This window comes from Hydrogenoanaerobacterium saccharovorans, from assembly GCF_003814745.1.
GTDB classification, from domain to species: domain Bacteria; phylum Bacillota; class Clostridia; order Oscillospirales; family Ruminococcaceae; genus Hydrogenoanaerobacterium; species Hydrogenoanaerobacterium saccharovorans.
Genome location: NZ_RKRD01000006.1, coordinates 1 through 42272 on the forward strand (window position 1 = coordinate 1; position 42272 = coordinate 42272).

Annotated in this window: 53 protein-coding genes; 50 read left to right on the plus strand and 3 right to left on the minus strand. The window is 44.4% G+C overall.

Going from position 1 to position 42272, the window contains the following annotated elements; all coding sequences use genetic code 11:
• Positions 1–392 precede the first annotated feature (392 nt).
• Together EDD70_RS14500 and EDD70_RS14505 are read left to right on the plus strand one after the other, a co-directional pair.
• Positions 393–758, plus strand: a complete 366-nt coding sequence (locus tag EDD70_RS14500; RefSeq protein WP_092750451.1) for a hypothetical protein — start codon at positions 393–395, stop codon at positions 756–758.
• A complete protein-coding gene (locus EDD70_RS14505) occupies positions 759–1868 on the plus strand; it encodes an RCC1 domain-containing protein (RefSeq protein ID WP_479723801.1) in 1110 nt (369 codons plus the stop codon).
• A 78-nt stretch (positions 1869–1946) separates the two neighbouring features.
• Here the strand turns inward: EDD70_RS14505 and EDD70_RS14510 are convergent, their stop codons facing one another.
• The 3 genes from EDD70_RS14510 to EDD70_RS14520 all read right to left on the minus strand — a co-directional run bounded on the left by EDD70_RS14510 (position 1947) and on the right by EDD70_RS14520 (position 4879).
• Complete coding sequence (locus EDD70_RS14510; protein ID WP_242943046.1) at positions 1947–3455, minus strand: recombinase family protein; 1509 nt, start codon at positions 3453–3455, stop codon at positions 1947–1949.
• Between the two features lie 133 nt (positions 3456–3588).
• Positions 3589–4116 carry an SWIM zinc finger family protein gene (locus tag EDD70_RS14515; protein WP_092750455.1) on the minus strand — a complete coding sequence of 176 codons (528 nt, stop codon included), beginning with the start codon at positions 4114–4116 and terminating at the stop codon, positions 3589–3591.
• A 142-nt stretch (positions 4117–4258) separates the two neighbouring features.
• Entirely contained in the window at positions 4259–4879 is a 621-nt protein-coding gene (locus EDD70_RS14520) for a LexA family protein (RefSeq protein ID WP_092750457.1), read from the minus strand.
• Positions 4880–5053: 174 nt separating this feature from the next.
• Here EDD70_RS14520 and EDD70_RS14525 point away from each other — a divergent pair, with 174 nt between their 5' ends.
• The 48 genes from EDD70_RS14525 (at position 5054) to EDD70_RS14750 (ending at position 42115) form a co-directional block, all read left to right on the plus strand.
• Entirely contained in the window at positions 5054–5257 is a 204-nt protein-coding gene (locus EDD70_RS14525; protein ID WP_205408567.1) for a helix-turn-helix domain-containing protein, read from the plus strand.
• A gap of 51 nt (positions 5258–5308) precedes the next feature.
• Positions 5309–5812 (plus strand): helix-turn-helix domain-containing protein, encoded by a 504-nt coding sequence (locus EDD70_RS14530; RefSeq protein ID WP_092750461.1) that lies wholly within the window; start codon positions 5309–5311, stop codon positions 5810–5812.
• Between the two features lie 11 nt (positions 5813–5823).
• Positions 5824–6087 carry a hypothetical protein gene (locus tag EDD70_RS14535; RefSeq protein WP_092750463.1) on the plus strand — a complete coding sequence of 88 codons (264 nt, stop codon included), beginning with the start codon at positions 5824–5826 and terminating at the stop codon, positions 6085–6087.
• Positions 6044–6256 carry a hypothetical protein gene (locus EDD70_RS14540; protein ID WP_123811069.1) on the plus strand — a complete coding sequence of 71 codons (213 nt, stop codon included), beginning with the start codon at positions 6044–6046 and terminating at the stop codon, positions 6254–6256. The genes EDD70_RS14535 and EDD70_RS14540 overlap by 44 nt, the downstream gene beginning before the upstream one ends.
• On the plus strand, positions 6249–6698 hold the full coding sequence (locus EDD70_RS14545) for a single-stranded DNA-binding protein (RefSeq protein ID WP_092750467.1): 450 nt from the start codon (positions 6249–6251) through the stop codon (positions 6696–6698). Before EDD70_RS14540 ends, EDD70_RS14545 begins: the two co-directional genes overlap by 8 nt.
• 13 nt (positions 6699–6711) lie before the next feature.
• On the plus strand, positions 6712–6894 hold the full coding sequence (locus EDD70_RS14550) for a hypothetical protein (RefSeq protein ID WP_092750469.1): 183 nt from the start codon (positions 6712–6714) through the stop codon (positions 6892–6894).
• A gap of 20 nt (positions 6895–6914) precedes the next feature.
• Positions 6915–8075, plus strand: coding sequence for a DUF3102 domain-containing protein (locus EDD70_RS14555; protein ID WP_092750471.1), 1161 nt, complete (start codon positions 6915–6917; stop codon positions 8073–8075).
• A 1-nt stretch (position 8076) separates the two neighbouring features.
• Positions 8077–8283 carry a hypothetical protein gene (locus tag EDD70_RS14560; RefSeq protein ID WP_092750473.1) on the plus strand — a complete coding sequence of 69 codons (207 nt, stop codon included), beginning with the start codon at positions 8077–8079 and terminating at the stop codon, positions 8281–8283.
• A gap of 263 nt (positions 8284–8546) precedes the next feature.
• The gene (locus EDD70_RS14565) at positions 8547–8921 is read left to right on the plus strand and encodes a hypothetical protein (protein ID WP_092750477.1); all 375 of its coding nucleotides are present in this window, start codon (positions 8547–8549) and stop codon (positions 8919–8921) included.
• Between the two features lie 14 nt (positions 8922–8935).
• Positions 8936–11320 carry a phage/plasmid primase, P4 family gene (locus EDD70_RS14570; protein WP_092750479.1) on the plus strand — a complete coding sequence of 795 codons (2385 nt, stop codon included), beginning with the start codon at positions 8936–8938 and terminating at the stop codon, positions 11318–11320.
• Positions 11321–11479: 159 nt separating this feature from the next.
• On the plus strand, positions 11480–11899 hold the full coding sequence (locus tag EDD70_RS14575) for an RNA polymerase sigma factor (protein WP_092750481.1): 420 nt from the start codon (positions 11480–11482) through the stop codon (positions 11897–11899).
• 531 nt (positions 11900–12430) lie between these two features.
• Positions 12431–12961, plus strand: a complete 531-nt coding sequence (locus EDD70_RS15080; protein ID WP_205408568.1) for a hypothetical protein — start codon at positions 12431–12433, stop codon at positions 12959–12961.
• The gene (locus EDD70_RS14585) at positions 12948–14798 is read left to right on the plus strand and encodes a terminase gpA endonuclease subunit (RefSeq protein WP_162840747.1); all 1851 of its coding nucleotides are present in this window, start codon (positions 12948–12950) and stop codon (positions 14796–14798) included. The genes EDD70_RS15080 and EDD70_RS14585 overlap by 14 nt, the downstream gene beginning before the upstream one ends.
• On the plus strand, positions 14795–14998 hold the full coding sequence (locus EDD70_RS14590; protein ID WP_092750485.1) for a hypothetical protein: 204 nt from the start codon (positions 14795–14797) through the stop codon (positions 14996–14998). Before EDD70_RS14585 ends, EDD70_RS14590 begins: the two co-directional genes overlap by 4 nt.
• A gap of 4 nt (positions 14999–15002) precedes the next feature.
• Positions 15003–16502 (plus strand): phage portal protein, encoded by a 1500-nt coding sequence (locus EDD70_RS14595; protein WP_092750487.1) that lies wholly within the window; start codon positions 15003–15005, stop codon positions 16500–16502.
• Positions 16503–16515: 13 nt separating this feature from the next.
• Positions 16516–18462: a prohead protease/major capsid protein fusion protein gene (locus EDD70_RS14600; RefSeq protein ID WP_092750489.1), complete on the plus strand. Its 1947-nt coding sequence runs from the start codon at positions 16516–16518 to the stop codon at positions 18460–18462.
• Positions 18463–18489: 27 nt separating this feature from the next.
• Positions 18490–18837, plus strand: coding sequence for a DUF2190 family protein (locus EDD70_RS14605; RefSeq protein ID WP_092750491.1), 348 nt, complete (start codon positions 18490–18492; stop codon positions 18835–18837).
• A 4-nt stretch (positions 18838–18841) separates the two neighbouring features.
• Entirely contained in the window at positions 18842–19123 is a 282-nt protein-coding gene (locus tag EDD70_RS14610) for a hypothetical protein (protein WP_092750493.1), read from the plus strand.
• Between the two features lies 1 nt (position 19124).
• Positions 19125–19442, plus strand: coding sequence for a hypothetical protein (locus EDD70_RS14615; RefSeq protein ID WP_092750495.1), 318 nt, complete (start codon positions 19125–19127; stop codon positions 19440–19442).
• Positions 19439–20173 carry a hypothetical protein gene (locus EDD70_RS14620; protein ID WP_123811070.1) on the plus strand — a complete coding sequence of 245 codons (735 nt, stop codon included), beginning with the start codon at positions 19439–19441 and terminating at the stop codon, positions 20171–20173. The genes EDD70_RS14615 and EDD70_RS14620 overlap by 4 nt, the downstream gene beginning before the upstream one ends.
• 16 nt (positions 20174–20189) lie before the next feature.
• Positions 20190–20714 (plus strand): hypothetical protein, encoded by a 525-nt coding sequence (locus EDD70_RS14625; RefSeq protein WP_092750499.1) that lies wholly within the window; start codon positions 20190–20192, stop codon positions 20712–20714.
• A gap of 15 nt (positions 20715–20729) precedes the next feature.
• Complete coding sequence (locus EDD70_RS14630) at positions 20730–22154, plus strand: phage tail sheath family protein (protein WP_092750501.1); 1425 nt, start codon at positions 20730–20732, stop codon at positions 22152–22154.
• Positions 22154–22672, plus strand: coding sequence for a phage major tail tube protein (locus EDD70_RS14635; protein ID WP_092750503.1), 519 nt, complete (start codon positions 22154–22156; stop codon positions 22670–22672). The genes EDD70_RS14630 and EDD70_RS14635 overlap by 1 nt, the downstream gene beginning before the upstream one ends.
• A 24-nt stretch (positions 22673–22696) precedes the next feature.
• The gene (locus tag EDD70_RS14640; RefSeq protein WP_092750505.1) at positions 22697–23113 is read left to right on the plus strand and encodes a phage tail assembly protein; all 417 of its coding nucleotides are present in this window, start codon (positions 22697–22699) and stop codon (positions 23111–23113) included.
• 14 nt (positions 23114–23127) lie between these two features.
• Positions 23128–23259 (plus strand): hypothetical protein, encoded by a 132-nt coding sequence (locus EDD70_RS15250; protein ID WP_278320575.1) that lies wholly within the window; start codon positions 23128–23130, stop codon positions 23257–23259.
• A complete protein-coding gene (locus EDD70_RS14645; protein ID WP_092750507.1) occupies positions 23256–24905 on the plus strand; it encodes a phage tail tape measure protein in 1650 nt (549 codons plus the stop codon). Before EDD70_RS15250 ends, EDD70_RS14645 begins: the two co-directional genes overlap by 4 nt.
• On the plus strand, positions 24896–25108 hold the full coding sequence (locus EDD70_RS14650) for a tail protein X (protein WP_092750509.1): 213 nt from the start codon (positions 24896–24898) through the stop codon (positions 25106–25108). Before EDD70_RS14645 ends, EDD70_RS14650 begins: the two co-directional genes overlap by 10 nt.
• Positions 25109–25112: 4 nt before the next feature.
• Entirely contained in the window at positions 25113–26027 is a 915-nt protein-coding gene (locus tag EDD70_RS14655) for a phage late control D family protein (RefSeq protein ID WP_092750511.1), read from the plus strand.
• Positions 26028–26029: 2 nt separating this feature from the next.
• Complete coding sequence (locus EDD70_RS14660; protein WP_092750513.1) at positions 26030–26254, plus strand: hypothetical protein; 225 nt, start codon at positions 26030–26032, stop codon at positions 26252–26254.
• A gap of 16 nt (positions 26255–26270) precedes the next feature.
• The gene (locus tag EDD70_RS14665) at positions 26271–26804 is read left to right on the plus strand and encodes a phage tail protein (RefSeq protein WP_092750515.1); all 534 of its coding nucleotides are present in this window, start codon (positions 26271–26273) and stop codon (positions 26802–26804) included.
• Positions 26805–27113 carry a GPW/gp25 family protein gene (locus EDD70_RS14670; RefSeq protein WP_123811071.1) on the plus strand — a complete coding sequence of 103 codons (309 nt, stop codon included), beginning with the start codon at positions 26805–26807 and terminating at the stop codon, positions 27111–27113.
• Positions 27110–28201, plus strand: a complete 1092-nt coding sequence (locus tag EDD70_RS14675) for a baseplate J/gp47 family protein (RefSeq protein ID WP_092750519.1) — start codon at positions 27110–27112, stop codon at positions 28199–28201. Before EDD70_RS14670 ends, EDD70_RS14675 begins: the two co-directional genes overlap by 4 nt.
• Positions 28201–28857, plus strand: a complete 657-nt coding sequence (locus EDD70_RS14680; RefSeq protein WP_092750521.1) for a phage tail protein I — start codon at positions 28201–28203, stop codon at positions 28855–28857. The genes EDD70_RS14675 and EDD70_RS14680 overlap by 1 nt, the downstream gene beginning before the upstream one ends.
• Positions 28858–28874: 17 nt before the next feature.
• Positions 28875–29720: a phage tail protein gene (locus EDD70_RS14685; protein WP_092750523.1), complete on the plus strand. Its 846-nt coding sequence runs from the start codon at positions 28875–28877 to the stop codon at positions 29718–29720.
• Positions 29721–29728: 8 nt separating this feature from the next.
• Entirely contained in the window at positions 29729–30505 is a 777-nt protein-coding gene (locus tag EDD70_RS14690) for a hypothetical protein (RefSeq protein ID WP_092750525.1), read from the plus strand.
• A gap of 13 nt (positions 30506–30518) precedes the next feature.
• A complete protein-coding gene (locus EDD70_RS14695) occupies positions 30519–30920 on the plus strand; it encodes a hypothetical protein (RefSeq protein WP_092750527.1) in 402 nt (133 codons plus the stop codon).
• A complete protein-coding gene (locus EDD70_RS15255) occupies positions 30917–31042 on the plus strand; it encodes a hypothetical protein (protein ID WP_278320576.1) in 126 nt (41 codons plus the stop codon). Before EDD70_RS14695 ends, EDD70_RS15255 begins: the two co-directional genes overlap by 4 nt.
• 1 nt (position 31043) lies before the next feature.
• Positions 31044–31292 (plus strand): hypothetical protein, encoded by a 249-nt coding sequence (locus EDD70_RS14700; protein WP_092750529.1) that lies wholly within the window; start codon positions 31044–31046, stop codon positions 31290–31292.
• Positions 31285–31623 (plus strand): hypothetical protein, encoded by a 339-nt coding sequence (locus EDD70_RS14705; RefSeq protein WP_092750531.1) that lies wholly within the window; start codon positions 31285–31287, stop codon positions 31621–31623. The genes EDD70_RS14700 and EDD70_RS14705 overlap by 8 nt, the downstream gene beginning before the upstream one ends.
• Positions 31610–32461 (plus strand): GH25 family lysozyme, encoded by an 852-nt coding sequence (locus EDD70_RS14710; RefSeq protein ID WP_092750533.1) that lies wholly within the window; start codon positions 31610–31612, stop codon positions 32459–32461. The genes EDD70_RS14705 and EDD70_RS14710 overlap by 14 nt, the downstream gene beginning before the upstream one ends.
• Before the next feature lie 187 nt (positions 32462–32648).
• A complete protein-coding gene (locus tag EDD70_RS14715; RefSeq protein WP_092750535.1) occupies positions 32649–33146 on the plus strand; it encodes a GNAT family N-acetyltransferase in 498 nt (165 codons plus the stop codon).
• Positions 33147–33368: 222 nt separating this feature from the next.
• A complete protein-coding gene (locus tag EDD70_RS14720; RefSeq protein ID WP_092750537.1) occupies positions 33369–36407 on the plus strand; it encodes a type I restriction endonuclease subunit R in 3039 nt (1012 codons plus the stop codon).
• The gene (locus EDD70_RS14725) at positions 36407–38044 is read left to right on the plus strand and encodes an HsdM family class I SAM-dependent methyltransferase (RefSeq protein ID WP_092750539.1); all 1638 of its coding nucleotides are present in this window, start codon (positions 36407–36409) and stop codon (positions 38042–38044) included. Before EDD70_RS14720 ends, EDD70_RS14725 begins: the two co-directional genes overlap by 1 nt.
• Positions 38037–39467 (plus strand): restriction endonuclease subunit S, encoded by a 1431-nt coding sequence (locus tag EDD70_RS14730; RefSeq protein ID WP_092750541.1) that lies wholly within the window; start codon positions 38037–38039, stop codon positions 39465–39467. Before EDD70_RS14725 ends, EDD70_RS14730 begins: the two co-directional genes overlap by 8 nt.
• Entirely contained in the window at positions 39457–40041 is a 585-nt protein-coding gene (locus EDD70_RS14735; protein WP_162840748.1) for an ImmA/IrrE family metallo-endopeptidase, read from the plus strand. Before EDD70_RS14730 ends, EDD70_RS14735 begins: the two co-directional genes overlap by 11 nt.
• Before the next feature lie 63 nt (positions 40042–40104).
• Positions 40105–41043, plus strand: a complete 939-nt coding sequence (locus EDD70_RS14740) for a DUF2971 domain-containing protein (RefSeq protein ID WP_092750545.1) — start codon at positions 40105–40107, stop codon at positions 41041–41043.
• 125 nt (positions 41044–41168) lie between these two features.
• On the plus strand, positions 41169–41678 hold the full coding sequence (locus tag EDD70_RS14745; RefSeq protein ID WP_092750547.1) for a hypothetical protein: 510 nt from the start codon (positions 41169–41171) through the stop codon (positions 41676–41678).
• A 68-nt stretch (positions 41679–41746) separates the two neighbouring features.
• A complete protein-coding gene (locus EDD70_RS14750) occupies positions 41747–42115 on the plus strand; it encodes a DUF1801 domain-containing protein (RefSeq protein WP_092750549.1) in 369 nt (122 codons plus the stop codon).
• Positions 42116–42272 lie beyond the last annotated feature (157 nt).

Sequence of the window (42272 nt, forward strand, 5' to 3'; positions counted from 1 at the left end):
GTAACTACCAGCAATATCAATTGCAGCGGCGGTAATAATTTGTTCAAAGAGGCCGTGTGCATCGATACCAAGCGGATTTACGACAGTTGCAGTGCAGAGCAGTGGTCACGTTAGAGGGTATAACAATTAAAGGTCAAAAAAGCTGATAGATAAAGCAAAATTGCGTGGTTCAGTTTTTGCATTTCCGGCAACGATGTATGTGGTAAAACATCTAATCTAAAATTTAAAAGGCGAAACGCTATAGAGATTGTATCTCATTAAGTCAGTGTTTTCAACATGAACAATGCAACAATTGGCAGATCCACAATAACAGACAACTGAATATACGAATATAATATAGAAAATCAATATTTACTAGTTTTCGTTTTTGATTTATTGAAAGGATGTTTTCAGTGATAGAAATTTTAACTATTATTTTCAGTGTTATATTTGCTATATTCTGCTTAGGATTTGTTTTGTTGTTTCCTTGTATATCTATATGCAGAAAAATAGGTTTTACAGCCGTTGTTATTGGCTTAATATTATCAATTTTATCTATTTTCTTATTGCCGGATATAATTGGTATATGGCTTTTAGCTATCGGTATTTTCTTATTGATTTTAGGAATATTACTCAGTTGCAAATGCAGATTTTTAACTGCTAAAAATGTAATGGGGTTAATATTGGTTGCTGTATCAATTATATTGGCAGTGTTATCAATAATACAAATTAATACTCCGAATACTGTTCGGGCGTGGGGTTGGAATCAGTTTGGATAACTGGGAGACGGCACCAGCGAAAGCAGTTCAGTTCCTATTAAAGTAAAAAATCTAAAGAATGATACTATCGCTATTTCAAGCGGTGGATTTTTTAACGTTGCTTTAGATGATAAGGGTACTTTATGGTCATGGGGAGAAAACACTTACGGTCAGTTAGGCAACGGTACAAACGATACCAGTTATATTCCTACTCAGGTAAGTAACTTAACGGATGTCGTTGCAATAGCAGCCGGAGAATTCCATTGTCTTGCATTAGATAATAAAGGCAATGTTTATGCTTGGGGTCGTAACGATTCTGGCCAATTGGGTAACAATACAACTATAAATAGTAACGTTCCAATCAAGGTTAGTAGCTTATCAAATATTGTGGCCATTGGTGCAGGCTATTTTCATAGTTTGGCTTTGGAGAAAAACGGTACACTCTGGGCTTGGGGAAATAACCAAAAAGGACAATTAGGTGATGGCACAACGACCAATAGCTCAGTACCGATTCAAGTGAATACAACAGCAGATATTATAGCTGTAACAGGCGGAGGATTGTTCAGTTTGGCTTTAGAAGCTGACGAAACTGCTTTAGCTTGGGGAGAAAATTTATATGGACAATTGGGCAATGGCTCAAACGTTGATAGTTTAACCCCTGTTTCTGTTAGTAACCTAACAGAAATTGCAGCTATTGCATGTGGCGGACAATTCAGTTTAGCTTTAACGGAGAATGGAGCGATATGGGCTTGGGGCTATAATCAGTACGGCCAGTTGGGTAACGGCACAAATACGAACACAAATTTACCGGTTATGGTAAGCAGCCCTCCTAAATATTTTGCAATTTCAGGCGGCAATGATTTTAGTTTGGGCTTGAGGAAAAATGGTACTGTATGGGCTTGGGGCTTCAATGGTAATGGGCAATTGGGTGATGGTACAACTGCAGATAAAAATGTTCCCGTACAGGTAGTTGGTTTATCGAACATTGCTGCAATTTCAGCAGGCAATTCCCATGGTTTGGCACTCGAAGCCAATAACACGATTGCTTATATATTTTTCTTAATAGTTTCCGGTGTACTGTTCTTATTTGGTATTTTCCTTATGGCAGCACCCGGACATGTAAAAGATTAGACTGATGTTAAAAGCGTAATATAACAAACGCCTGAGGGTGAATTTTCGCTCTTAGGCGTTTTAATAGAGCAAAGATATTTATAGGTCTTTAAAGCTGATAGATAAAGCAAAATCGTGGGGTTTGCTTTTTTGTTCTTTCTTATATACTATCTCACGAATGATAGATTTTAGCATCATATTTCTTTTTTGAGCGTCTGCCGTTTCGTATGCCTGCAGTACGCTTTTAATTTTTTTGTACATTTTTAGCTTGTTTGTACCCTGTGCTTTTTTAATTGCATCATGCTGTGCAGTAGCCTGTTCTTGCAAAGTAGCAAGCTTTTCTTCCAGCGCTTTTGAGCGCTCGGTGAATGTTGGGATATCGTACACGCCCTGCTCAAGTAAGTCGTGCAGACGTGAGCGCTGCTGCTTTGCTGTGGATATTTCTTTTTCGGTAGCATCCAGGGCAGCCTCTAAAAGCGTAATATCTTTTTTGGGCCGTTGTTCGGTTTTCAGTTCAACCGCGATGTTGTTCATCTCGTCGTATAAAAAGTGCAGGATAGATTCTTCAACATAAGCAAGCTTTGCCGAGGGGATGCACCCCTTATTCATACAAAGTATGGTTTCCCATTCTCCTCGTTCGCCACGGTGCATATATTGCCGCTGCATGGTTCGGCCGCAGTTACCACACTTCACCAACCCGGCAAGTGGGTTTTCAACAGTACCCTTGTAATAGGGGGGATGGTACCGATTTTTGAGAATTTCTTGCGCGCTTTCAAAAAGCTCTTTATCAATAATAGGCTCATGCAGCCCATCCACTACCGTCCATTGTTCGGGCTTGTTATATATAGTGATGTGCTTGGTGTTATTTTTCGTGCCCTTTTTGATATGCTTTTTCTTATCCCAAACAATTTTGCCGATGTACACTTGATTTTTGAGGATTGCCACAATCGATGTGCGCCCGAACTTATCGGAACGGCGGGGCCTTGCGCCCAAAGAGTTCAGTGTTTCGGCAATGGTTAGGCTGCCGATGCCTTGGTTGACGTACATATCAAAAATCATTCGCACAAAAACAGCCTCATCCTCGTTTATCGCAAGGGTGGGAATTTTATCTTTATAAATCTTATCATATCCATAAGGCGCGTTTGCAATGTACCCGCCGTCCTTAATCGTGCGCTTAATGCCCGTGTGCAGACGCCGCTTGATGATTTTTAACTCTTGCCGTGCCATAAAGCTTTCAAATTCAGAGTATGTTTCATCAATATCGTTGTTGAGGTCGTAGAATTTACGCGGGGTGATAATCTTTGTGTCATTCTGTTTTAGCGTCTCAAGTATCACGCCTTGGTCGCTCATCGAGCTGCGGCCGAGACGGTCGATGTCCATGCACAGCACGGCATCGTATTTGTTTGCCTCTACGTCGGCAAGCAGCTGCAGCATCTGCGGGCGGGAATAGAGGGTGTCGCCGCTGACAACCTCTTCATAAATTTTGATAATGCTTATTTTATTGGTTTTTGCGAACTCGGTGAGTGACTTCTTGTGCCGTTCGAGGGTTTCCTCCTCATTCGACAATTCTTCCATTCTCGATTTTCGCAAATACATGACTGCTTTCATGGCGGCACCTCCTAGGGTAAAAACGAATGTGCATTCGTTTTTAAATATTTTAGTAATGCCGCCCCGATTAGGGCGGCATTATGTTTATCAAGTAGTCTATTTATATGTTGTTATAATACAGATAAATTTCTGTTTAATAAAAATCTTCATAATAGTCACCGGAATCTGCTATTCGTTGTGCCGCAATTTTTAAATCATCAGAAGGCTCAAATGCACCTAACTCTATTGCAAGTTTATACATATGCTTACATGGTACTCGTCGTTTTAAAAAGTCCATGCAGGTGCATCCGTTTAATGTGGTTATGTATGTTCCACCAGTACTACCAGCATATTTTGCATAACGAAACTTTTTGTCAATTTTAATTAGAGTTAATTTATCTAATAGGGCTCGTAGCATACGTCTTTTTTGATCTTCAGAATTATTAGTAATTTCCCATCTTTTCCAAAGGGATTCTATTGGCAACAAGCAATAAGAGATTTCGGGAATAATCAAAGCAACACCTACAATTAATAGTACCAAAGTGCTTTTAATATAATCAAATATAGGCAACGACAACTCAGACGTGATACTGGGGAAAAGTAGGCTTATAAATAAAATTAAGGATAAGAGTATAAGAACGATTCCCCACTTGCTTCGTTTTGACATAAATAATATTTTCATTTTTCTACCTCCCAGTATTATTCATTATTTGACATAATGTGTCAATTTGATATAATAAACGTGAGAGGTAATATCTACCAAGATTCTTCTCGTCCCCCAAGTCGTTCACTATTGCAGTAGTGGACGACTTTTTTTATTTATTTTAAAATTTTGCTCTTAACTCCACGACCCTGCCCGCAACATCAATGGGCAGCGAGTGTACTTCTTCGTTCGTATAAAACATTGGTTCAAAAGAGGGGTTAAGCGGTACCAACGAAATGCCGTTTGAATGCTTTACAAGTTTTTTCATGGTTGCGTCGTCACCGTTGACGCGCACAATGGCAATGTCGCCACTTTCCACATCACATTGTTTGCGTACAATTACAACATCGCCTTCTGTAAACTTTGGCAGCATGCTGTCTCCGCGTACTTCAAGTGCAAAGTATTCTCCGTTTCGTGCCATCTCTTGTGGTATTTCTTCATAATCAATAATATCTTCGACTGCCTCGACAGGTATGCCAGCCTGTACTCTTCCGAGTACGGGTATTTTTATGCCCTTTTTTATTTGAATAACTGGTTCAGGGTCATTATCAATACCTAAAATGTAGTCAACGGAGACTGAAAATATTTCAGACATTTTTTTAAGAGATGAAATGTCAGGTTCGAACTTTTCATTTTCCCATCCTGAAAGGGCACCTTGAGTTACGCCAATTCGTTTGCATAAATCAATTTGCTTCATATTTTGAGATAGGCGTAATTGTCTAATTCTATTTATTGTTATCACCTCTTAATATAAGTTTAACTAATAATATAATTATATCACTAATATGATGCATACCTCAAGGGAATAAATATTAGTAAAATTGATATTTAGGCTTGACAAACAGACGGTTTCTCATTACTATATTAATTAAGCTAATATTAAGTTAGCTAATATATTAGCGAAGGAGATATAAACTTGGCGAATATAGAAAAATTACGGCGCAAAGCAAAATTGAGCCAAATGCAATTAGCAACTGCAATGGGAGTGACTCAAGGCACCGTTTCACAATGGGAAACAGGGGAGATTAAGCCAAGGGCAAACAAACTTATTGAATTAGCAAAAATATTGAATTGTTCAATTGATGAGCTGTTTGCAACAGAAGATGTAAAAGTCGGATAGGGGAATGACGTCCCACTATCATAATTATCTCACAAGCGGGAGGTTTTGAGAATGAGCGAAAACAGCAAGAACTACTACAAAATGTGCAGAGATAATGCGGGTATTATACAGGAATATGCAGCAGGCGCGTTGGGCGTATCTATCCGCACCTTGTCGGATTACGAAAACGACAAAGCGCCCGTGCCCGACGATATTGTTTACCGCATGTGCGAGATTTATGATACAAAGTTTTTGGCACTGTGGCATCTGAAAAAAAGCAAACTGGGGCGTTTTCTGCCCGAAATCTACGAACCCGATTCGCTCGGCGATATGATGTTCTCTTTGGCACTTGCTAAAGATGCAACGGATGAATCGTATACCGCTATTCGTGAGGTTTATCGCGACAGAATGCTTACCGAGGCAGAAATCCCGCAGCTGAAAGCGGCGCTTGCCAAGGCAAAAGAGGCAAATACCAACCTAACCGCTATCATTATGTACGCCGAAACAAATATAAAAGAATTAAATGAGAATGAGGACTGGCAAATTTCAGATTGTCCGCTGCATAAGCATATGTGAGGTGATGAAAAGTGCCGCTGATGTATACCGGCAAATTCAGAGGTATGGTAGAGCACGATGAAATTCATGAGCTGGATTTCGGAAGTCAGGGCGTTACAAAGGTTGGCATTATACGGCCAAAGGTGCGCAATGAAGAAGAGGCTCGTAAGAATAGAGCAAACCTCATCCGTATTGCCCAGCAGGTGATATTGGATGAAATGCTCAAGGAACAGGAAAGCGCAGGAGATAAGGATGAACGAAATTCTGATATACATGGCACAGGCAACAAGGCTTGAACTGTTTGGATGTTATGTTATTTTGGTTCTGGCATTTTGCATTTTCGGATGCATTGCGGCGGGCTTGATGGGAATCATCGAGCACGCTGTGCCGGAAAGCTTTTATGTGTGGATTTTTACAAAAATGGACGTCCCTTATGAAAAGGAAAGGATGAACAAACATGTATAATCGGTCGGTTTTAATCGGCAGGCTGGCAGCAGATGCCGAGCTGAGACATACACAAAATGATGTCGCCGTGGCATCATTCACGGTTGCAGCCAATCGCCCGTATAAGGTAGATGGCAAAGACGTTGCTGATTTTATCGAATGCGTGGCATGGCGCAACACCGCCGAGTTTGTATGCAAACATTTTAACAAAGGCAAACCCATCGGCGTCGAGGGCGCACTGCAAAAACGCTCTTATGAAGGTAAGGACGGTATAAAGCGTTGGACAACTGAAATAGTGGTTGACTGCGTATTTTTTGTCGGAGACAGCAAGCAAGCAACCAACCGTGCACCGTTGCCCGATGCACCGCCACCTGCCGCAAGTGACAAAAGCGGTGGTGCTTACGCAAACGGTAATGCTGTTGATTTTGAAGAGGTAGATTGTTACGAAGATCTGCCATTTTAGGGAGGGCTTTTGAATGGTTTTAGAACAGGTAAAGCAGGGTATCAATGCAGTGATTGATAATTTATTTGTCCCGCCGGGGGCGGAAGTCAGTGAAATTACAATCAGTGTTAAGTTGTCAAGTTCAATGGCAACCATAAAAGCCCGCCGAGAAAAAAACGGGGTTTGGGATTTCTCCAAGAAAGACGATGAGATTTAAACCCCTATAGGAGGATGTGAATGAAACAGGCTGAAAAACTAATACATACGAATAAAATAGTGCCCAATAACACAGCTGCCGACGTACCTTTACGTCAATGTAAAGTAAAAGCATATGTTGGTATGCCCGTGCGATTTCCTGTTATGTCGGAAAATCCCTATGTAGTTGATTATGTTTACTATAGTTGTGGAGGCAATTATTTAGATAGAGTTATACTTAAAAATACGGTAACCAATGAAATCATAAGTGTCTCAGACAGTAATTTAGACGAAGTTAAGGTTAATGAAGAGGAACTGGAAGAAGTAATCAATAAACCTGCCCGTTCAATCGAGAGTATAACAGCAGAAATAAACTACTATAAAGAACAGACGGCCAAGAACTTTATTGAAATTGGTAAGAGATTAAACGAGGCTAAGGCTCAGTTACAACATGGCGAGTGGCTTATGTGGCTAAAAAACGGTGTTGACTTTAGTGAACGAACTGCTCGGAATTTTATGCGAATAGCAGATAGATTTTCAAATCGGCAACCGGTTGCCGATTTGAGTTGTAGCAAAATGATAGCATTGCTTTCAGTTCCGGATAATGAAATTGACGATTTTATAATGTCTACGCATATTGTTGATGGCGAAGAAAAAACAGTTGCAGAAATGTCAAAGCGCGAAGTTGAAAAAGCGGTCAAGGAGCGCAACGAGGCAATTAAGAGGGAAGAACAAGAAAAGGCTGATAAACAACGCTATAAAAAGCTGTATGAAGATAAGGAAAAAGCCGCCGAAAAAGCTTTGGACGAAAACGCAGCACTGCGTACAAAAATGAAAGCGATTGAAAACCGCCCCATTGATATAGCGGTGCAAGAGCCATCCAACGAAAAGCTAAAGCAAATTGAAAGAGAGGCTTATGAAAAAGCACGTGCAGAGTTACAGCAATCGGCTGGGGCGTCTGACGGTATTTTACCGCAGGAGGTTACCGACAAAGCAAAAACAACGTTCTTAAAGGCGATAGAATACGCGGTAGAGCAATATACAACCTTTGCTTTGCGTATGGATTTAGATACCGTTGTGCGTGATGCAGAGGCATGTATTACGTGTCTTGCATCAGCAGCAGACAACCTGCGTACCTTGCAGGCAAGGGCGCAAAATCAACTGTACGCCGCGAACTACGACACGTTTGAGGAGCTCGACTGATATGAAAAAGATGTACACCATACGCATGATGGAGTTTGGCGAGGTATCGGCGGTGTATAACACAAGCGATATAAACGAGGCACGGCGCATTTACCTCACCTCTGATGGCATCTGCTCTGCCGCTGACCTGTACGTAAACGGGAAACGCATTAAATTTGCAGATGCAGCAACAGAGCTGGGCATTGTGCGTAAGCCTATCAGTATTTGAGTAACCCATGGATTAAGGATGTGATATAAATTGTATCTAAAAAAAATTGATTGCAAAGAGTTTATCTACGAATGTGACGGTCATGAAGAGCATGTATGCTGGCATGATAATCCACCGAATAGTTGTGAAGAATGCATTTGCAAAGGCGGGGATATAAATCCTAAAACTGGCAAAAGATTTAAACCCAGCACGGTAAAGGCTTATCAATCTAAGTTTATGGAAACTGAAATAATTAAATAATAATTTTTTATTTGGAGGTAACTATGGACGTGAAAAATTTAGAAGGCAATTATACCGCAATCGTTGCCGCAGTTACCTGCAGCAATGGCAAAGGCAAAGCAGAGGGCTACACCGTTTTGGAGCTGCTGCTGGTGGTCATATCGGGTGAACAGCAGGGCGCACAAATCAGAAAGCCGTACTTTTTAAAAGAGACTGTCCCCGAATCACTCACAAAAGATTTTTACAAGCTGGGCGTTCGAGTAAGCACAAAAGACGATGCTATCAAGGCAAAAGACGACATTGCAGGCAAGATATTGCAAGTGTCGCTCTCCAACGTTGACAGCACCGTCTACTGTGCTTTTGAGCAGTACATCGGTACGGACGACCCTGCAAAATATTACTCAAAAACAATCCACTAAGGCGGTGTTAACCTATGTATGAACGAGTACCCAACGAACTGAAAGCGCTGAAACAATGGGTTTGTTACAGCTTGGTTGACGATGGCACGGACAAGCAGGGCAGCCCCAAAAAGAAGAAGGTGCCCATATCCCCCCGCGGGGGCATCTTCGCCAAGAGCAACGATGATTCCACCTGGGATACCTTCGAGCGCGCCGTTGAGGGCAAAGAACGGCTGCGCGCCGACGGTATCGGGTTGATGTTTGCAAACGGCATCTGCGGTGTGGACATTGACCACTGCATCGACGGCGGCGAGCTGTCGCCCATGGCGCAAGAAATCGTTGAAACGCTGCAATCGTATGCTGAAATATCCCCATCCGGTACGGGGATACATATATTGTGTAAAGGCAGAATGCCAAAAGAGCCCGGACGTCGTAACAAGGAAGGCCTTGAAATGTACGATTCCGGGCGTTATTTTACCGTCACAGGCAATGCTTATTGTGATGCAGAGGGCAACCCTTACCCCCTGCGGGACTGCACGGCTGCAATAGCAGCAATCCACAAGAAATATATTTACAATCCCCCTGCGCAACCGATTGAGACAAAGGATACAAAGCCTGTTTCACGCGGAGGAAAAGTGCGCGACCTTTCAGATGACGAGATACTGAAAATCGCCTTTAACGCCGTAGGAGGGGACAAGCTGCGCAAGCTGTACGACGGCGATTACAGCGAGGCAGGCGGTGACGGCAGCCATTCGGCGGGTGACATTGCCTTATGCAACAAACTAGCATTTTGGTTTAATAAAGACAAAGAACGGATGGATGCAGCCTTTCGCAATTCGGGCATGATGCGCGATAAATGGGACAGACGGCAGAGCGGCACCACCTATGGTTCCATCACGTTGGATCGAGCAATTCGGGATTGCAAGGAGGGCTTTGAGCCGATTGACCGCCCCGCAAAGCGCCGTAAGAGCATGGCGCCGCCTCCCGCAACCCCACCGCAAACCCAAGCGAGAAAACAAGCCTTTCCATTCGATTCGGATGAAATTTTACCCGATACCACATTATATACGCTGGATGATACGGGCAATGCGTATCGCTTTCGTGACACCTACTACAGCGATATCAAATTCAACCACATCGACAAGTGCTGGTACCATTGGGACGGCAGACGCTGGTCGGAGGACATCACGGGCGAAATCAAACGCATGGCAGACACGCTGCTGATGAATATGCAGGATGAGGCAAAGGCGAATGAGGACATGCAGCTGCTCAAACATGTGCGCCGCACCCGCAGCAGTAAGGCAAAAGAGGCAATGATTAAGGAGACGCAACATATGAAAGGCATCCCAATTCTGCCAAACGAGATGGACAGATACCTCAATGCCATCAACGTGCTCAACGGCGTGGTGGATTTGAAAACAGGGCAGCTGCGGGCGCATCACCGCAAATATAAAATGTCGATGCTTGCAAACGTTACCTACGATAAAAACGCGCAGTGCAATACATGGATAAAGTTTCTGTACGATGTCACCAACGGCGATGAGCAGCTGATGCTTTATCTGAAACGCATGGCGGGCTACTGCCTCACGGGCTCTACCAAAGAGCAGTGCGTGTTCTTTGTTTACGGTTTGGGCGGCAACGGTAAAAGTGTTTTTCTACATACATTGGCAGCCATGATGGGGGAGTATTCTAAGAATTCACAACCCGAAACATTGATGATACGTGACAAGGGCAACAATGCACGTACTGATATTGCTCGCCTCAAAGGGGCGCGTATGGTTACCACCTTTGAACCCAACGATGGTAACCGTATCGATGAGGGTATGGTTAAACAGCTTTCGGGTGAGGATATGATTACTGCAAGAATGCTCTATAAGGCAGAGTTTGAATTTAAACCCGAGTTTAAAATAGTTATGGCAACCAATTACAAACCTATCATTACAGGTAAAGACGAGGGTATATGGCGGCGCATAAGAATGATTCCGTTTACTGTTAAAATAACCGATGAAAAAAAGGATAAAGACCTTGAAGAAAAGCTGAAAGCCGAAATGCCGGGTATCTTCAACTGGGCATTGGAGGGCGCTGCAGGTTGGTACAAACATGGTATGCCGCACTGTGCGGTGGTAGATGAGGCGAGTCGCAACTACCGCACCGAAATGGACAAGATACAGCAGTTCATCGACGATTGCCTTGAACGGCGCACGGGCAGCACGTTGCAGTCGTCTGCCGTGTACGAAGTGTACAAGCTGTGGTGCGCCGAACTGGGCGAGCGCTATCCCATCAGCAATACAAAATTTTCGATGGAACTCAAAAAACGTTTTGAGTGGAAGAAAACAAGCATGTACAACGAGTATGTGGACATTGGCTACACCGACAAGGGCACGCGCCTGCTCACCACCTCGCCCCACCACTCCGCCTAATGGAGCGTTATGCAAGGGTGGAGCACGTTTCCGTAAAGTCTCCTAGAAATTTTACATGAACACTTTACTGAATACCTCTCCATCTTTCCACTACTCTCCACAATCCACTATTCTAGTGTTGATAACTTTTCTTATTTACTTTGATATGGGGGTAAAAAAATGAACTATGAAGATAAAAAGATAAGATTAAGAAGATATTTGATTGCGCTGAACCGATTGAAAACAAAATGCAACGAGGCTGCATCTTGGGAAGAACTCTCCCACAGCAGAGGCGGTATCATTGTGCGGAGGAATCGGCAGGCATCTTCTGCGGGTTTGGATGTAATAACCGAGACGGCCGAAACCATACAGCAAGAGATTGAGGACTTGGCGACGGAAGTAAACGAACTGCGCAGACAGCTCACCGATGCGCTGATGCAGATGCCGACTGAATTGTACCGAGATGTTTTAGAGATGACATACATAACTGGATTGAGCGCTAAACAAATTGCAGCCAATAAAAACTATTCAAAGGGATATATAAATATCATTATAAGAAAAGCAATAAACGAGTTAGATATCTGTAGTAACTACTTCTGAGAACAAAAGACATGTCGAATATCTTCAAATATGCCGAATATCGCGAAATATGCCTATTGAACACATACCGTTATTGACGTACAATAATGGTAGAGAGGTGTACCCGAACAAGGGTACATCTCTTTTTTTGTACCCTACTTTCAAATGCGGTGTTGCATAAATCTTACGCTATGGCACTTTCAAATGCAACCCACAGATTCAAACAGAACACAAAAGTTTTCAACAAAGCGCGTGTTTGAGCTGAATTTTGCAGTGTTTTCCACAAAAAGCGGGGGTTATCCACCACAACAAACCGCATACTGATGCGGTTTAAGGTACTTTACGGGGTGTACCCCCTATGCGGGTACTGCGAGGCGCATGGATTGCCTACATCAAAATCAAAAAAACTCATTTGAAAGTTTGACACTCCAGAAACCTATTAAAAATGCGGTTTCTTTGTACAATGTGCCGACACGGCTTACATGCGCGGGGGCGGGGTGAAAAAGAGCACAAACAAGCACTTTTGCTGTGCAATATGACGGAGGTGAGAGAATGGCAAAAGAAAAGCTTTATTTTGAAGGGGACACCATCATCGCTTGCACGGAGTTTACGGCGAAATACTTCGGCGTGAGTGCTGCCACATTATCCAACTGGGCAAAGGCGGGTTGCCCCAAAGGTGAATACGGATACTGGGACATCAAAGCTGTGGAGGCTTATCGGCAAGCACAGATTGGCGTGAAAGCAGCAGAGGAGGCGGAGAAAGACCCGAGCAAATTATCTTTGCCCCAGCAGAAAACTTACTATGAAAGCCAGTTAAAGCAGGCGCAATTGGAGGCAGCCGAGCTGCGCAACGAGATTGCCCGCGGGGAATATCTGCCGCGTAAATTGGTGGTGGATGACTTGACAAATTTTTGCATCATATTAAAACGGTCACTCAACGGGCTTGGGCGAAAGCTTTCGGGCGAGGTTTCGCACTATGTAGACCCTGCCGAGGCGCGTCGGCTTGAAAACTTGATAGGGGATACAGTAAACGATGCGCTGGAACAAATGAGTGTGGATGGTGTTTACAGTGCCAAAAAGTAACTGGACAGTACCCGATTGGATAGTGGAGGCGTTATCGGCCTTGAGGCCGCCGGGTAAGATGACGGTGAGTGAATGGGCTGACAAATATCGCATTCTTGATAGCAGAACCTCTGCTTTGCCAGGGCGTTGGCGAACCGATTACACACCCTATCTGCGCAGCATAATGAATGCCTTTACCGACCACGAAGTGGAAGAAATCATTGTTGTGAAGCCAACACAGGTGGGCGGTACCGAGGTGATTTTAAATATGATGGGCTATGCCATCAGTCAAGACCCCAGTTCGGCAATGGTTGTGTATCCAACCGATACGCTGGGCGAATCCATTTCGCAAAACCGTATACAGCCCATGATTGATACCTGCCCCGAACTCAGAAACAGATATGACCCGAACTCCAAACGGCTTGAACTGCAGTTTGCGGGTATGTACCTTGCCATAGCGGGTGCAAATTCCCCATCAAGCCTGGCATCTCGCCCTATCCGCTTTTTGTTTTTAGATGAGGTAGACAAGTACCCATCCAACGCGGGGAAAGAGGCAAGTCCGCGCGCACTGGCAAAGGAGCGAACCAAAGCATACAGCAACAGCCGTAAAATCGTAGAGGTATCAACGCCCACCTTTGAGGATGCACCCATTTGGCAGGACTGGCTATCGGCAGATACCCAGTATCGATACTATGTTACCTGCCCCGACTGCGGGGACAAATGGACATTTAAGTTTAAACAGCTGAAATGGGAGGGCGAAACCCCCGAGGAGGCGCGCAACACCGCTTTTTATGTATGTGAGAATTGCGGCTGTTTGATAAAAGACAACCAAAAAACAGAAATGATAAAGCAGGGTGAATGGCTGCCCATCAAAGAAAACGGAAAGCGCAGAGTAGCCTACCAGTTTAACACTTTTTTGTCGCCGACTATCCGATTGGGTGATATCGCCTATGAATTTATGAACAGCAAGCACATACCCGAACTGCTGCAAAACTTCATCAACTCATGGCTTGGTGAACCTTACAAACAGATTGAGGGTGCGGTGGAGGCTGAATATCTTCTGAAAGAACGGCAGAGCGCATATCAAGAATACGAGGTGCCACCGGGTACGTTGATGTTGACAGGCGGGGTGGATGTGCAGAAAAAATGCTTTTACTGGACAATCCGTGCCTGGATGCCGAATATGACCTCTTACAATCTCGCGCACGGCAAAGCGTACAGTTGGCAGGAAATCTCCAACATCATGAACAGCTGGTTTGCCGATCGCAACGGAAAAAGGTACATGGTAAACTTGGCGGCAATCGATTCGGGCGACCAAACCGATGATGTCTACAACTACTGTGCCATCAACCGTGAATGGGCGGTGCCCGTCAAGGGTGCATCAAACCCATTGGACGGCAAATATCGGCTCACACGCATTGATAAAATCGGTAGTATTGCAAGTGGTATGCTGCTGTGTTTTGTGGATACAGGGTACTACAAAGATATGATTTTAGGCAGACTGCACGCGGATGCAGACCATGGCGGGTGGTACCTGCATGATAACTGTGACCCCGGGTACGCGGAGATGATCTGCTCTGAGCAAAAGGTGACAGAACGCTTTCGCGGGAGGCTGGTTTCACGTTGGAAAACAAAACAAATCGGTGCAGATAACCATTATCTCGACTGTGAAGTTTACGCAGCCTGCGCCGCAGATTTATGCGGGCTGCGCACCTTCAGTGCAGAACAGGCACAGCAGTCGGAGAATCCGCAAGCCGTTGCAGAGGCACCGCAACAAACAATGCAACCCACGGCAGAGCTGCCAATGACAGGACAAAAACAAGGTTATTTCAAAAAGAAAAGCAGGTGGAGAAGATGATTGATTATTTAGGGCAAAAAGCAAGCTTGGACAGTGCCATTGCTGCCATTGAATCGGGGGCGCAGGAATACCGCATCGGCAGCCGAACGGTGCGCCGTGCTGATTTATCAACACTGTATGCGGAGCGCATCCGCTTGGAGCAAAAAATAGAGGCACAGGGGTACAGCGGCATTACCGTCGCCCGCCTGATGAGGAGGTGAGCAGTTGAAACATACAGGCAAGCCCAATACATGGGAGCGGATGTTGGCGGTTGTATCCCCCAAAAAGGCACTGGAACGTTACTGCTACCGCACAGCCTTGGAACGCAGTGTTTATGCCGCTGCCAACCAAGGACGCGTAAGTGAGGGTTGGACAACGCTGAACGGTACGGCAGAGACGATGAACCGAGCGGAACGCGACATCGTGCGGGCACGTGCACGAGATTTAGAGCGCAACTCGGATATGCTGCCCGCTGAGATATTGGCATTGGAACGCAACGTGGTGGGGACGGGTATTGTTTTGCAGGCAAAAATTGCAGGGGATGACAGCGGTGAAGATGAAGAACTCAACAGCCGCATTGAAGAACTGTGGAAATTGTGGTGCCGCCCCGAAAACTGCGATATAACAGGGCGCATGAGCTTTTCTGAAATGCAGCAGATGGTGGTGCGGCGCAGATTTGTAGACGGCGGCGTCTTGATAATCAAGGTGTATGAAAATGACCAATTGAGACTGCAAATGCTGGAGGTGGATGACCTCGACACCACATTGCAGATGGCGGGCAGCAACCGCGTTGTGGGAGGCATCGAAATCAACGCCTATGGGCGACCGCTTGCATACCACATCAAGGAGGCGGATGTGTATGGCTTTACTGCAAAATCGGTGCGGGTGGCAGCGGATAGGGTAATCTATTTGCCGATACTCACAAGGCCAAAGCAAGTTCGTGAGTTTTCGCCTGCTGCACCCAGCCTGCCGCGCATTGATGATGTCAACGAGTTTATATCATCGGCGGTAGAAAAAGAGCGCGTTCTCTCATACCTATCGGTGTTCATCGAAAGCACGGGGTTGGGCGGCGGTTTCGGCGGGCTGGGCAGAGGGGTGCAAACAAACTCCGGCGGCGGTGGGTATAGCTCAAACGAGCGCGTGTTGGAACAAGGCGCAATTGTAAATCTTGCACCGGGCGAAAAGGTATCTACCATCAATCCATCGGGGGTAAGCTCTACCGCGCACGATATGGTGCGGTTAACCCAGCGTTTGGCGGGCAGTTCGGCAGGCTTGTCCTACGAGGCAACCAGCCGCGATATGTCGCAGGTGAATTATTCATCTGCAAGGCAGGGGATGCTCGAAGACCAGCGCACCTACAAGCAATGGCAGCAGTACCTCATTACGCACCTTTGCGATAATGTATACCTCGAGTGGCTGGATTGGATGGTGATGAGCGGGCGGTTATCACTCAAGAACTATTTTCGCGATAAGCCAAAATATCAGCGCCACACTTGGATTGCGAGCGGGTGGGAATGGATAGACCCTGTAAAAGAATCCAATGCCAACGCAAAAGCACTGGAAACCAACCAAAAAACGCTGCAGGAGATTTGCTCTGAAAAAGGCAAGGATTGGCGTGACGTGATACGGCAGCGCGCCATAGAAAAGCAGTTGATTCAAGAGATGCAAACAGAGGAGGGGGAAGAGCAACCGTCGGCGAAGAAGAATACGATTTTGAATAATTGAGGAGTTGAACAATATGAGCACGTACAAAGACAGATTGAAACCGCTGAATCGATGCATCGGGCTGCAATGCCGCGCGGTGGAGGGGCAAACCTACAGCAGAGAAATCTCGTTTTCAAGCGAAGAACCGTACCGCAGGTGGTTCGGCAACGAGATTTTGCAGCACACCACCGAAAGCGTGGATTTATCAAGATTTGGGGATGTTGCCACGGTACTTTTTTCGCACGGACGCGACCCCGTTGTGGGGCGTATGCCCATTGCGAAACCCGAAAAGGTTTGGCTGGATGAGGCGGAGCACAAATGCAGGGCAATCATCACGTTTGATGAAGATGACGAAACATCCATGAAATTGCTGAACAAACTGGATAAAGGCATGCTCTCGGGTGTTTCGGTGGGGTACAACGTAGATGCTTGGATGTCGTTGGATGCAGGAGCAACCAGCCCCGATGGGCGTTTTGTTGGGCCCGCTGAAATCGCAGTGAAATGGACTCCGTATGAAATCAGCCTGGAACCAACCCCCGCAGATGCAACTGTGGGATTTGGCAAAAGTATAGAAAATGATAACACAAACACAGAGGAGGAAAAAGGAATGAGTATACCAAACAGTACACAAGAACCAGCAGCAACAGCGAAAACACCAGTAGCAACAACCTCGACGCCATCGGGTGAGGCAGCAAGAACCATGGAACAGGTGCTGCAAGAAGAAAGAACGCGCTGCGCACAGATTACCGACCTTTGCCGCAGTGTAGGGCTTGACCCCACCGAGTATATGGAAAACGGCAGCACCCTTGACGAAGTGCGCGCCGTGGTGTGCGATACCTTTATAAAAGGCAGAAACCCCGTTGCCGCAGGCATGGGCGGAGATGTCACCGTGACTGCCGATGAGATGGACAAAGTTCGCGCTGCTGCTACCGACGGATTGCTGATGCGCGGCGGTATTGCGGTAAACAAACCCGCAGCGGGTGCGGAATCTTTCCGCGGAATGAGCCTGCGTGATATTGCGGTAGAAACATTGATACGCAGCGGCGTCGCCGATGCAAACCGCATGAGCCGCGATGATATTTTTAAACGAGTTATGACGCCCGACAGCGCTTTTGGCGCCATTGCCGCAAATGTTGCCCGTAACTCTGCAAGCACCGCTTATGAGGATGCGCCTGTTACATATCCGATTTGGACTTGCAAAGGCACCTTTACCGATTTTCGCCCTACCGACATTTGGCAGATTTCCGCAGCGGAAGAACCAGAACTGGTGCCGCAAAACGGTGAGCTGAAACACGGGCAGATGGGCGACCAAAAGATGGCAACACGTCAAGGTGTGACCTACGGCAAAATCTTTACAATGACAAGGCAAACGTTCATCAATGATGATATTTCGCTGATTACAAGAATGCCCGCAGCATACACCATTGCGGCGCGCCGCCTCATTAACCGCCTTGTTTACAAGATACTGAAAGATAACCCAATTATGCCAGACGGCGCAGAGCTGTTCTCATCAAAACACGGCAACCTCGGCACCGCAGCGGCACCTGGTAAAGGCTCTTACTCCGAGGCACGCAGGCTGATGCGTAAACAGACGGACATAAGCGGCAAACAGGTGCTCAATATTTCACCTGCATTTGTATTATCTTCGTCACTGGATGAAACCGAAAACGAGATTTTGCTCGCATCGCTTGCAGACCCCAGCTCGAACAACGCAGGTGTGGTGAACCCGTTCCGCAATAAAATGCAGCTTGTGGTGGATGCCGAACTGGATGTGGACAGCGGAGCACAGCCGTACTATTTCGCGGGTGCGCCCGGCAGCAACGACACCATCGAAGTTGCCACCCTCAACGGTGTGGATGCGCCGATGATTGAAACTCGAATGGCATTCAACACCCTTGGCATGGAGTTCCGCATCTTCGAGGATTTGGCAGTCACCCTGCTTGATTACAAGGCATTGGTAAAGAACCCGGGTAACGCATAAATAAACAAAACGAAGGAGGAAAAACAGATGGCAACTTTTATACAAGAGGCAAAATCCATTAACTACAAAAATACCAGCCCCACCGATGCAATCAAGTACGGTGAGGTGGTAGCACTGAAAGATATGATTGGCGTTGCAGCCATCGACATTGCCCCCGGTGCGGTTGGGGTATTAACCGTTTCGGGCGCGTTTGAAATGGACGCAGAAACAACCGCGGCATTTGCCGTGGGGCAAAAGGTGTACTGGGACAGCACAGCAAAAACAATCACCGCAAGTGCCACAGGTGCAGAATCCGCGGCAAACATTGTTGCAGGGTATGCGATTGAGGAAAAAGCGGTGAGTGCTGCAAAGGCTCTCGTAAAGATTGGGGGATAAGCCAATGATTAAGCTTTTTAAGCCGTTGTTGTACGGCGGAATCATTGTTGAAGCGGGGAAAACAATCTGCCTCGATGCTGCATTTGAAAAACGGATTGCAGAGAACGGGAATGGTGAAATTGTGAGTGTACCGCCGTTTGCTGATGAGATGGAAAACGGTTTTGAGGGTGAAATGTACGGCGAAAGGGAAGAACCCCCCACCGATGACAGCGGTATTCAGGCAGAACCGCCCGTAGATGAGGGGATGCAAACGACCTTTGGGCGCGGTTTGCCAACGGGTAGATGATATGGCACTGAGCGAGCAAATACAAAATGACCTCGGTATTTTCTTTAACGATGCTGATTTTGGCACGTGGCACACTGTTGCGGGGCGCAGGCTGCTGGTAATTGTGGACACTGAGCAGGCAAAACAGGACGGATTAAAGGATTTAAACGGCAATTACAACGGCGATATCACCGTTTTTGCAAAACAAGCCGATTTACAGGGGCTGCGTTTAGAGCCGGAACAAGCCATCATTTTTGACAATGCTCAATATGTCATCGCCAATGTTAACCCAATCGATGGCATTGTTGAGCTGAATTTACAACAAGTGAGGTCGCGATGATGGGAGATAAAAGACCAAACCAAATCTTGTATGCTGATACTAAAAAACTACAGGAAATGTCAAAGCTGCTGGAAAAGTTCCCGCAGGTGGGTGAACTTGCAGTAACTGATGTAATGCGTGATGCGCGTGATTATGTAGTGCGTACCATACCCCGTATAGTGCCAAACGAGTTTGCAATAGACAGAAAGGCGATGCGCAGCGCTTTAGGGCGCAGACGGGTGCGCAGTATATCAAATGGGGCAGATCGTACCATTAGCATAGAAGTAGTGGGTAACAGGTTAAAGGCTACAAGGTTCACTCACACGCCCACTGCCCCGCCAAGTATCGGTAACAGCTACAAAACAGCAGTGACCATTTACAACAACCGAGGTAGTAAAGTCTTAAAAAAAATACCTGGTGCTGACGGTAAGAAAAAATCGGTATTTATTGCAAAAACAGGTGCAAAAAACAGCGATAAGGTGCCATTTATCTTTTTTGTGCGTACCGGTGAGTACTACGGTAAAAAACCAAAAAGACGCAAGGTTAATTTCGGCGGCGGTAAAGTGAGTTTTATGACGTCAAAGGGTTATGAAAAAATACGCCCGATTAGCACAATCGGCATCCCTCAGATGGTTACCAGCAATGCGGTGGCAAAACCATTAATGGATGGACTTGCGGCAATGGTGGACAAAACCATTACCAAAAACTTAGATCGCTCATTGCAGGAAATGTGCAATAAGCTGAACAGGTAGGTGATTGCTTACGAATATGACAGTAACTGCTTTGAATGAGTTAAAAGCTTATTTTGAACGAAACGTACTTGACGGGGTGCTGTTGCAAAAGCCGAATGACAACAACATCCTCGATTATACCCTTGTGCAGCCTGCGGTACATATGGGTTGGATTCCTCCGAACGGGGTACTTTCCCCCGAAAATGTTGTAACAATTCCCTGCCTTGTGGTGGGATTGGATGAAAAAGAATCATCGAGCGATGATACCACACTGAACTTGCGCATTACGGTGGCGATTTATGACGCGGGGCTGCATAAACAAAGCGGTGAAGCAATGGAGTATGCATCGAACTTTGAAGGGTACATTACTTTGCTGAACCTCATGGATAAGCTTGAAGCGCAGGTACTCAAAGACCGTGTATTTGCGGGAAAGTACGAGCTGGCATCGCCCATTAAGTCGAAGCTGTACGACGAACAGCCGTATCCGTACTGGTACGGTCAGCTTAAATTTACGGTTACGCGCGAGGCGTACCCCGTTACCCGATATGAAGATTATTTATAGAAAGGTCGTGACAATTTGAGCGAATACAAACACGGTGCATTTGCATCGATTGAAAAAACGCAGGACTATATTGCCCCTGCAGGCGTAGGCACGTTGCCTGTTTACATAGGGCGCGCGCCTGTGCACCAGTTGGAAGATGCCTCGGCGAGCATCGGTGTACCGCTGCTAATTAACAGCTATAACGATGCGCTTGCAAAACTGGGCTACAGCGAAAAATGGCACAGCTATGAGCTGAGCGAGGCGGTGTATGCACACTTCAAAACCTCGTTGGGCGCAATCGGCCCGATCGTGGTCATTAATGTGCTCAACCCTGCTGAACACAAGGCAACCACGCAAAAAGTGCAGGAAATCACCTTTGCAAAAGGGCGCTGTGAGCTGCAATCCGCCGATGTAATCTTAAATACTGTGGAGATTGAAGGCAAGGTACGCGGGACGGATTTTACAGCGGAATACACCCCCGATGGTTCACGTATCATCCTCAAAGATTTGAAAGGGACACTTGCAGCAGAACAGCTGAAATACTGGGAGACCAACCCCACCGATGTGATGGAGGATGACATCACGCAAGCGCTCAACACAGCTTTGCCGTTGGTGTACCAGATGTTTAACAAGATACCGACTCTGCTTTGCGCACCGAATTGGAGCCATCTGCAAACTGTTGCAGGGGCAATGCTCAGCGCAGCACATAAAATAAACGGGCACTGGTATGCGTATTGCAATTTGGATATGCCCTCGGATGCATCGGTGAATACCATTGAAACAGCAGTCGCCAAGAAAGAAGAATGTGCCGTGGGGGCAGGGGCGTCTCTTTACTGGCCGATGGCGCGCAAGGGCGACAGGGTGTTCCATCTTTCTACGCTTGCAACTATGCTGATGCAATACACCGATTACAGCAACGACAACCTGCCGTATGAAAGCCCCAGCAATAAACCAATCGACATTGCGGGCTTGTGTTTACAGGACGGCACCGCCATCCAATACGACCAACTGCAAGCGAATGTTTTGAATGCCGCGGGGATTGGCACAGCGATTTGCTGGGGCGGTAAATGGGTGCTGTGGGGCAGCCAAACAAGCCTGTACAAACATGGCACAGATATCGACCCGAAAGACCGTTTTGACTGTTCGGTGCGAATGCTTTATTACATTGCCAACCGCTTTCAATCAAAATACGGCAATGAAGTGGATAAACCCATGAAACGCAGCAGGGTGGAAACCATCTGCAACGACTTTCAGGCGGAACTGGACGGGCTGTGCGACGTGGGCGCGGTATTGTTGGGCAACATTCGCTTTGAAGAAACCAGCAACCCTGTAAGCGATATGGTGAGCGGCAACTTTGTGTTTGATTTAGAAACCACCACAACCCCGCCTGCGAAGAGCATCACAGTTAAAATTCAATATACGGCAAAAGGTGTTTCGGTACTGTTTGGGGGTGATGAGTAGTGGCGAAAAAGATTATCAGCGGTTCTACCGGGGCAATGACGGTATTTGCAAACGGGCGTGAGCTCAACGATGTAACGAGCGTAACGTTGCCGGATGTGGAAATGCCGACAACCGAAATTAAGGGTGCAGGAATTATGGGCACACTCAATATTCCGCAGACGGGGCAGGTAAACGCAATGACTGTGGAGATTACACTGCGCCGCACGGGTAAAGATAAAGCGTATTTAATGGCGCAGGGCAAGGTGGATATCGAAGTGCGCATGGCTACCGACGTGCGTGCATCCGACGGCTCGATGTACGTTGAGGGTACCAAGATTTTTGCCACAGGTTACGCCACCAAGATTGGCAACGGCAAAGCGGAGCCGGGCTCAACACGCGACGAAAGCGTGAGCTATTCGGTCACCCGCTACCGTGAAATCATCGACGGCGAAGAAACTATGTTGATTGACCAGGAATCGAAAGTATTCAAGGTCGGCGGTAAAGACCGTATGCGAGAAGTAAGGTCAATTCTATACTAACAACATAAAACGGAGGTATATGCAATGTTTGGAAACAGAACAAAAAACGAAGAATTCGATTTGGACGAGCCAATCGAAGTTGCAGAAGTTCGGGAAGAACCGCAGGAGCAGGAAAACATACTGGCACTGAAAAAGCCGTTAAAGGTAAACGGCGAAGAGCTGAAAGAGCTGCCTTTTGATTTTGAAGAACTGACGGCAAAAGATTTGCACAAAATCAGCAAGGACTTAAAAAACAGGGGCATTCCCGTGACGGTGCTTGCGTTGGATTATGAGTACCAGCTTTCCACATTTGCCGAGGCAGTCAAAAAGGTAAACAGAGATGTCACTATGAACGACATTCTGCGCCTATCCGCCCACGACGCAATGAAAGCGACGGGACTTGCGCGAAGTTTTTTACTCGCTGCGGATCCCGCCTCGGCGGAGCTGGGATCTGGCGAGTAGTAACAGAAATTACGATGATGACATCCACCTCCGCCACCGATGCACTATCTTTACCAATTTCCGATCTAATCGATTTTTATGAAACAATTGCTTTGGTGGTGGAGGATGTCAAAAAGCTACGTGAGGATGGGGGTGAGGAACGTTGAAAAAGAAAGAGCTGCGGGCATTGATTACTCTTGCAGGTAAGGTAGACCCATCTGTACAGGCGGCAATGCTCAAAGCTAGCAGCCTAAGCACGAAATGCAGTAACTCAATCAATAAAAATATGAGTAGTCTCGGCACAAGTATTAAAAACGGCGCAATTGGGCTGGCAAAAGGCGTGGGCAAGTCGTTGTTTGCGCTTTCGGCAGCAGCGGCGGTAGCGTTTACTGCAATGGGTGTACAAGGGTTAGGGTATGCTTCGGACTTGCAAGAGGTACAAAACGTTGTAGTAAAGACGTTCGGAACGAGTACCAATATTATTGATGACTTTGCCGCGACTTCGCTCAAAGCGTTTGGCGTGTCGGAACTGAATGCCAAAGAGTATTCGGGCACAATGGGTTCGATGCTGAAAAGTATGGGGCTTGCGGGCGATGAAGTGCTGATGATGTCGCAAAACTTAACCGCACTTTCGGGTGATATGGCATCGTTCCGCAATATGTCTACCGATGAGGCGTTTGAAAAGATTCGAGCAGGAATATCAGGGGAGACCGAACCGCTCAAACAGCTCGGCATCAATATGTCGGTTGCAAACCTACAGGCGTACGCACTGGCGAACGGCATTAAAACAAGCTATGGCGAAATGTCGCAGGCAGAACAAGCAATGATTCGGTACAACTATCTGCTGGATACAACAAAAGATATGCAAGGAGATTTTGCAAAAAATGCGGACACCTACGCCAACCAACTGCGTTTATTGCCCGAAAACTTAAAATCCGTATCGGGCGAAATTATGCAGGCGATGATACCCTCTTTAGAAAAAGGTATGAAAGAATTGAACGGATTTCTTACAGGGTTAGACACAAAAGCAATCGGCGTATTTGCAGGGGAACTTGGCAATATGGCGGTAGCCTTTCTGCCAATGGTCATGGATTTGCTGCCATCCTTCGGTAGTCTGCTTATGCTGATTGTTCCGCCTCTCATGGAAATAGGGCAGATGCTCATACCAATCATTGTAGAGCTTGTGGGTACGCTGATGACGGCATTGGAGCCGATTATTCCAATTTTTATGGATATTGTGAAAACAATACTGCCGCCGATAGCATTGCTGTTGCAGGCAATTATGCCGCTTATTTCCGGATTGGCAAGCCTGCTGGGCGGGGTGCTATCCGTCGCAATATCTCATTTGGTGGAATGGCTCACACCTGCGCTGGAGTTACTTAAGGGGATTGGCGATATTATAGGCAAGGTTGGAGGCGCGATTGGCGGATTCCTTAATGACAAAGTTGCGCCACTGTTTGGTGGCGGTGCGAGTAAATCGGCACAAGCTCAAACACAGAGCCTGCCTGCTTATGCACGGGGCGGCTTTGCAGATTCCCCCTCCATCTTTGGTGAGGCGGGGCTCGAGGCGGCAATCCCCATCAAGCGCGGAAGTGCCCGTAGTATTGGGTTGCTGCACCGCACGGCACAGCTGCTCGGCATGGGTGAACAGTACAACAATACGAACGATGAACGATATAACTTTACTTACGCACCCGTTATCCAAATGAGCGAGCCTGAAAAAATTGAGCCGATACTGAAAAGGCAAGCCCGCCAAATGCGAGATATGCTGGATGATTATTTTTCGCGTAAGGAGAGGATTTCATGGGGTTAAATGCATTGCAATATACCACACAGCAGGGCGATACCTTCGATATGCTTGCACTGGATGCCTACAACGATGAGGGGATGGCGGCGGTGATAATCAATGCAAACCCACTTTACGCGGGTGTTTTGGTGTTTGATGCGGGGGTGACCTTGACGATACCAATCGTGGAGGCAACCTCTGTACAGACGCTGCCGCCATGGAAGAGGTGAGTTTGTGGCACAAATGCTTTACAACAGTGTGGACATTACCGATGACATTGAAATTGCCCTGCTCAACGTAACCGAAGATTGCGGGGATACCCCCGATGCAATTGATATGCTTGTGAGCAATGCTGACAGCCAATGGTGCGCGTGGCAGCCCAAAAAAGGCGACACGTTGGAGGTGCGGCACGAAGGCTACAGCAGCGGGATTGTGACCATTGATGAATTGCAGCAGGATAGCGGACGAATTACGCTGAGTGCAATCAGCGCGCCTGCAAGCCGAAAAACGCGCCACAGTAAAAGTTGGGAGAACGTAACGCTGATTACCCTTGCAAGCGAAATTGCGGCAAAGTATGGGCTTACAGCGCAGTTTTACGGTGTTGAAACTTACAGCTACCGCAGGGTTGACCAGCTATCGCAGGGCGATTTTGTTTTTCTTGCCGAACGCTGTGCACTCGAGGGCTGCAAGATGAAAATAAGCGGGAACAAGCTTGTGGTGTACTCCGAACGTTTGATGGAAAAGGCTGCGCCCGTGAAAACAATCACCCCCGACCTGTTTTTTGACGAACCGAACTTCAAGAGCAATTCTGATGTGTACCGCAGTTGTGTTGTCAGCAGCGGCGGGATAGTGGGTATTTACGAAGACGCCAACGTAACAAGTGGTTCGCAGCTTACCGTAAGCCATTACGAGGTAAGCAGCCAAGGTGAGGCAGAACGGTTTGCCAAAAACCTGCTCAGAGATAGAAACAAACGGGAACAAGAGGGCAAGTTTACAACCGTGCTGGATACCGCCATAACCGCAGGGAACACCATTGCGGTTGCAGGCATGGGGCTTTCGGATGGGATATATTTTATTGAGAACGCACGACATTGCTTTGCCGAAGAGCTGAGCGATTTTCGTGTACGCAAGATATTTGAGAGGTACTGATTATGATAACAGAATGCAAAGTATCTACGGTGGAGGGCGAACTGTTTCGGTTGGATGTCGGCGGCAGTGTATCGATGCCGATTGGACGACTGCAAACCGCTTGCCACTGGGAGATTGATTTTGAAAGCAAGCAGGTAATAAAAAAGCCGCCCCAAGTAGGCGACCGTGTGCTTGCGTATTTTGACGGTGAGGGCTTTTCGCGCGGTGCCATCATTGGTTTGCTGTAGGAAGTGAGGTGACAGCATGGTTGCGAAGTTCGGCAGCAAAAACTTTACGGTGAGCCGCCAAAAAATCTATACATTTGACGGCTTTACTTTGAGCAGCAAGCTTGAAACCGACAAGCAAAACGCCACGGGCAAAAAACCAACAACCGCCATCAAGGGTGCGGGGCTTAACACAATAAAAATTACGCTGCTGTTGCACCGCGAGCTTGGTGTTCATCCGCGCAAAGAAATTGAGGACTGGGAGAAAATCAAAGATGCTGCGGTACCGAATGCCTTTATCCTCGGTGCGAACCCGATGGGGCTCAACAAGTACCTGGTTACCGACTGCAGCGCATCCAAAACGGTGATTGACGGCAATGGTGAAATCAACTCGGCAGAATTATCACTCACGTTTGAGGAATATCTGCCCGCGGGCAAACAGGTGAAATCCGCTGCAGCGGGTGCAAACGGCAACACCCGCGCGGCGGGGTTAACAGTGCAGAATGCATACAGTGTTGTGACACCCACACCGCAAGAAAAGTCGCAGTTAAAGCGTAAAAATGCAGGAATGTAGGTGATGTGGATGCTAATGACCGTAAAAAACGCTAATCGCGGAATCGACTGGGGGGCTGCGAGGAATGCCCGCATTGCGCAGAACGTGCTGAATCTTATCAATACCTATCGTTACGAAGTAGCATACAACCGTACATTGGGGATTGACCCTGCACTGATTGACCGCCCGAGCCCTGCAGCAATTGCACAACTAAAGGTTGATATTGCCGATTTGGTTGCACGGTATGAGCCGCGCGCAACGCTTAAAACCATACACTGTGCCGTAAACAGCAGCGGGAATATAGAAACCGAGGTGGTGATAGAGGTTTGATAGAATTTGTAAAGAACGACCCGCAGGAGATTTTTAAGGGTATGATAACGGCTGCCGAAAAAGCGGCAGGTGAAACATTGCTGCCGGGAGATGAGAGGTACATGTTTTTACAGCAAATGGTGCCTGTCATTGTCGGCGTACGCGCGGCAATCAATGACACGGGCAACCAAAACTTGCTGCGTTATGCCCGCGGTGAGGTGTTGGACGCTTATGGTGATGACCGTGACGTGCAGCGTCTGCCCGCCTCCAAGGCATCGGTTACACTGCGGTTCAGCATTGCCGTGGCATTGGGCTTTGATGTGACCATCCCCGCAGGCACACGTGTGACACCCGACGGTGTGCTGAATTTTACAGTCAACGAGCAGGCTGTAATTGCTGCGGGCGCAACCACTGTGGATGTTACCGCCACCGCCGAATACGCGGGTAAAAGGTACAACGGATTTTTGCCCGGTCAGATTGCCAACATTGTAGACCCCATCGTGCATGTAAGTACAGTCACCAACACCAATATCAGCAGCGGGGGCACAGATGTTGAGGACGACGACAGCTACCGCGAGCGCATACGCCTCAGCCTTGAGATGATACCCACGACGGGTTGTGCAGATGGATATATCGGCTGGGCAAAAACGGTATCGAGCAATATTGCGGATGTGGCTGTCTCCGCGGATACACAGGGCAATGTTTACCTGCATGTGCTCACAAAAGACGCCGCGCCGCCGTCCGATACGTTGCTCAAGCAGGTTGCGAATGTTGTGAGTGCGAAAAAGCGCAGACCGCTCACCGACCATGTGACGGTGCAGGGTGCGGTACCAAAAAGCTATAATATCACGCTTACATACTATATCAGCAAGGCAAACAGCGCCGAAGAAGTAAAAATTCAGAATCGCATCGAACGTGTTGCGGCAGCCTATAAGCAAGAAATGCAGTCGCATCTCGGAGGGTACATCAACCCCGATACACTGCGCGGCAATCTTTATACAGCGGGTGCTTACCGCATTGATATAACAGCCCCCGTGTTTACCGAGCTTGCAGAGAATGAGGTTGCTGTGTGCGAAAGTCTTACGCTCACTTATGGGGGGCTGCTGTGATGATGACGTTGGAAAACGTGTCGCTGTTGTCGCTGCAAACCTCGTATATGCGGCAAGACCCCACCACCGTTGCCCTTTGTGCCGCCTTGGATGAGCAGTTTCGGCAGCTGGGGGAGGACGTCAAGCGGGTGCTGATTTACGCGCGTATTGGGGCATTGGACGATGCGTTGCTGGATGAGCTTGCATGGAGCATGCACGTTGACGGATACGACGCAAAGGCGGGCATAGACGAAAAGCGCAGAATGATTAAAAGCAGCTTGCGCATCCACCGTTACAAAGGTACGGTTTACGCCGTCGAGCAGGTTGTTGCCGACGTGTTCGGCGAAGATGCCGAGGTGTTGGAATGGTTTGACTATGAGGGCAAGCCGTATCATTTTAAGGTGAACGTTTACTGTAAAGAGCACGGCGCCAGTGCGGCAGATATCCTGCGGGCAGAACGGCTGATACTGGCAAGCAAAAACTTACGCTCGGTGTTGGAGCGCATCGTGTTGATTCTTTTCAGCAAAGGTACATTGCAGGTAAACAGCGCGGCAATTATCAGCGAAGTAACAATGATTTTACCCCTGCCGCAGTTCGGGGGCGGTGCGGTGTTCTGCGGCGGTGTAATCTCAAGCGAGCTTGTACAGATTGAGCCGCTGCAAACCGCAGACAAATAGATTGGAGGTAGTAACAGATGGAGAAATTCGGCACAATTTTGACGAGTGCGGGGTTGGAGGCAATCACCGCCTGTATGGTTGCAGGCACCAAGCTGAACATCACGCACCTGGCGGTGGGGGATAGTAACGGTGCTTATTACGACCCCACCGAGGCACAAACAGCTTTGCGCCGTGAAAAATGGCGCGGTACAGCCGTTGTAAGTGCGGTAACGGGTAACGCACGCCGTATTGTTATAACAGCCGTCATACCGTCCACTGTCGGCGGGTTTGATATCCGCGAGGCGGGGGTGTTTGATGATCGCGGCAGGTTGATTGCAGTGACCAAGTACGCACTCACCGAAAAGCCCGACCCGAGTAGCGGTGCGGCAAAAGATTCACACATACAGCTTGTTGTGGACGTTGTGAACGCAGGTTCAGTATCCATTACGGTTGACCCCTCGGCAGCATTTGTGTTGCAGCGAGAGTTCAAACAGCACACCGATGCAAAAGATGTCCATGTTACGCAGGATGAAAAGCAGCGGTGGGATAGAAAAGCCGATGGCAACCACAACCACAATACGCAGTATGCGGGTATCAATCATAGCCACACTGCCCAAGATGTAGGCGCTGCCCCGGCAAACCACAACCACGACGGACGGTACGCCACTGCTGCCCAAGGCACTAACGCGGATAATGCACTTGCAAGGGCAAATGCGTCGTTACCTGTTGCAGGCGGAGATATGACAGGCGCATTGAGAGTAACCCCCACCACATGGAACGACTGGTCGCAAGTGCGCAACATCAGCGTTCGCCCAAAAGGTGCAGCTTACCCGGGCAGCGGTGAGGGGGCAGCAAACGGCAGCTTCGTATTTTTCTATAAGTAGGTGATAGTATGGCAGATTCAGGCGGGGTACTCGTCGGCGGTGTGTGGCATGAGGGTGACAAGATAGGGTATAAAACCCATGACGGTATTTGGCACGAGATTGATAATGGATTCTATAAAGGCTTTGACGGCGTTTGGCGTGAATGCTATTCGAGTGGCATACCGTTAAATACTTTACCCATTGGCTCATATATTAACGTAGTAGAACCTGTGGCTGGTATAAGAAGATACATTGTATTAAAGCATAATTACGAAAACACAGGTAGAACCTTAATACTTAGAGAACGTTTATGTCAAAGGAAGGAAAAGTATTCGATTATTGGAGGAGGTTACCAAAATAGTGAACTTGCAAAACGATTAGCCGTGGGCGGAAGTACATATAATGAGCTATTTGCTAGAAGTAATATAGAACCATACTTGCAGACAATTAATGTCCCCATAGTGCATTCGTCAACTATACTTCCACCGTACTCTGCTGTAGCGTTTGTATTATCTGAAACTGAATATGGTGGTCCTCAAAAAACAGGCGAGGGCTCTCCAATAGCTAATTTTATTTCCAGTGATTCTCGCAGAGTACTAGATAATGAAGGCAAATATCGTGAATGGCATCATACACGTACTGAGTTTTCGTCTTTTGGTGGTAGTGTTACGGCAATAACTGACAATGGTAACTTTCAAAATGTTGGCAAGGAAGATAGCAGCTATTGCAGACCAGCCACTACTTTACCTTCAACACTAAATTTGAACCCGCTAATAAATTCAAATGAAGCATATGATATCTTATAAGGGAGTGAAACAAATGCTTATTGTAAATGGTAAAAATATTGATACAGCTCAAATTGTTGGCGGTACAAGGTTAATTGGTGGAGCACATCGCGAGTGTATTGAAATTGCGGTGCTTAATAAAACCTACGAAGAAATCAAAGCGCTGTTTGTTGACGGGGTACATATGATTCTTCGTGAACCACAAGCGCAGTACAACCCACAAACAGGCGCACCCTTACTTGATGATGCAGGACAACCGGTAACAAAGCTTGTAGACTACGACAAAGCGGAATATTGCGTTGCGGGTGACATCATCGACAAACGCGACGGCACCTTTGCGGTGTATATGGGCACCAAAACCGATGCGGAAAAAGAACGCGAACAAAAAGAGCAGGTTATGCTTGAATTGCTTGCCGAAAGGGGTGCGATTGTATGAGCACTGTGGAAATGCTTGTCTATCTCATCCGGCGGGGCAAAATAACCATCGAGCGCGTAGCGGAGCAGTACAAGCCTGAGGTCAGTGAGATTTTGCAGTCAACTGCAAATACGGAGGGGTAGCATGTCAACTGAGGTTATCATTGCTCTTTTTTCGTTGGCGGGTACGCTGCTCGGTACATTCGGCGGTATTATTGCCGCCAACAAGCTCACGAATTATCGTATCGGGCAGCTTGAACAAAAGGTGGACAAACACAACAGCGTGATTGACCGCACTTACAAACTCGAGAAAGACGTAGGCTTGATATTAGAAAAGATTACTGTGGCAAACAACAGAATCGACGATTTGGAGGAGGTAAAACATAATGGATAAAGCAATCGTAATTTTGCAAACAATCGCAATGGTGGTGCTCGGCGCTGCTGCCGTGTACTACAACACCAACGCCAAGCTCAAAGCAAAAACCACTGCGCTTATCGCGCAGGCAGAAGATACATACAAAGATGTAACCAAAGCAGGCGGGGGTAAGCGCAGTTGGGTAGTGGACAGGCTCTATGCGCTGATACCAAACCCTTTGCGCGTGATTATCACCCGTGATATGGTGGAGACTATTGTGCAAAACACCTTTGACGAGGTAACCAAATACGCCAAGCTGCAGCTTGATAAAGCGTTCGCAGGGGAGGGCAGCACACATGGCACAGATTAATGTGATTGATATCAGTGAGCATCAGTCTCGCCGCGGCAGGATTGATTATTATAAGGTCAAAGCAAGCGGTGTGGTAGGTGTGATGATACGCATCGGCTGGGCGGGTTACGAGGGCGGGCTCGATGTGGATGAGAGCCTGCACTATAACATTACCGGTGCCAATGCCGCGGGTTTAGGCGTGGGGCTCTACGTTTACACCTATGCAACCAGTACCGCTGCTGCCAAACGTGCAGCGCAGGAGGCTGTTGCCATCGCCAACAAATACAAGGGCATGATTACATACCCCATCGTGTACGATGTAGAGGAGACAAAACTGCCCTGCCTCACCAACCTCGGCAGAGCCAAACTGACCGATACCGTGGTTGCCTTTTGCGACGAGGTGCAGCGGCAGGGTTACTATGCAATGTGGTATACTTACACTGCTTTTGTGCGGCAGTACCTTGATTTACCAAGGCTTGCACCCTATGATTTATGGGTTGCCGATTACCGCAGCAAAGCACTGCTTGATGCACAAATTGGGCGCAGCTACGGCATGTGGCAGTACATCGGCGGCGAGGGCAGCTGCCCGGGTGTTACCGGCCCGTGTGACCGCAACTATGCCTACAAAGATTACCCGGCAATCATCAAGGCGGCAGGGCTCAACGGTTTTAGCAAAGCAGTGACACCACCCACCAAGCCCGCCGAAACACAGACGGACGAACTGGCGCGCATCTGCGCCGAGCTCACCGCAAGCAAAGAGTACACCGCACATCTTAAAAAGCGGGTGGATGCCATCATCGCCGAGCGCGACACGTACAAAAACAGATGCGAACGGGCAGTACAGTTGTTAACTGAATAGTACAATAAGAAAGCCAAGATGTGCAGAAAATGAACTGCATATCCCGGCTTTTTTGTTTTGTGTAGAACTTTGTTGTATAATGTTGGTGAAACTGCTATTGAGAGTAAATATGGAAAATGGTATAGTAATTATTGTACCCCAGTCTAATGTAAAGTGTACAGAGAATAATTATTTAGAGGAGTAGAAAATGGAAATCCAAAAGACCAAACTGAAAGATTTAGATACCGTAATGGAGATTTACAACGAAGCACGCCAGTTTATGAAAGACAATGGAAATCCATTTCAATGGGGAGATAACCATCCTTCACGCGAGTTGATTAATTGTGATATTGAAAAGGGCATAAGTTATGTATGCATAGATTCTGGGGAGATTGTTGGGGTATTCTGTTTGCTAACTGTTGCAGAACCCACCTACGAGAAAATTTATAACGGCTCATGGCTTAATGATAAGCCGTATGTAACGATTCATCGGTTGGCGGCAATCGGCGGCCGCGGCATTGCTACCTTTTGCATTAATTGGTGTATACGCAATTTTGGCAATGTTCGTGCGGATACCCATAAAGATAATATTCCGATGCAAAAAGTTTTTTCCAAAACAGGATTTAAGCAATGCGGAACGATTTACTTAGCTGACGGTACGGAGCGCATTGCATATCAAAATAATATGGCTAATAAAGAAGCGTAGTGCCAGTACGATAAGAGCATTAAGAATTTAACATCACCCAATTGGTGTATTGTTTATACAAGTCACGTGGAGTATGCCGTGGGACTAAAAAGATCAAATAAAGGGTAAGCAACTTCTATACAGTTTTAACAAGCAAGGTAAATATATTAGATGAAGTTTTTATATGTTTATGGCGGCGGTTTGAAAATACAAAATAGATTTTAGAAAGTTAAGGTGATTGCTTTGCCACATAACGAAGATACACGTGTAAAAATTCCAGCTCTTGTGCATTTTACACGCCTTGGATATCAATATATTTCTCTTAAAAAGGGAGAACATATTATTGATGAGGATACCAATATCTTCGTCGATGTGCTTTGCAGTGCGATTAATCGTATCAACAACACAGAACTAACTGTGGCAGATACCACAAAAATTGTTAATGAGCTAAAAATACAACTTGCCGGAGACGATTTGGGCAAGGCTTTCTATAATATACTATTAAAGGGACACAATGGGCTGAAGTTGATTGATTTTGATACAGCAAACGGTGTGGAGAATACGTACCAAATAGTAACTGAATTTACTTGTAAAAATGGAAGTGATGAATTTCGTCCTGATATCACCGTGTTGATAAACGGCTTAACTCTTGGATTTATTGAAGTTAAGAAGCCAAATAACAAAGATGGCATACAGGCTGAATATCATCGTATGCGCATACGTGTTAAAAATAAGAAATTCAGACGGTTCATAAACATGATGCAACTAATGGTCTTCTCAAACAACAGTGAATATGACGACACTGAAGTAATTCCGCTTGAGGGTGCATTCTATGCTACAACATCTTATGAAAAGCTATTCTTCAGTCACTTTCGTGAAGAAGACGAGTCGATATTTGAAAGAATAAAGACTATAGATACAGAAAAAGAAATTGAGATTTTAAAAGATAACAATTATGTATCTATTAAAACTACAGCTGAATACAAAACTAATTTAAGTCCTACATCTCCTACAAATAGAATTCTTACATCACTATTTTCTAAAAATAGATTGATGATGATTTTGAAATATGCTATAGCCTATGTAGAGCGCACTAACGATAACGGTGTAACTTCATTGGAAAAGCATATTATGAGATACCCTCAACTTTTCGCTACAAAAGCCATTGAGAAAAAGTTAAATAGCGGAGTAAAAAACGGAATTATCTGGCACACTCAAGGTAGCGGCAAGACTGCACTAGCTTATTATAATGTGCGTTACCTTAAAGATTATTACCAAAAACAAAGCATTATAGCTAAGTTTTATTTTGTGGTTGACCGCCTTGACCTTGCAACACAAGCGGCAGACGAATTCCGTTCACGTGGCTTGTTAGTAGAAGAAATCAGTAGCAAAGAAGATTTTGTAAAGAATATGGGCACAGTCACAGCAGGTCATAACACCGGAAAAGACGCTATTACTGTTGTAAATATTCAAAAGTTTTCTGCGGATTCTGTAGCACAAAAATCTGATTATAATGTAAACGTTCAGCGTGTCTACTTTATGGATGAAGCCCACCGAAGCTATAATCCTATCGGTAGTTTTTTATCAAATCTAATTAATTCTGATAGAAACGCTGTAATGATAGCACTCACTGGCACACCACTTATTGGCACAATTTATGATAAAGAGGGTAAACCAATAGGGGGTAAAACTTACGATTCTAAGGCTATTTTTGGTAACTATATACACAAATACTATTACAACCAATCTATTGCAGATGGATACACTCTCAAGTTGATTCGTGAGGGTATCTCAACAACATACCGTCAAAAGTTACAATCCGCTCTTGATGAAATTGAAACAATCAAGGGCTCTTTGCCACGCAAAGATTTATATGCACACCCGAAATATGTAAAGGCACTGGTAGAATATATCGTATCCGATTTTGAAAAGAGCAGGCTTGCCATGGGAGATGAAACAATAGGTGGCATGATTGTCTGTGACTCATCAGAGCAAGCACAGGAAGTCTACAAAGAGATGCAAAAAACAATTTTTTCTTCTGCCTTAATCCTTTGCGATGAAGACGACCAAGAAATAAGGAAAGATAAAAGAAATAGCTTTAAAAAAGGTGGTATTGACTTTTTAATCGTTTTCAATATGCTATTAACAGGTTTTGATGCACCAAGACTTAAAAAGCTTTATCTTGGACGAGTCATCAGAAATCATTCTCTGTTGCAGGCATTAACCCGTGTCAATCGTCCATATAAAAAGCATCACCATGGTTATGTAGTCGATTTTGCTGATATACGAGCAGAGTTTGATAAGACGAATAAAGCCTATTTTGACGAGCTGCAAAATGAACTTGGTGATGCCTTTAAACAGTATGATAGTATCTTTAAAACTCCTGAGGAAATTGAAAGTGATTTAAAACTCATTGCCGAAAAGCTTTTTTCGTTTGATACTCAAAATGCTGAGATTTTTTCACAGCAGGTATCGCAAATTGACGACAAGGCAGAACTGTTAGAGCTTCGCCATGCACTGGAACTTTACAAAGAGCTGTTTAACATAGCAAAGCTGTTCGGCTACAATGAACTTGCGGACAAGTTTGACCTTAATAAAATTTCTTCATTATACACTGAGGTAGTAAACCGAATAAATATAATTAACACTAAGAAGGCACTGGAAAATGCCGATGATATGACAGCAATTCTTAATCTTGCTATGGAAGAAATTGATTTTAATTTCAAAAAAGTCTCTGAACATGAGTTGGTCATTGCAGATAGCTATCGGGATATTTTGGTGCGTACACAAAAAGAAATGCAAAGAAGCCTTGATCCCAAAGATCCAGAATATGTAACGCTGTTGGAAGAGCTGCAAAGGCTACTTAAAAAGAAAAATATTGAAGAACTGACTGCCGATGAGATGAAAACACAGATGCAAGAACTTGAACGTATACGTAAGGCAGCAGAAAAACGCAATCAAGCAGATGCCCGCCTTGCCCATAAATATGAAGATGATTCAAAATTCATGCGTACTCATAAGCGGATTGCTGAAGCACCTCCACCTATTGCATCGGATTTGGTACTCCACGATGTATTGATTAACCTCAAACATCAAATAGACGATAGCTTAATTTCAAACGAGCATGTGATTGATAATGAAGCTTATTTTATGCAAAGCCTGTTTCCATTTATTAAGCAGGAACTAACAAGCAAAAAGATACGTCCAACAGTTAATCAAATTAAGTTTGTTGGGCAGTGCATAGCAAATGAATATATTACCGAAAGGAACTACGCAAGCTAATGAATATACAAGATATCCAAACACAAACCAAAGCCATGATTGATGACTTGAAAGCGGTCTGTACCAATTTTGGCCTTGGTAATGCCAGCAGTGAATATAAAATTATTACAGAGGTGTTTTTATATAAATTCTTAAATGATAAGTTTATTGCAGAAGCAAGACAATCAATTCCTGAATTTAAAGAACTTGACTCATCTGAAATAGAAGAAAAGCTGATCAAAATGTCAGATGATGATTATGAGTTGTTTCTGGTAGGTGTTAATCCAGATACTGCAAAACTTAAGCGGGAGCATTTTATTCCATATCTTTATAACCGCCAAAACGAAGATGATTTTCACAAGTTGGTTGATGATACACTGGTGGATATCGCAAATACGAATATAGCTATCTTCTCGGTACAGACCGGAGGACAGTCAAAAATTCGTTTGTTTGACCCTATTTCTCAACATGTAATTGAACAAGAAAAAAAAGATAATTTCTGCCGTGCGTTGGTCGATAAAATTGCAAAATGTAGCTTTGACCATGTGTTTGGGCAAAAATACGACTTTTTTGCAACTGTTTTTGAATATCTAATAAAAGACTATAATAAGGACTTTGGTAAGTATGCCGAGTACTATACACCACATTCTATCGCAAGTATCATTGCAAAAATTATGGTTCCAAATGGCGATAAAAACGTGACGGTATATGACCCTGCGGCAGGTTCTGGAACTCTTGTACTTGCCCTTGCTCACGAAATAGGTGAGAAAAACTGCATGATTTATACGCAGGATATTTCCCAAAAATCTAATGAGTTTTTGAGACTTAACTTAATTTTGAATAACCTTGTTCTTTCTCTACCCAATATTGTCCACGAGGATACTCTTATCAATCCTCGTCACTTGAACAAAGAGAAAAATGATTTGATGAGATTCAACTATATTGTGAGCAATCCACCTTTTAAAGTTGATTTTTCCGATAATAGAAATACACTTGCAGGTGAAAAATACAAAAAGCGTTTCTTTGCTGGTGTGCCGAACGTTCCAAATAAAGACAAGAGCAAAATGGAAATATACCTAATGTTTTTACAGCACATCATCTATTCGTTGGATGATAAAGGCAAGGCGGCAGTAGTTGTGCCCACAGGCTTTTTAACCGCAGCATCGGGTATACCAAAGAAAATCCGTGAACATCTGGTAGCAAAGAAAATGTTACGAGGTGTGGTTTCCATGCCATCAAATATTTTTGCGACAACCGGTACCAATGTTTCCATTTTGTTTATAGACAAGGCAAACAAAGGCAAAGATGTGGTACTGATGGATGCTTCAAAGATGGGTACAAAGGTAAAAGAGGACGGTAAAAACCAAAAAACCGTTCTATCTCCTGAAGAAATTAACAAAATTATTGATACCTTTAATGAAGCAAAAGTTGAAGATGACTTCTGCGTTGTGGTAAGCCTTGATGATATTAAAAACAAAAAATACTCATTTAGTGCGGGACAGTATTTTGAAGTAAAGATTGAGTATGTGGAAATGACACAGGATGAGTTTGAGCAGAAAATAACAGATTTCACCACAACACTGGACAGTCTGTTTGCTGAGGGCAGAGAGCTGGAAAGCGAGATAAAAAAGCAACTAGGACGTGTGAAATATGAGTAAAATAAACAAGTATTCTTTTTCTGATTTATACGAAATGAGTTCAGGAATTTCCACATCTAAGGAACAAGCAGGACATGGATATCCTTTTGTTTCTTTTGGAACAGTCTTCAATAATTATTTTCTGCCAGAAACAATTACTGATTTAATGAACACTTCTGATAAAGAACAAAATACTTATTCAATAAAAAAGGATGATATTTTAATTACCCGTACAAGTGAAACTATTGACGAATTGGCTATGAGTTGTGTTGCATTGAAGGATTATCCCCAAACAACTTATAGCGGATTTACTAAGCGATTACGCCCTAAATCCGGAACAACAAACATATGTTATTCCAAATATTTAGCTTTCTATTTAAGAGGGTATTTGTTTAGAAACGCTGTTACAAATAATGCCTTTATGACTTTAAGAGCAAGTTTTAATGAAGACATATTCTCTTTTTTGAATTTGTATTTACCAGAATATAAGCAACAAACTAGAATTGGGAATTTGCTATATAGTATAGAGCAAAAAATCCAACTTAACAAAAAAATTAATGCGAAATTGGAAGACATGGCTAAAACTATCTATGATTATTGGTTTGTGCAGTTCGATTTTCCAAATGCCCAGGGCAAACCATACCGCCATAGTGGCGGTAAAATGGAATATAATGAAACTCTCAAAAGAGAGATACCTAAGGGGTGGAAAGTAGAAAATTTATTTAGTAATTCGCTTGCAAGTGTTATCAAACCAGGAGTTAATCTCTTCAAAAAGAAAATTTATTTAGCTACTGCAGATGTAAACAATACTGCTATTGGTACTGGAAATTTAATAAACTACGTAACAAGAGAAAGCAGAGCAAATATGCAACCGACTGTAAATTCGGTTTGGTTTGCTAAAATGAAAAATAGTGTTAAACATCTATTTTTAAATAAAGATATGGAATATTTAATAAATAATTCAATATTATCCACAGGCTTTTGTGGATTACAGTGTGAAGAAAACACATTCGAATATGTGGCTTCATTTATTTCAAATAGTAGCTTTGAAATTCGAAAAGATACATTGGCTCATGGTGCAACCCAAGAGGCTGTAAACAATAGTGATTTAATGCAAATATCAATTATTACACCACCTCTATCAGTTATTGAAAATTATCACAGTAAAACAAAAGCATTTTATTCACGTATTAGTAGATGCATTCAAGAAAGCCTCGAGCTAACTCGTCTCCGTGACTGGTTGCTTCCAATGCTCATGAATGGACAAGCTACGGTTGTAGATAGTGATGAATCATTGAAAAATTCACCTTCAGAAGAAAAGATTATTAATTTTGATAACCGCTTTGAACTATGGTTAAAAAATCAAGGTCTTGCTGCCCGTGGCAATATTGACAGAGAGACCTTGAGAGAAATTTTTGATGCGATGGATGACGATGACAAATAACCAAATAGAGCAAAAGGCAAATGAAGTATTGGCTGCATATCTCAAAAAAGGTGGAAGCCACAAAATCTTTGCTGAGATCATGCAGGATGAGGGTATTAAATATAGGGAAGTGCTATCGGAAAATCAAAACTTTGCAGGCGCATTAACAAAAGGAAATAGTGGTCAAGTCTATGTTATGGTTAATAAAAGCATAGAGAATGCCGGAAGAAAGAATTTTACTATTGCCCACGAGTTGGGACATTATTTTCTTGGTCATCAGCTAAAAACAAACTATTTCTTCTGTTTAGACAGCCAAATAAGCGAAGAAAGCATTGCGACAAATGATATCGAGCATGAGGCAAACTATTTTGCATCTTGTTTTCTTATGCCGGAAGATAAAGTTAGAAAAGCTTTTTTTAGCATGCTCAAAAACTCTCGTAAAGCAAAAATAAAAGACTTTCTTCATGTTAAAAATGATTACACTTTTAGCATTTGGTGCGGTATACGTGGCGACTTGATGAAACGCTACGGCGTTTCTGAAGCAGCACTTAGATATCGATTAAAGCAACTTGGTTTGGCACGATTTAATTTTTAAAATAAAGCATCTCTTAAAAAAACAGAATATCAAAAAAATGTTAAAAATGAATGGAGGTAAATAATGATGGCTTTGGATACTTCTGCACCGCAACGATATTTTTTAACAGACCCACAACATACATATAGCGGTTGCCTTTATAAATATATGTCGAATTTAGAGTACATAAAAACAGCGATAAAAGATAAAACAATCTTCTTAAGTCATCCTTCTTCATTTAATGACCCTTTTGATGGTGGATTTATGATGACAGAAAAAGCATTGAGAAAGTTTAGTTGTAAACCAAGTTTAATTTATCAGTTTATAGCACAAAACCTAAATACAACCGAAAAAACAAAGTTGGAGCATTTAATTTCTCACGGAGATTTTTTAAGAAAAATAGAAGAAATAATTAGTGTAATATCGGAAAAAGAAAGGTTTAATCCAATATTAACATTACTTTATATGTTATTTCGAGCAGATGAGTTTCTTAAGACAAGAGTTCAGTCTCCCACTGTTAAATACGATTCGAGACTTAAAATATTCTGCTTTAGCCAAACAGGAAAATCTTTTCCAATGTGGGCACATTATGCCAATAATCATCAAGGTGTATGTTTGGAATACGATGCAAAAAACGTACAGTTGTCAAAAGATTGTGATGTTCCTATTGAGGCTCTTACGGTTGTTAGGTATTCTGATAATTATGTCACAGATGACATTGAAGATAATATGCGATGTTTTTATAAAAGTGATCAGTGGGCTTATGAAAAAGAAGTACGCATTGTTTGCCAAATGGAGGGCAATGTGTTGAAATTTCCTTATTTATGTAATGTTATATTAGGGGTGAATATGCCTCAAAAGATGAAAGATGAACTTGCAGGTTTTTGTTTAGATAATGGTGTAGATGTTTGGTGTGCTGAAGTTGACAATAATGGAACATATGATTTGTCAATTTGTCAGCATGGTGATATATATAAAAAATATATGGAAAGAAAATTATCCTACCCATTATGGAAAAATTGATTTTTATATATGAGAAAACTTCTTAGTCTGGGGTAACTAATTCCCTATAATGTTTATGAAGACAAACTTTAATTCATAGATAATGAGCAAATTTGACTCGATAAGCGGTGAAATTGGGTGCTATCATGAATAAAATAGAAAAAATATTAAATGGACTTTGCATATGTATATTAGTGTTCTTTTTCATACCATCAATTGCAATAAAACATTATGCAAAGCTTGGTAATGAATTTGCACGGCATATGTCTTTTTGGAGTATTAATTTATTATTGGTATTGTTTATTTTGAGTACTGTTTACGATTGGATGATACATAAAGAAATATATATCAACGGGCTTAGAGGAAAAGGCATTGTTACAAGCTGTGAAGCTCACTATGGGCGTAGAATAATTCCTAGATATTATCCTGTAGTAACGTTTTATATTTATGATAAAATTTATGTGCTTAAGCTTATAGGTAGTTTTTATGAACCGCCTGCTAAAGTTGATAGTGAAATAGAAATTATTTACTTTGATAAATACCCCGAAAAATTAATAACAATAAATGCAAATTTTAAATTTATTTATATTAGAAGATTAGTATTGTTTAGTATAGCTTTGATATTTGATTTTGTTTATAAATTCGTATATTTATAAACATGATAACTAACCCTAAAGAAGAGTTAAGAGCTTATTCGGAGATAGATGGAGAAAAGGGTGAAAGTATGGCAAATAATAAACTGGTAGATGAATATATCAACAGTAAAGAAAGCCCTCAAAGAGATTGGCTATTGCTGTTTATCGATTATATGCGAACAAATTATCCGCAAATAGAAGAAACGATATCATACCAAATGCCTACCTATATTTTGGAAAAAGGAAAGAACAGAAATTATATCGCATTTGGCACCCCAAACACCCATTTTACGCTTCACACAATGGATTTCGATTACATTCAAAAATTCCATGAGCAATACCCGTCTTCTGGTAAAGGCAAGGGGTGCGTTAATGTAGATTATAGTGATGGTGATATGCATAAAGAGTTGTTGCATTCCATAGATGAAATCATTAAGCGCCATTTTAACAGGCAGTAAGTGTAACTACTCATTATCAGTCTTCATCATGTCAAAGTAGTATCTAACCCGCATACTCTTCCGCCAAAGATTGTCTTGAGGACCTTCAAGTTTATTTTGTACCCGAAGATCAAACCATCGTTGACAATTGCAACAGCATCAAAGCAAAAAGCGCTGA

Excerpts from the sequence above, each read along its gene's own strand:
- EDD70_RS14605 (WP_092750491.1), top strand. The coding sequence starts at position 18,490 with ATGGCAACTTTTATACAAGAGGCAAAATCCATTAACTACAAAAATACC.
- EDD70_RS14610 (WP_092750493.1), top strand. The coding sequence starts at position 18,842 with ATGATTAAGCTTTTTAAGCCGTTGTTGTACGGCGGAATCATTGTTGAA.
- EDD70_RS14665 (WP_092750515.1), top strand. The coding sequence starts at position 26,271 with ATGGTTGCGAAGTTCGGCAGCAAAAACTTTACGGTGAGCCGCCAAAAA.
- EDD70_RS14730 (WP_092750541.1), top strand. The coding sequence starts at position 38,037 with ATGAGTAAAATAAACAAGTATTCTTTTTCTGATTTATACGAAATGAGT.
- EDD70_RS14750 (WP_092750549.1), top strand. The coding sequence starts at position 41,747 with ATGGCAAATAATAAACTGGTAGATGAATATATCAACAGTAAAGAAAGC.
- EDD70_RS14600 (WP_092750489.1), top strand. The coding sequence starts at position 16,516 with ATGAGCACGTACAAAGACAGATTGAAACCGCTGAATCGATGCATCGGG.
- EDD70_RS14575 (WP_092750481.1), top strand. The coding sequence starts at position 11,480 with ATGAACTATGAAGATAAAAAGATAAGATTAAGAAGATATTTGATTGCG.
- EDD70_RS14700 (WP_092750529.1), top strand. The coding sequence starts at position 31,044 with ATGTCAACTGAGGTTATCATTGCTCTTTTTTCGTTGGCGGGTACGCTG.
- EDD70_RS14685 (WP_092750523.1), top strand. The coding sequence starts at position 28,875 with ATGGAGAAATTCGGCACAATTTTGACGAGTGCGGGGTTGGAGGCAATC.
- EDD70_RS14550 (WP_092750469.1), top strand. The coding sequence starts at position 6,712 with ATGGTTTTAGAACAGGTAAAGCAGGGTATCAATGCAGTGATTGATAAT.
- EDD70_RS14740 (WP_092750545.1), top strand. The coding sequence starts at position 40,105 with ATGATGGCTTTGGATACTTCTGCACCGCAACGATATTTTTTAACAGAC.
- EDD70_RS15080 (WP_205408568.1), top strand. The coding sequence starts at position 12,431 with ATGGCAAAAGAAAAGCTTTATTTTGAAGGGGACACCATCATCGCTTGC.
- EDD70_RS14695 (WP_092750527.1), top strand. The coding sequence starts at position 30,519 with ATGCTTATTGTAAATGGTAAAAATATTGATACAGCTCAAATTGTTGGC.
- EDD70_RS14555 (WP_092750471.1), top strand. The coding sequence starts at position 6,915 with ATGAAACAGGCTGAAAAACTAATACATACGAATAAAATAGTGCCCAAT.
- EDD70_RS14530 (WP_092750461.1), top strand. The coding sequence starts at position 5,309 with ATGAGCGAAAACAGCAAGAACTACTACAAAATGTGCAGAGATAATGCG.
- EDD70_RS14745 (WP_092750547.1), top strand. The coding sequence starts at position 41,169 with ATGAATAAAATAGAAAAAATATTAAATGGACTTTGCATATGTATATTA.
- EDD70_RS14690 (WP_092750525.1), top strand. The coding sequence starts at position 29,729 with ATGGCAGATTCAGGCGGGGTACTCGTCGGCGGTGTGTGGCATGAGGGT.
- EDD70_RS14735 (WP_162840748.1), top strand. The coding sequence starts at position 39,457 with ATGACAAATAACCAAATAGAGCAAAAGGCAAATGAAGTATTGGCTGCA.
- EDD70_RS14615 (WP_092750495.1), top strand. The coding sequence starts at position 19,125 with ATGGCACTGAGCGAGCAAATACAAAATGACCTCGGTATTTTCTTTAAC.
- EDD70_RS14570 (WP_092750479.1), top strand. The coding sequence starts at position 8,936 with ATGTATGAACGAGTACCCAACGAACTGAAAGCGCTGAAACAATGGGTT.
- EDD70_RS14510 (WP_242943046.1), bottom strand. The coding sequence starts at position 3,455 with ATGAAAGCAGTCATGTATTTGCGAAAATCGAGAATGGAAGAATTGTCG.
- EDD70_RS14620 (WP_123811070.1), top strand. The coding sequence starts at position 19,439 with ATGATGGGAGATAAAAGACCAAACCAAATCTTGTATGCTGATACTAAA.
- EDD70_RS14560 (WP_092750473.1), top strand. The coding sequence starts at position 8,077 with ATGAAAAAGATGTACACCATACGCATGATGGAGTTTGGCGAGGTATCG.
- EDD70_RS14660 (WP_092750513.1), top strand. The coding sequence starts at position 26,030 with ATGATAACAGAATGCAAAGTATCTACGGTGGAGGGCGAACTGTTTCGG.
- EDD70_RS14680 (WP_092750521.1), top strand. The coding sequence starts at position 28,201 with ATGATGACGTTGGAAAACGTGTCGCTGTTGTCGCTGCAAACCTCGTAT.
- EDD70_RS14540 (WP_123811069.1), top strand. The coding sequence starts at position 6,044 with ATGAACGAAATTCTGATATACATGGCACAGGCAACAAGGCTTGAACTG.
- EDD70_RS14625 (WP_092750499.1), top strand. The coding sequence starts at position 20,190 with ATGACAGTAACTGCTTTGAATGAGTTAAAAGCTTATTTTGAACGAAAC.
- EDD70_RS14705 (WP_092750531.1), top strand. The coding sequence starts at position 31,285 with ATGGATAAAGCAATCGTAATTTTGCAAACAATCGCAATGGTGGTGCTC.
- EDD70_RS15255 (WP_278320576.1), top strand. The coding sequence starts at position 30,917 with ATGAGCACTGTGGAAATGCTTGTCTATCTCATCCGGCGGGGCAAAATA.
- EDD70_RS14725 (WP_092750539.1), top strand. The coding sequence starts at position 36,407 with ATGAATATACAAGATATCCAAACACAAACCAAAGCCATGATTGATGAC.
- EDD70_RS14650 (WP_092750509.1), top strand. The coding sequence starts at position 24,896 with ATGGGGTTAAATGCATTGCAATATACCACACAGCAGGGCGATACCTTC.
- EDD70_RS14545 (WP_092750467.1), top strand. The coding sequence starts at position 6,249 with ATGTATAATCGGTCGGTTTTAATCGGCAGGCTGGCAGCAGATGCCGAG.
- EDD70_RS14565 (WP_092750477.1), top strand. The coding sequence starts at position 8,547 with ATGGACGTGAAAAATTTAGAAGGCAATTATACCGCAATCGTTGCCGCA.
- EDD70_RS14710 (WP_092750533.1), top strand. The coding sequence starts at position 31,610 with ATGGCACAGATTAATGTGATTGATATCAGTGAGCATCAGTCTCGCCGC.
- EDD70_RS14640 (WP_092750505.1), top strand. The coding sequence starts at position 22,697 with ATGTTTGGAAACAGAACAAAAAACGAAGAATTCGATTTGGACGAGCCA.
- EDD70_RS15250 (WP_278320575.1), top strand. The coding sequence starts at position 23,128 with ATGATGACATCCACCTCCGCCACCGATGCACTATCTTTACCAATTTCC.
- EDD70_RS14515 (WP_092750455.1), bottom strand. The coding sequence starts at position 4,116 with ATGAAAATATTATTTATGTCAAAACGAAGCAAGTGGGGAATCGTTCTT.
- EDD70_RS14715 (WP_092750535.1), top strand. The coding sequence starts at position 32,649 with ATGGAAATCCAAAAGACCAAACTGAAAGATTTAGATACCGTAATGGAG.
- EDD70_RS14590 (WP_092750485.1), top strand. The coding sequence starts at position 14,795 with ATGATTGATTATTTAGGGCAAAAAGCAAGCTTGGACAGTGCCATTGCT.